Origin of the sequence: Desulfallas thermosapovorans DSM 6562 (assembly GCF_008124625.1) — a bacterium.
Taxonomy (GTDB): Bacteria; Bacillota; Desulfotomaculia; order Desulfotomaculales; family Desulfallaceae; genus Sporotomaculum; species Sporotomaculum thermosapovorans.
The window spans coordinates 1-57,671 of record NZ_VNHM01000003.1 but is presented as its reverse complement, the minus strand read 5'-3'; the positions used below and the strand labels follow the sequence as shown (position 1 = coordinate 57,671).

Genomic DNA, 57,671 nt, shown 5'->3' with positions numbered 1-57,671 from the left:
TATCACTCATTTTGAACACCCCAAACATAGTTTAATATTTTACTATATTATGACAAAACACTCAAATTGTTCCAAATATTGGAGTGTTATCCACAAAAGTACAAACCGGCTCTACCCGGTCCCGGTGGCGTTATTAAATACGAAAGTTTTGAACCTAAAAAACAAGTGCCGGGTAGCTTAAAGCAAATACAATAAAGTAGTCTTTAATTTCTCGTAGACCTTTCTAACGACTTACCCAACCTGGCAGCATGTTTCGCATAACCGAAATGTTTTTCCACGTAAACCCAGGCCTTTTCAACCTGCGATTTGTAATAATCATCATCATTAATCAAGCGTTCAATGTTTTCCTTAACCTCCGCCGGCTCCGCATAGATGGCTGCCTCGCCAAAGACTTCCCGGAATTTGGGCGGTAAAATCACAGGTACACCAACAGCCATTGCTTCAACAATCACTCGCCCAAAAGCCTCCACTAAATCAGGGTGAGTATAATATACAAATACATCCAACATGGCCAGGAAATCTTTAGGGGGCATTTTACCGAATTCCAAAACGTGCCAGTTGCCTGGCAATCTCCCCATAATTATTTCAGGTATTTTTGCACCACCAAGAATGTGTATTTCGTAATCACTGGATTCAGGATATATTGTGAGTAATTCTCCAGCAGTCGCAGGCCATTTGCGTACATCATGATCCCGGGAATGCCTTCCAATTCTTGGTTTTGATTTGCGTGGCGAATATGTTTTGCGCCGCCACTGGTCAATGTCTATGATATTTGTCCAGTCTTCACCTGCCAGCTTGATTGATTTAATCTCTTCTGCATGGTGTTCTTGAAGGGCTTTGCGTACCAACGGGCCAATGGGGTACCACGTACCGGTTTTCCCAAAGTATTTTTCGAGATGTTCCTGACACTGATTAATGTCATACCGCTGGACAGCGCCTTCACCATAAACACTCATGGGTGTTTGATTAACTATAGTATTGATATCCTTTGCATCTACATCAGGAACATATCGCTGCCATTCTTGCAGCACGGGAGGATACCGAATATTTAATATATCACAGGAAACTTTTTCACCATAAACAATCATTTGGACTTTGTCTCCATCAATTAATTCCCGTACCTGCGGGAGGATGCCTCTTTTGGGATCAATGTCATAGCGTGACATCTGTATTAATCCTGTCCGTAAACCAAGCCGCTTTTGAGCCTTGATTTCCTCAACACTGGATAAGGTCGAACCGCCTATCATGCGAAAATCAGATATTAAAATAACATCAAAATGACGCCTTTCGGAGGGCCTAACCTCCCGTTTGGGCCACATGGGTTCGGGTACGGGAAATGGACGGGATCTCTGGGGAAATTCGTAACGCAAGTTATCTGAATTACTGTAAAAATAAATTTGGCTTTCATGGTACTCCTTGCGTGCACCCATGTAATATCCAGGGTGACCAAAAGCTTTGTTTCCGGTTAAAGATTGGCCGGATTTCCTGTAAAAAGACAGGGGTCCTGTTGCCAGTTCCGCGATTGCTTCGTTACCAAATATTTTTTTAACCCGCCGTATAAGCTCACTATCAGCACCAAATCGAACACTATCCCAGTAACCTACAGCATCAATTACCTGCTTACGCCTGAACAGGAAAGATGTTGCGAACTTGAGTGTTATTATTCCTGGATTCCTTCCCCCAAAAAATTTAAGGTCGGAATTGGTACGGGCCAGTTGCGATACGTTCCCTATAATGGATGGATTCTTAATCAAATGCAAAGCTTGTATTTCGATTTTTTCAGGATGAGACCAATCATCCGCATCATGACAGGTTACAAATTCACCTGTAGCTGCCTGGAGTGCAAGGTTTCGAGCTACATACGGGCCACCGTTCGATTCAGCTTTGATTAACTGAATTCTACTATCCCTTTTCACATACTCTTCAACGATATTTGTTGTAGCATCGGTGCTGTGGTCATCTACTACAATTATCTCCAAGTTGCCCCATGTCTGGGATGTTATCGAATCCAGCGCAGTTCTTATTGTATCTTCAGCGTTATAAACGGGTACAATAACAGTTACTTTTGGCGCATCACTGGGGATTTCGGTATATCTACTTGTATTATGACCGGGTCTCAGGCAATCCAGGGCGGTATCGCTTAAAGAGTCATCATACGAAATCCCGGATATTCCATGGAGGGCAAGTGCTTTATTAATCCAGTTCACTTTTCCTTCCATGCCGGTTTCAAGGTTTGCTCTGGCAAGAAACAGGTCTGCATGGGGTTTTAGTTTAAGGGCGTTATTAATTGTTTCTTTGGCTGCTTCTATATTACCTAAGACTTCATGGCACAGGGTTTCAATTATGGCGGCCTGTCGTAAACGGCTGGGGGATTTTTCACCTTGCAGTGCCCCGGGTAATAAATCCAAGCATTGTCTTGCAGCCGCTTCGTTATACTGGTTGGCATGCCAAAGTACCAGCTCCCAAGCTACCATTCTTTTTACATAGGGGTTTTCAGTATCGTTAAACAAATTATATAAATCCCTAAGACCTCGTTCTGTAAAACCAAGATTATATAAACGATGTTGAATGTCCGATATTATTTTTTGTTTTGGAATAAAATATTTCTTAACTAGACTCCTTTGCCAAGGGTTAAGTCTTTTTGCTATGCTACGTATCTGATCTATAGTAAAGATTTTAAAAATAATGGATTCTATTAAATTTAATGCTTTATAAAATATTAAATTGTACAGTTTGCGGCAAACCTGTATAATTAACATAAAGCATCCCTAAATTTCAAGTTAATATAACTCCCCATTTATCAACACCCATCACATCTCTTTATTTCTAATCTACAGATCGGATCTGGATAAACCTATGGCTGTCTCAATTATTGTTGGAAATAATTCTGGTGGCTCCGCTTTCCTATGTCCATCTTCATGTTCAAAAAATATAGCTTTTATGTTATTTATTCTATAATTGTTGGCAGCATTTAACCCTATAGCCCGGTTAAAAAGTTTGAAATGTGTATGATAATGATGTTTATCGAGTCTGTTTTGGACGTAAACAACTTTATTATTTTTAATTTTGTTGCAAAAGGGAATAATGCTAAACCGCTCAGGGTAATTGATAATTGCATTTGTACGGTCTATGCCATCAAAACAATAACTTAGATACTTGTCAACTGATTTATTTTTATATTGAGTTACATCAATTTGGGGATTTATAGCAACCACAACAATATCTGGTATTATCGATGATAATTTAAGTGCCGCAAAACCCCCGGCAGATGAAGCATAAATAATAACATCACCTAAAGGCATATTCAACTTTCCGGCTACATCAATTATTAACTGGGCAATAATCGAGATAACGTCTGTTTTAAGCGTACCTATATACCAGGCAACATTAATGTCTTTGTACAATTTTAATGTAGGATCAGCGATATATAAACAATGACCCGGGAAATAACTTGCCCACGACCACCTGTGAAAAACAGGCGGATTAGTTTTACTTCGATCAACGGCTCCAGTCAATAAAACGAATAATCGATTAACTGGTGCCGGCAGGTAAATAAAATCATATTCTAAACCTTCCCAACTAAAGCTATATGCACCCTTTTTAAATTCGGCGGGTAAAATTGGCCAGTTGAACTTATATCTCGGTAAATCTTGCAAGCTTTTTAAGCTTACTTTTCCTCCAGCTTTGATAGGGACTTCTAAATTTTTCTTTATCCCCAACCTGGCAGCATGTTTGGAATAACCGAAATGTTTTTTTACATAAGCCCAAGCTTTTTCAACCTGCGATTGGTAATAATCATCATTACTCATCAAGCTATCTATTTTCTCCTTAACCTCCGCCGGCTCCGCATAGATGGCTGCCTCTCCAAATACCTCCCGGAATTTGGGCGGTAAAATCACAGGCACACCAACAGCCATTGCTTCAATAATCACTCGTCCAAAAGCCTCTACCAAATCAGGGTGGGTATAATATACAAATACATCCAACATGGCCAGGAAATCTTTGGGATGCATCTCCCCGAATTCCAAAACGCGCCAGTTTTTCGGCAGATAGCCAAGAATTTTTTCAGGAATGCCCGCGCCCCCGAGTACATGTATTTCATAACCAGTGGAATCGGGATAAACAGCCAGTAACTCTTTGCCATCAGCAGGCCATTTTAATATACTGTCCCTGGCATGTCTACCTATTCTTATTGCTGCCCCCCGCGATGGACGTGATGGTCGCCGCCATTCATCCACATCTATAATATTAATCCAGTCTTCATCTGAAAGTGTGATAATTTCCAGTTCCTTTGCATGGTGTTTATTAAGTGCTTCACGAACCAGCGGGCTAATGGGATGCCAAATACCTCCTTTACCAAAGTATCTTAATAAATGCTTATGGCACCGTTTTATATCGTATCTCAGTACAGCACCCGGCCCGTAATCACTCATTGGAGTTTGATTAACTATAACTCGTATGTCTTTTGCTTTTACATTGGGAATATAACGTTGCCATTCTTGTAATACGGGGGGATATCTAAGTATTAAAACATCACAGCTTAACTTTTCTCCATAAACAATCATTTGAACCTGATTGCCATCTAACAGTTGGCGTATTTTGGGGTTGATTTTCTTTCTTGGATAGTAGTCGTAACGGGACATCTGGATTAACCCGGTATACAGGCCCATTCGTTTCTGAGCCTTGATTTCTTCCACATTGGACATATTGGAACCGCCATCAAGCCTGAAATCAGATACAAGGATAACATCAAAATGCCGGCGTTCGGAATTTCGAACTTCCCTGATTGGCCACATGGGTTCTGGAACAGCAAAGGGTCGAAATTTTTGGGGAAAATCATATCTTAAAGAATCTGCTATGGAGTGATAATATTCGTGACTCTCAAAATATTCCTTTCGCGCTCCCATAAAAAAGCCATGGTAACCGAATGCTCCATCTCCGGTTAGAGAATTGCGGGATTGCCTTTGGAAAGTAAGGGGCCCTGTAGAAACCTCCACCACCGTATTTTCTCCGAATACTTTCTTGATACGACGTATAAATTCCGAATCAGCACCAAATCGCACACAATCCCAGTAACCAACAGCATTCATTACAGGTATACGGCGAAACATAAAGGATGACATGTTGTTAAATATATAATAACCAGGATTTCCCCGGCGGTAAGGCTTAAGATCATCAAAAACACGGGCTTGTTGAGATGAGTTTCCAATAATTGACGGGTTGTTAAGCAGGTATCGAACCTGCCTTTCTATTTTTTCCGGGTGTGACCAATCATCGGCATCATGACAGGTTACAAATTCACCTGTAGCTGCCCGGAGTGCAAGGTTTCGAGCTACATAGGGGCCACCGTTTGATTCAGCTTTGATTAACTGAGTTCTGTTATCTCTTTTCACATATTCTTCAACGATATCTGTTGTAGCATCGGTGCTATGGTCATCCACTACGATTATCTCCAAGTTGCTCCATGTCTGGGACGTTATCGAATCCAGCGCAGTTTTTATTGTGCCTTCAGCATTATAAACAGGTACAATAACAGTTACTTTGGGCGCATCACTGGGGATTTCGGTACATCTCCTTGCATTATGACCGGGTCTCAGGCAATCCAAGGCGGTACCCCTTAAAGAGTCATCATATGAAATCGCGGATATTCCATGCAGGGCAAGTGCTTTATTAATCCAGTTCACTTTTTCTTTCATATCGGTTTCAAGGTTTGTTCTGGCAAGAAACAGGTCTGCATGGGGGTTTAGTTCAAGGGCGTTATTAATTGTTTCTTTGGCCGCTTCTTTATTACCTAAGATTTCATGGCACTCGGCTTCAATTATGGCGGCCTGTCGTAAACGGCCGGGGGATTTTTCACCCTGCAGTGCCCCGGGTAGTAAGTCCAAGCATCGCTGTGCACCCGCCTCGCTATACTGGTTGGCATACCAAAGTACCAGTTCCCAGGCTGCCAGCCTTTTTACGCAGGAATCATTTGTCTGTTGAAACAAACTCTGCAGATCCGCAAGAGCACGCTCGGTGAAACCAAGATTATAAAGACGAAATTTAAGTTGACTGATTTTCTTAGCAGCCTTCTTCTCCTTCTGTGTCAATGGTTTTGAACCGGGTTCCACAGATTGACGCTCATATTTCAATAATTTTGTTGATTCAACCGCTACAGCCGGTTTGGGTGATTGCATTCTGTGTGGGCTTGACTTTCCCTTAGCATCACATTTGAATATACTGGCCAGCTTCCTCACCGGCAACGTATAACGCCATGTCCGGCTTTGTTCAATCTGTGCGTAAAGGCGTTTAATGCGATCTCGTTCCCGCACTGCTTTTTGGCACATCACTCTGGCATTCTTTAGCTCAGATTCCAACTTTTTTAGTTTTGTAGTAAGTTCCTGTTCTCGCTCTCTCTCGATGTTAAGCTCCTTAATTACCTTGTCAAGCTGCAGCTTTAGTTCCTCTTGCCCTGTCTCGAAATCTTTATTTGGTTTAGATTTATTGCCCGGATCTACCGGCATTTTATTCATACTATCTCCCCTGAAAAAAGTTAAAAGGTGTCTTAGCTATTTTTATGTGTTCTTTTAGACTTAAATGTAAAAACTTTCTTCACCATATCAACCATTTTTCGAACAGGAGTCATGTAACGCCAAATACGGCTTTGTTTAATCCAGGAATACCGCTTTTCAAGATACCTTTGCTCCCGCATGACATCTTTATACTTGGACTTTATTTCTTTAAGTTCAGTTTCTTTCTTATTTAAGCTATCAATTAGCTCTTTATTCCTGATGCACTTGACTTTCAGTTCCTCCTGGAGTTGACTAAGCTGTTCCTGGGCCATCTTTTGCACTTGTGCAGTGAGTTCCCTGTTCCGCTCGCGCTCGTTGGCCAGTTCACCTTCAAGCATAAAAATCTTGCCGGACATTCTATCCCACTCAGGGTGTGCCTTGACCAGGGCACCCGCCCTTTCGATAACCCCGGGTATTTCACTGAGCAAATTATCATTCAGTAAAACCTTTTGCTCCTTCGTAGCACCGGGAGCAGCGCCCAGTGTATCAAGCCCCTGTATCCATATACCTTCCTCAATGTATATGGATGTATCAAAAGTATGGGATATAAATTTATATCCAACTTGTTTCATATAACTATAAATTTCACTATTCTCCAGCCCCTTCGTTTGTACAGAGTAATCCTCCACCAATACGACTTGCGGGCGAAATCTTTGCCAGTCATTGGACTGTAGAACTTCAATATCCAGCCCTTCCGCATCTACATCTAATAGGTCGATCACTTTTTCATCTGGAACGTGTTCTGCAAGAATATCCGCCAGGGGTCGCACATGAATTCTTTCCTGGCCGGTAACTTCCACGTCGCCTTTGGCATATTGACGCTGCAGGTTTGCTTCCGAGAAGGTATTTCGCGCGGGCTTATCAAACTTCCAATAAACGGCTTCATCCGCCGAAAACCCTACCGCCGTGTGCAGGTTAACATCACCGGGACGCTCCTGTTCAAATAAAGCAATTGCTTCAGCGGAGGCATCAATGTTGATACCGTTCCAGCCCCAAAAGCGGTGCAGTACATATGTATTGGAGTATTTTCGGGGATGATACGCCCCAACGTCCACATAAAACCCACCCTTTTTCTTCTTAAATAACCTGAGTAATGTTACATCCTCCGCGGACTGGCCAAAGTGAAAATTCACTCCTTCAGCAGCGGCAACAGCCAGATATGCCCCGGGTGTAAGCTGGCGACCAAACATCCGGAAATGCTGTTCAACCGTTGCCATAGCACTGGGAACCTCGGGTTTATGCGCCACGCTTGGATTCGGCATGGCGAGAAACATATCCGCCCGGGCCTTTAAACCATCAACAACTGGTACCATCGAGGTATCGTTACGCATGGCCGGCACCCTGGCCGCCGCAAGTTGTTTTCCGTTCAGTAAAAATGCGTTTTCAAACTTGAACATGGTTACCTCCGCCGGGAGTTATTGGATTTCCATTGGCGATTTTTTACTTGTTTCTCTTGTTTTTTTAATTTTTTTGCATTCTCTCTGTATCTTTTTACTGCTTCTTTAGCATCTCCATCAAATTTTACTTGACCTTTCTCTAGCCATATAGCTCTTGTGCAAACTTTTTCCACAAAACCCATACTGTGCGTTACCACCATAACCGCTCTGGATGCCGAAATCATTTCTTGAATACGCCCGCTAGCCTTCTCATAAAAGGACAAATCTCCGGCAGATAATGCTTCATCGATAATAAACACATCAGGTTCAACCATGGTCGCTATACTGAACCCCAGCTTTGAGCGCATACCGCTGGAATAATACTTTACCGGGGTATCAATAAATTTTTCCAACCCGGCAAATTTTACAATATCGTCGTAAAGCATGGTAATCCTTTTTTTGGGAAGGCCCAGCATCAACCCGTTTAGATATATATTATCGCCGCCCGACAACTGTTTGTTGAAACCGGCCCCAAAACTCAACAAAGCGGCTACCTGACCGTTTATCTCAACACTCCCCTCGTCTGCTTTATTAATTTTGCACAAAACTTTGCACAAAGTAGATTTTCCTGCACCGTTATGGCCGATTATACCTACAACCTCTCCTCTTTTTACAGTAAAGCTTATATTTTTCAAGGCCCAGAAATCTTCTTTTTTATTTAACCTGTACTTGTAACCTATACCCGAAACTTTGATAATAGTTTCTTTACCAATTTTTCTTTCTGTTTCTTTTAAACTAACAATACTTTTCTTTTTCTTAGGCGGCGTAGCAGCTAATATATATTGTTCCGCAACTTTCCCGGGATCTCCAAATGCCTTTACTGTTCCGTCTTTTATCCACATGGCTTTGGTGCAGTTATTTTTGATAAAATCTATTTCATGCGATACAATAAGCACCATTTTGGCGTTGTTAACTATCTGCCTCATTTTTCTTGCAGCGCGCTCTTTAAAACTAAGATCACCCGTACTTAGCGCTTCATCCAATACCAGTATTTCCGGTTCCAACATGGAGGCTATGCTAAAGCCAAGCCTGGCCTTCATACCCTTTGAATAATACTTTATCGGGTAATCAATGAACTTACCAAGGTCTGCAAAATCAACTATCTCAGGATAAAGCCTGTCTATTTCCTTTTTTGAAAAGCCAAGCATCATACCATTCAAATATATATTCTCTTTCCCGGAGAGCTCCTTGTTGAAACCCGTACCCAGGGAAAGCAACGCGGATATTTCGCCCTTTACATCTATGTAACCGGTATCAGGCCTGAACAGTTTGGAAACAACTCTGCAAAGGGTTGTTTTTCCCGCTCCGTTGGAACCAATAATACCGATAATTTCCCCTTTAAAAGCTTTAAAGTTTATACATTTTAAAGCCCAAAATTCACTTTCTTTTTTTGTAACACCCAATAAAAAATCATACACCAGTGATTTAGTATCTTCCCTCTTTCTATTGGTTGAGAATTTCAAACCCACATTATGTGCATCTATTAACGGCTGATCTTTCGTAAATTCCAACAACAGAGTAACACCTCTCAACAACTCTGGCTTTGAGGATTATAAAACTTTAATTATCTTGTGTTCATTACGGCTGTAAAAGTAAAGCATAAATACAATGGATATTAAGGATACAAGTCCAATAATAAAGAGATGCAGGAATTCGGGGTTGCTATTATACATAAAAATATTACGGTAGCTCGATAAAAAAGCCGTTACTGGATTTATAGATAATATCCAACTATATTCTTCCGGAAGCCTGCCAGCCTCCCAAATAACGGGTGAGGAGTAAAACCAAACACGAATAAAATGACCCAATACGTTTTCTATATCTCTAATAAAAACGCTAACATAGCCAAGTACCAGAGAGATGGCAAGCAAAAACAACTGTTGGATAAGCATAACAAACGGTAGCCACAAAATTTCCGCCCCGGGAACAATTTTAAAGAATAACAAAAATATGGCCACTACCACAAGACCAAAGGAAAAATTGATTAATTGGGTCATACTAGAGCATAAGGGAAATATTATTTTGGGAAGATATACCTGAGTTATAATTCCTGATTGATTGGTTATTGATTTTGATGATGAATTGACAGTGGAACTCAACCAGCGCCAGGCGACCATTCCTATAACCAGAAAAGCACCATAATTTTCGCCGCCTCTGCCCAGCACTATGACAACCAGGAAATAATATACCAATACCCCTAAAAGAGGGTCCAGCAACCACCAAAAATAACCTAAAAAACTGTTCCTGTGCTGGGCTTTGAGGCCAGAGATAACTAAATATATTAAAAGATCTTTTCTTCTAATTAATCCCCTTAGATATTGTTTCATTGCTTAATACAGATTTCTCCCTTCCTTACCTCTTACCAAAAAGGCCCACATAACCACAGCCGGTGGATAGTTACGCGCAATTTAATATCATCCTTTACTATTCATAGTGTTCTTGTCATGTATTTATACCTGAAGCGAACAGGAGGAAAGGAAATAATTAATGGTTAGATGCCAGGGTTATTGAAATTGTAAAAAACTTCGATGCCAATAAAAAGCCCATCGGGGCTATCTGTCACGGACCACAAGTTCTATTGGCTGACGGGGTAATTCGGCAGGGAGTGTTTACTGCCTACCCTGCATGTAAGCCCGATATTTTGTGTGCAGGTGGTACATGGGGGGAAGTTAATGAAACCTTCAGTAACGTTTATGTGAACGGTCACATTGTCACTGCTCCTGCCTGGCCTGCTCATCCTTCTTTTATTCAGGCCTTTGTAAAACTTCTTGGTGCAGAAATTAAAATATAAACCTGTAAGTTTCAGGTAAGGCTGAAGCCTGTATTTTTAATAAAATATAAGTGGTACATCTGTAGAGGGATAATACCTTTAGGTCTAACCAGGAAATCATCCGGCAGATTTTCTACATCGCTTAAAACGGTATGGCTCAAGTTCTGTATTTTCGTTGTTTGTTGTTAATCTTGTGCCATACCGTCTTTGCTTCGCAAGGTGGTATGATTAAAATATGGTTAAGATTTAAGCACAATTCATTTAAAAACCAGGAACATGGGGATTACTGGGGCCGCATATACTGCATGACGGCATTCCCGGGACAGTGCCACTAGCCGGTTCAAGGCGTTTTTGCCGGCACTGCTCTTCCAGAATCCTGGCCAGCGTTTGTTGAATAACCCTTGTTTCGGGTGTTGAAAAGCGGGGATGGGCCAGGTTTGTTTGTTCCAGCGGGTCTTCAGATAAATTATACATTTCAATCTGCTCAGGTACGGGACGTGTCTTTACAGTTGTTTTACAAACAGAGGCTTTTATTTCATCCAGCACATTCTCAGGGCCATCCAACGGCCGGGTAACCTCGTCATTGACTCCGGGATTGCTCCAAAATTGGGGGTTATCATAGTAACAGGAATACTTCCAGGTTTGTTCGCCCTTCTCGGTTTGAATGGTGGCGATAACAGTTTGAATGTGGTTCGGCTGTAACACCGAGTTGTAGGGTCGGCCTAAGGCCGATACCTGGTTTAACCCCCTGGTGACATCATCATCACTCATAAAGAAGAGCGGTTCCCCTGCACGCTCGGGCTCTCCCTCATCCAGAACAAGTGGTGAGAGATCCCGCCCAACCAGCGGGTGTACCTCATTGTGGGTGCGGCGCAGGATATCCCGGGCCTCTTCTGCATTGATTCCAGCCAGCCCTAACATGGTGGGCAGTATATCAACATGGCTGGTTAGCATGTCAATTGATTTGCGTCCGGTGAATAGCCTGGGGTTGTGTATAATAAAAGGAACATGAATTGCCTCTTCATAAGCACAGTACCACTTTTGGAACAGGCCGTGGGCACCAAGTAATTCACCATGATCAGAAACAAAAATGACCACTGTGTCCTCATAAAATGAGGATTTTTTAAGAGCTTCAAAAACCCGCAGCATTTCTTGGTCGGCGTTTTTTTGGAGTTGGTAGTAAAGCCGGCGATAGAGGTTAGTGTCAGCTAAAGGCTGAAACGCTTCCGGATAAGTATCGCGGTAACTTCTTTGAGCCCGTGGCTTGGTGTTCAAATTTTCATTGGCAGTTGGCGCCGGCGGGACGTTGGGAACCGTAGGGTCGACAGCGAAATTAAACTGCGGGTTCAATCTTGTTAAAGCGCCAAATAGGGTGATATCGTGGGGATTGACCAAAGAGCATACGATTAGCCAGGGCGGCATTTTATGGTCAGGGTTGGCCATCTTTTCGTTTTCAAGATTCTTTATTAATTTAACAACCTCATGGGAAAATACAACATCCCGGCCGCTCAGACCGTGAGCCGCTGATGAACCGGAATTGCGCGGGTTGATGCCGTGGGGTTCCGGTCCTATCCACCCGTTAAAACCAAACCTGTTCATGCGATTAGCCTGCCGGTAAATCTTTTCCCCTTCCGGGTCAGGCACTCCGGTGACAGGGTTATAGCTGGGAAAGGAATTTTTTGTTCCGGGTATCAAGATGTCTCCCTGGGAGATATGCCATTTTCCTTTGTAAAAGGTCCGGTAACCCGCGGTGCGGAAGTAATCTCCCATTGTTGGCACGGTATTGGGGTCAAGCCAGAAAACGTCCGGGTCAAAGGCACCTTTGGCAACTCCGTCGGTTTGGGTGACGCCGTGTAAAGACGGGTAATGGCCGGTGAAAAGGGTCGCCCGGCTTGGTGAACAGGCAGTTGATCCTGTATAATGGCGCATGAATTCTACACCGTTTCTTCGTAATAGCTCTTGGGTGACGAGATTTTTTTTGCGCCACTCTTTTAACTCTGAGCTTTCATAGGTTGGGGGGAATCGTTCTTCGTCAACCATAAGAAATAGGAAATTTGGCCTTTGGGGAAAGTGTGACGTGCAGGAGCATTTTTGCTGAATGTCGTTCTCCGGAATTTTTGTGTTTTCGGTTTTATCGGACAATAAAATCACCCCTGAATACTATTCTGATAAGCAGGTTGGATTACTTTTTGGTACGACCAACTTTTTAATATGCTATAAACTATGTATGTTTAGCGGGTGTTGTGACCTGTGTAAGGATATTAGGTTTATTTGATCTTAAAGAAAAAGCCATATGCATTTTTGTACATTTTACCCTCTTGGCCAGACCCGCTCGTTGAGCCGACAAAGGCCGTCGGCGTCAGCTTGGCTGCCTGGCACAAGCAATATTTCGTAGTGTCCGGCCATTTTATGGCCCCCCGACTTTCGCCAATTGGTGGGTTTCGCCAGCGTATTGCCAACTAAATAGCTTATTGCTTCAGAAGGAATATAAACGGTATATGTTGTGCCATATTCAAGGCTATTTAATAAGCCCCACCCTTTGCGAAAGGTGGGTTTATTTGACGCTTATGCATTTAATATTACCCGCCTCGCCCAGGTCCTTTATGATTGCTGTGACATCTGTCTACACCAAATACTCCACCTTTGCCCCCGGGAAGTGCCTGTCCAGCTCCCGGCGGAATAGCTCATCCATCTCCTCCAGCGTCTCCTTTGGATAAACGTACTTTCCGTAACCGAACTGCCCGAACTTAAACTTGCGTTCCTCTTCTTCCATGGGCAGGGTGGTGTCCGGGAACACCTCCAGAATGCGTTTTTTTGCCGAGGCTGTAAACCGGTGGGAAATTAATTCAAAGGTAATGTCTTGCCCCGCCGCAGGCTGTAATTCCTCCGCCAGGGAGCGGATTAATTGGGCATAGTCACTTTGCCAGCCCGGGTAAATAAAAATGGGGGCGATTAAAAAACCCAGGGGATAATTCGCTTGCGCAACCCGGCGGGCGGCGGCAATCCGGGCCCGGGCGGCCGGTGTGCCCTGCTCGTAGGATTTTATTATATGCTCGGTGTTAAGGCTGAAGCGAAATCGGGTATGACCGTTATGCCGGGCAGCCAGCAGCGTATCCACACCGGTAAACTTGGTAACGAAGCGAAACCGGGCCAGGGGCTGTTGGCCGAAAAACTCCACGGCCCGGGCCAGCGAGCCGGTATAGGGTTCCACGGGAATGGGGTCGGAAGTGGCCGCCCCCTCAAACAGGGTAATTTCCGGGGCTCTTTTTTTTATGTAATTTTCCGCCTGCTGCAGAATTTCATCAACATTTACATATACCCTTACATATGGTTTTTTGCCCAGCGTTGTGTTCAGGTAACAATACTGGCACTGGCCGGTGCAGCTGGTGCTCAGCGGCAGTTGGTAATGGGCGGAAGGTTTGCACGGTGAAAACTGCAATGTACGGCGCACGCCCACTACCAGGGTTCGTTTACCTTCCAGGTAAGCTTCCCGGGGTGTTTTGCCCGGTATGCCCGTAACCCGGTTATGGCTGCCGGTCATGGCAACAGGTATCCCATCGGACTTGAATCTTTCATACAGCTGCCGGCCCAGGGGATAATCCAGCGCCTCCTGTTCAAAAAAAACCCGTTTGGGAATAAACAAAAATATCACCCCGGTGTGAGTAAGCTTACAAACAAAGTTAGTATATCCCCATAATACGTGGTTGATTTATAATAATATAGAAGCTAAGATATAAACATAGTCTTTGGCGACCAGTTACCGGCATATAATGTTAAAAATAGAACTAACGGTATATTTATTCAGAATGTCAACGCAAAAATATCGTAAATGGGGTTAGTTAAATGGTTTTTCCATTACTTATTGTTGCAGCCATATTGGTTGTTGTGATTATTGTCGTTCTTGTGGTTGTTGTTAAAAATGAGACTGAAAAAGGGGGCCGGGATGTGATTAAAAATGTATACATATATTTGGTATTATTCGCTACTTTAATGATGACCATCGGTGGAAGTGTGGGCGCATTTATGGCAGTTGCCGATATAGTCTCACCTGTTCCTTATTATCAAACATTTGAAGAATTTAAGCGTCTTGAAACTGAAAAACCCCGCACAGATACCAGTGCGCCGGAAAGGGAGATAACCCTGTCGGAGGAAGAGTTGAGACAGCAGTATGATGCAATGGTTTTAATGGAAAAGGAGCGGCAAATAAACAGAGCCAAAAACAGCCTGATTAAAAGCTTTGGCTGGATCATAATTCCCTTGCCGGTTTTTGTATACTTTCAACGCCAGTTGGTTAATAAAGACAATTAAGAAAGCATAGAGATTCGCTCAAAACGGTATGGCTCAAGGTCTGTATTTTCCTGTTTGATCTTGTGCCATACCGTCTTTGCTTTGTAAGGTTGTATGATTGAAAAGGCGGGTAAGATTTAACACAGTTCATTTAAAAACCGGGAACGTGGGGATTACTGGGGCCGCATACACTGCATGACGGCATTCCCGGTACAGTGCCGCTAGCCGGCTCAAGGCGTTTTTGCCGGCGCTGCTCTTCCAGGATCCTGGCCAGCGTTTGTTGGATAACCCTTGTTTCGGGGGTTGAAAAGCGGGGATGGGCCAGGTTCGTTTGCTCCAGCGGGTCTTCAGATAAATTATACATTTCAATCTGCTCAGGTACGGGACGTGTCTTTACAGTTGTTTTACAAACAGAGGCTTTTATTTCATCCTGCACATTCTCAGGGCCATCCAACGGCCGGGTAACCTCGTCATTGACTCCGGGATTGCTCCAAAATTGGGGGTTATCATAGTAACAGGAATACTTCCATGTTTGTCCGCCCTTCTCGGTAGTTGGTGCTGTGACTTATGCAGCGTACCTGAGTAGGTTATAGTCTACCCGGCCGGCAACTGGGGGCCGCGGGAAGCCGAAGAACTAATTGCCCGTGACGGCGGGAAATGGTTGCATGGTTAATGTTATAGGGATTCATAGTCAAACGGGGAGGAAAATAATGTTGTCTGTAGAAAAACGTAATATTGGTGGGTGCAACCCTTAATCAGTGTTAGAGTGTTTAACCAGTAATATTTTACACAGATTGTTAACATGTAAAATATTTGCTTGCAATTCAAGGGGGGATGATTATAAAAAGTATCGTGCGATATAGCGTGTTTCATAATTGTATATTTATGAGATATTATTGCCCTTATTATTCAATATTAGTTTGGAGATGAGTTTTTTGAGAAGTTTGAAAGTTAAACTTATACTGATTATTGCCCTAACTTCGGTATTATTGCTGGGTAGTATCTCTTATATAAATTATAACAAAGCAGCAACGGTTTTAGACGAGCAATTGCGAAATATAGCTTTAATCAGTGCCGAGGATAATGCCAGGATAATAGATGAATGGCTGCAGGGTATTATCAAAGAAGCAAATGCTTTGGCTGCCAGCACGGATGTCCGGAGCAGGGACCCCCAAGCTTGCCTGCCGGTCTTGAACAGGGTTATAGAAAAACATGATGAATATGCTCTAGTTTATGTGACAGATAAAGAAGGCAACAGTATTGGGACTAACGGAATGAGTACAAATTACACCGACAGGGATTATTTCCAGGAGGCGATGCAGGGAAAACCCTGTGTTTCAAATCCATTACTGGGTAAAACCACCGGACAAATGATATTTGTTGTAGCAGTACCTATCTATAAGGAAGACCAGGCAAGCCCGGATGGTATTGTGGGCATAGTAGTTACAGTAGATTATTTACAGCAGCTTGCAGAAAATATGCGGATTAACGGTCATGGCTACGGGTTTATCCAGGGACCTGACATGACAACTATTGCTCACCCAAATGAGGAATGGATAAATACCAGGGAGATTTTAAATTCCGGGGATGAATCTTTGACTGAAGTCTTAAATCTAATGAGCCAGGGTAAGAAGGGTCATGCTATATATGTTCACCAGGGTATTAAAAAAATAATGGCCTATGCTCCGGTTAAAACTACCGGCTGGGCGGTGGCACAGACAGCTGATCTGTCTGATGTGCTGGCCCCGCTGACAGGCATTCGCAATTCCAATATGTTGGTAACGCTAATAGGATTTATTATTATGGCCTTGGTATCCATAATTATAGCTTCTTTTATAACCAATCCGTTAGTTAAACTCGGAAAAACAGCTGAGATGATCGCTCTGGGGGATTTAACACAGCAGGTAACAGTAAGTAACAGTAAAGATGAATTAGGTGTTTTAGAAGAAGCATTTAAAAAGATGGTAGACAACCTGAGGGCAATGATCGCTAGTATTCAAAGCAGTTCGGATAAACTCGCCTCATACAGCCAGGAATTGGCATCGTCCAGCGAGGAAGTAAGTGCTAATATTGAGGAGATGGCGAACACCACCAGTGATATGGCGAAAAACTCTGCCCATGAGGCTGAAGATGCTAATAAGTCAGTGGATGAATATGAACAAGTGCACCAGGCGGCGGAAGAAGGCAACAAGGCTGTTAAAAAGACTGTGGAGAGTATAAACGCAATAGCTTCAGGAGCAAAAGGTGTTGCGGCGTCCATTGAGAGTTTGGGCGCTAAATCAGGTAAAATTGGCGAAATTATTAATACCGTTACTAACATTGCAGACCAAACTAATCTTCTGGCCCTTAACGCTGCTATTGAGGCAGCACGCGCAGGGGAGTATGGTAAAGGTTTTGCCGTTGTTGCTGAGGAAGTGCGTAAATTAGCTGAACAGTCATCTGTAGCTTCGAATGAAATTGGCCAGCTTGTAAAAGATATACAGTCCGAGGTTTCCAATGTTGTTGAATTAATGAATAGCCAGCGCACCAGGGTTGGTGCTGGAGTTCAAGTGGCCGGTAATGCCGGTGCCTCTCTGGAGCAAATTATCAAAGCAGTTGAAAAAAATACATCTGTAATTCGTGCTGTCGCGGCAAGTTCTAGCCAGGCTAACGCAGGTATGCAGCAGTTAGCAGCATTGAATGAACAAATTGCATCTACCGTTCAGCAAATTTCGAGTGCAGCTCAGGAATTAGCCAACATTGCAGGTGCGTTGCAAAGCGAGGTTGCTAAATTCAAGTTAAGCGATAGACAAAGTTAAGGAAGCAATTAACCTTACAATAAGCCAAGCCCCCGGTTTTCTGCCAGGGGGCTTTAAATGTATCCGGAAAGCGGTTGAATTTATCCTCATTTAAATTGTCCATTCATCGTGAATAATACCTACCAGTAACCACTGGCCTTGATATTCCTCAAAAACCAAACGTAAACTCCGCCAATCCATTCCCTGGTATTTTTCCTCAAATCCCTCAAAATGGTATTCCACAATAATCGATTCCGGGTAAACTTCCCAGGCATTATTAATCATATTGCCTGCAAATAATTGCTCATTATAGCTGATTTGATCAGCGTTTCTATAATCATGATCGAAAATAAAACGGTCATAATAGTCCGCGGGAGTTAAATTAATTGGTTCGCCGGTTCCATCGTAACTCCCCCAACAATATTCTGAAGGGATAGAAAAGAACCCCTCAAAATCAGACGGCATGAAGATAACACTATCCTTAGTATCTACATAACTATACGGGCTGAACCGCACACCTTTTTCCGGGTGAATGAATTTCGCTAATGTTTCCATATCCTTGTTAGCAATCAGATTTATTATTTGAACAGCTTTATCTGAGATGATTTCTTCTGCTTCTTCAGGTGGAAGTATTTCATTATTCCCTGTTAAAACATTATATTCATGGTTTTGAATAATCCAATGCCCATCTCTATATTCATAAGTGATGGTTATTTTGTATTTTCCCTGCATCAAGTCTTCGTTAGTTTGAATAACTTGTACTTTCTTTTCATCAAGCTTTTTTACCTCATAGGGCTTATCCAATTGCAAAATAGCCGGACCGCCCCTGGAAAGAAGAAACAGCTCACCTTCTTCTTCGTAGATGAACTCATCAGCGTATGATAAAGCTAAATCCCTATCCATAAACTCTGACATATGCGAAACCCATTGTTCTTTGGTAGCAAAGTTTTTCACTTTTCTGGTTTCAGGTTCAACTTCTTGATAGATACCTTTTTCAAATTTACTGTTTAGTTCTTCCAGTGGAACCTCTGGAATATTCTTTGCATCCATACCTATATTACCGGTATTCCCACTACAACCTGCAAGCGCCATTGATAAGAAGATTGCTGTCAAAAAGAATAAATACTTTCTCATTACGTTCACTCCCCCATTTTCATTCAAGTGCGGCGATTTACCTGTGATACGGGCCAACTTGACCCAAACCGGTCATGGATTGTTTACGTTGTAACTCAAATAATTTTACTTTAATTTACTAGACGTATAAGCCGCCTTTTTGTTTCATTATACATGTATGCAATTTATTTATTGATGTTTGAGAAGTTATGATGACGTGAGCCGCGCATAATATGACTTTATAAAATCAACCGGGGTGAAGAAAGTTGTTAATTCCTTCAAAGACCCTGATGAAAAACGTTTTAATTATAATTCCTTTTGGTATTCTAGCACTTCCGCCGTTTTTCCTGGGCTTGTTCTTTGAGAAGGAAATGAGCATCCACCACTACTTTGTGGCCGCAGTTTCTCTTTTGGTTATAGTCCCGCTCATTATTCGGTTTCGCAGTATTAAAACCGGAGAAACACCAGCCGAAAACGGCATTTTTACTCACGGGGACCCGGTTGCACCGGTACACAGTTTGGCAACCTCGCCTTATTTTATGGCATTGGCCGGTCTAACGGTTTTATACGGGCTCTCTTTTTTAAATGCTGTTCATCCCCGGGAAGCTCTTTTTACCTGGCTGCGTCATATTGATTATCTCTTAACCTTTGTTATGGTGTTTATAGCGGCACATATGAACCCCCAAGGGGGCGGCCGGTCAAAAAACTTTACCAGCCGGGTGCTGGTAACCATTGCTGCTACAGGAACGGTGGTTGCTTTAGCGGGAATCTTCTCGGCCCAGGGCCTTGTATCTATAGAAGGGGGATTAACTGCCGAACGCCTGGCCTCCACCTTCCAATACCCCAACTCCTTTGCCATCTACCTCACGGCAACATTAATTATCACTGCCATTTTGGCGTTGCAAAGCAACCGGCCCTTTATGGCGGGAGCTTATGCCGGAATGGTTTTTTTAACCTGCCTGGCCATTAGCGGTAGCCAGAGCAGGAGTGTCATGGTTATGCTGCCCCTGGTTTTGGTTATTTTTGTTCTGGGGCAGCCAGTCAGGTACAGGGCGATCTTATTAACAGGCGGTGTTCTGGTACTGGCCAGTATCATGGCCCCTTTTACCGTAGGCCCGCAGGCCCGGCAAATTAGCCCCAATTGGAATGCATTCCTGTTGGTACTGGCCGGCTGTTTGGCGATTACCGGCGCATGGGCGGGGTTAGTGGCACGGGCTCAAGGAATCACCCTGCTGCACAATAAAAAAACACCCCGCGATAGTGGCAAGCAATCCCTGGCTAATGCGAAAACAGGGGTGGTTATAGTTGCCATAATGTGCGTCTTAATAGCAATTTCGTCACTGGCAATACTGGCCCATACCGGCAGCGGCAGTAATACCTCGGGCACTAAAAAATCATTGCTAGGCAGAACAGCCAATATCGGCGCCGGCGAAAGTTCTTTGCAATATCGTTTTGAGTTTTACAAAGATGCCCTGAACATGATTAAGGAACGGCCCCTGCTGGGATGGGGCGGAGGGGGCTGGAAGAGTGCTTATCCGGCCTACCAGTCATTTAACTATTTTTCTACCCAGGTACATAACCACTATTTACATGTCTGGATAGAGGCCGGTACGGCTGCTTTAATCATGCTCATCCTCCCATTTATCTTTTTGATGCGCGGTCTATGGCGCATATTCTTTGTACATCGCAGCCACCCCCTGGCACCGGAAACCTGGGCCATTGGCACCGCCGCCCTGGCTCTGGGCCTTCACGCGGCTATTGATTTCGACCTGTCCTTTGGCGCAATTTCCCTGCTGCTTTGGTCATTGCTGGCCCTGTTCGCTTACCGGGAAAAGGTTATGGATATTGGCTTGAACGTGCCCGGCTCCAAAAGGTTTGATATGGGTGTCAAAAAAAGTACCAATTTGGGGGTGCCCACCGTTTTGTTGGTTACAGGCCTGGGTTTGGCAGCGGTTTTCCTGGCCGCCCAGACCTTTGTTTTATGGGACGCGGCACACAGGGCGCAACAAGCTGTTACAGCCGCTGGCCAGGGTAACCTTAAGGTAGCCCTGGGGCATGTTCAGGCCGCTGCACGCCTTGACCGGTGGTCTGCCCGGTACCCTGTGCTGCAGGCTAAGATCCTGACGGCCCAAAGCCGGAGCAGCCCCGGCCAGGTCCGGGAGAACCGGATCAAAGAAAGTATCCGCCTGGCGCGGCAAGCGGTAAAGCTGGAAACCTATAATCCCGAGTATCGTTTTTTTCTGGCCCGCATGTACTTGGCCGGCGGCCGGCTGGAGAAAGCCCTGGCCGAGGCCGGGCGGGCCAAAGAATTAAGGCCGTGGCAGATACAGAGTTATGAGGAATATAACGATATTTTAGTTAATATTGCAGTGCAACAGCTCCTTACCGGCCGGGAAGAATCCGCCGGGGATACCTTACGCCGGGTGCTGGCGGCCACCCAGGAGGCTATAAATAAAAAAGAAACTTTACCCCCCGGGCTGCAGTGTCTGTGGGATCCACGCCGGGACCTTTTCCTCACCCCGGCCCTGTCAATAACCTCCGGCCAATCTGCACTGCTGTTGGGTGAATATAAGTTGGCCGTAGAACGCCTGTCCGGTGTAAGCGGGGCAGGTGATGAAAGAACGCGAGCCATCGCCCGGCTCTGGCTGGGGGCAGCGTTGCTAAAAGACGGCAACCCAAAGGGAGCGGAGTTGATACAAGACGCCTGCCGGTCAAGCAGTGAAGCAGTGGCGGAGTACCATGTGCTAAAACAGCTGCTGGATTTTTAGAAATTATTATGTCCCAGTGTATATTCTATTGTTGTTTTTTAAAAGATAATAGTAAAGCGAGTATTAGCCAATAATTTAAAAGATTGTAATAGATATTGCTATATATTGCTACCGGCCGAAGGCACTTTTAAAAAAGTTTAAGCCTGACCCCTGGGAGGTTTTTTAATGCAGATAGGTTTGATTGGATTAGGCAAAATGGGTTTCAACCTGGCCCTCAATATGCGGGATCATGGACATCAGGTGTTGGGTTTTAGCAGAACCGCTGCTACGGTACAGCGGGCTGTGGCTGAAGGCATAACCGGAGTGGACAGTGTGGAAGAAATGGTGGCCCGAATGCCGCAGCGCCGGGTAATCTGGCTGATGGTGCCGGCGGGTAAACCTGTGGATGATAATATAGCCAAGCTGGTACCTTTGTTGGATGAGCACGATATCATTATCGATGGGGGTAACTCCCATTACCGGGACACTTTAACCAGATACCGAATGTTAAAAGAAAAAAACATTGATTTTGTAGATGTGGGCACCAGCGGTGGCACGGACGGGGCCAGGCACGGTGCCTGTACTATGATTGGAGCGGAACAGGCGGTATTTGATTACCTGGAGCCACTTTTTCGGGATATCTGTGTGAAAAACGGCTACCTGCACACTGGGCCCAATGGTTCCGGGCACTTTGTCAAAATGGTGCACAATGGTATCGAGTACGGTATGATGCAGGCTATTGGGGAAGGTTTTGAAATACTGCAAAAAAGCGATTTTTCACTGGATTTAGCTGCGGTGGCCCGGGTTTGGAATCACGGTTCCGTTATACGCAGCTGGCTAATTGAGCTGACGGAAAAATCCTTTGCACTGGATCCTGGCCTGGCGTCTATTAAAGGTGTGATGCATTCATCAGGCGAAGGACTGTGGACCGTGCAGGAGGCGCTGGATTTAAAGATACCTGTACCCGTGATAGCCGGGTCACTTTTCATGCGCTACCGGTCGGAGCAGGAGGATACCTTTAGCGGTAAAGTCGTGGCTGCGTTAAGAAATCAATTTGGGGGCCATCAAGTTGATACAAAATAGCTTCGTTAATGATCTGATAGTTAACACGAACAATGTCTTTAACTTCGCCAGCGGTACGGACATAGACACGTCATGTGTACTGGTTATATTCGGTGGTACGGGGGATTTGACCCACCGCAAGTTAATGCCCGCCCTTTATAACCTGCAGTGTACCCAAAAACTACCCGGGCATTTTGCCGTAGTGGCTATTGGCAGGAAAAACAAAAGCAATGAGGATTACCGGTATGAAGTTTATGACTCTATTAAACACTTTGCCCGGTTTGATATGAAAGAAAAAACCTGGCATGAACTGCGCCAAAAAATATTTTACCAACAATTCGATTTTAACGATGACAGCGGTTACATCAGGCTGGCTGGTTTTTTACAAAAGCTTGATGAAAAATATCAAACCCGGGGCAATCGTATTTTTTACCTGGCAGTGGCACCGGAATATTTCGGCGTTATTGTAGAGAAACTGCAAGCTCACGGAATGGCGCACAACGGGGCTAGCTGGCAGCGGGTAATGATTGAAAAGCCCTTTGGCAGGGTTTGGCCTCAGCGCGGCATTTGAACCAAAAAATTACCAGGGCCTTTGCGGAAAAAAACATCTACCGTATTGACCATTACCTGGGGAAGGAAATGCTGCAAAACATTATGGTGATCAGGTTTGCCAATATGTTCTTGGAGCCCATCTGGAACAACCAGTATATCGACAATATTCAGATTACCTCTTGTGAAAAGGTAGGTGTTGAAGACCGGGGAGGCTACTATGAACAGGCCGGGGCACTGCTGGATATGGTACAAAACCATATGCTGCAACTCCTCACCCTCACTGCTATGGAACCGCCCGCTAGCCTGGGTACAGAGGATGTTCGTAATGAGAAAGTCAAGGTTCTCAGTGCTTTACAGGAATTTAGTCCCGAATTGGTGCTAAAAAACGCGGTGCGGGGTCAGTACGGCCCCGGCACGGCACAAGGAAAACCCGTGCCGGGATACCGGCAGGAGGAACGGGTGGCACCCGACTCTAACATAGAAACATTTATTGCTATTAAAGTGTACGTGGAAAATTTCCGGTGGGCGGGTGTACCCTTTTACATTCGCACCGGTAAAAGAATGCCTTTCAAATCCACACAAATTATAGTGCAATTTAAGTCGCTGCCTAAAATTTTATATGCCAGGCAGAACGGGCAATTGCAGCCAAACCTGCTGGTGATCAAAATCCAGCCTCAGGAAGGGGTGTTTTTTCAATTTAACGCCAAAAAACAGGGCACAGTTTGCCGGATCGTCCCGGTGCAAATGGATTTTTGCCAAAATTGCGCCGGTGAGCTTAATTCTCCCGAGGCCTATGAAAGATTGTTGTTTGATGCCCTGCGGGGCGACTCCACATTATTCACCCGGTGGGATGAGGTGGAGTACTCCTGGCGGTTTGTGGACACTATTGCCGCCACCTGGCGGCAGCATGCACCCGCTTTCCCCAACTACCCGGCCGGCAACTGGGGGCCGCGGGAAGCCGAAGAACTAATTGCCCGTGACGGCAGGAGATGGTTGCATATCAAATGAAGATTTATGATATTTCCATGACCATTTACCATGATATGCCTGTATATAAAAACAAAGATGAAAAACGACCTGTATTGACCTGCACCAGTGATTTTACCACCGGAAACACATATGAATCCCGGATACAAATGGACATGCACACCGGAACTCATGTGGACGCTCCGCTGCACGTGCTGCCGGGCGGGGCCACCATTGAGCACATTGATTTAAGTAAGCTGATTACCCCTTGTAAAGTGCTTGATTTTACCGGCCTAATTGAAAAAATCGGCGCTGAAGATTTAGCCGAACGGGATATTAAAAGCGGTGATTTTATATTGCTGCGCACCAAAAACTCATATTTTGACGCCTTTGACTTTAACTTTACCTATCTTGACCAAAGCGGCGCGGCTTATTTAAAAAATAAGGGCATCACCGGTGTGGGCATAGATGCTCTGGGTATAGAAAGGAGCCAGCCCGGGCATGAAACACATAAAATATTATTTGAGGCCGGGATAGTGATATTGGAGGGTTTGAGATTAAGAGATGTCGCAGAAGGTAGTTATTTACTTATTGCGGCACCGTTAAAAATAAGGGGAGTTGAAGGGGCACCCACCAGGGCTGTGCTCATTGAAACTTGAGTTTCTCACCTAATCTTTATTTTTCATACAAAGTGTATGGAATTCCGCCATAATCCGTTAACACATTTCTTCTTAGGCTGGACTAAGGTTTGTAGGAAAGTTAGGAACCTGTAATATTGGCCTCTAAACACGTATACCGGGTTATAATTATCGATGCGCACCAGTTCCGGGTGCAGCGGTGTATAAGCCAGTTCGATGCCTGTTATGATTGAAAAGGTCGCCGAAAATTGTTATACTTTTCCATATCCTCGGACCGCAATGTTTTCAAGGTCATCACGTGTATACTAACCCCGGTACCGACGGCTAGCAAAACCAGGGTTATGTATATATTAGACACCATCAACATGGAAATAATGAGCGATAGCCATAAAAAGATGAGTGTACAGACTTTCGTTTTTTTTGTTACTGCCTTATATGTCGTGTAGTTATAAATATAAGCTCCGAAAACTTTGTGGTTTATTAACCAATTATATAAGCGCTTCGAACTGCGCAAATAACAAAATGCAGCCAGGAGTAGGAGTGGTGTGGTCGGCAGGATAGGAAGGAAAATGCCTACCACTCCTATTACCAGTGATACTGATCCCAAGAGAATAAAAAGATATTGTTTTACTGGAAACATTTTCATTTTTTCGCCACCCGTTCCACTAACAGCAGTACTTAACTATTCTTTTTTAAACCCTCAAATCCTTTTACCAGACACCCATGCCGCTGACGTGGCACCAGCATGGGATGAAAATTACCTGACGCTTATTGTTAGGATAGAAGTTCTTATAAAAGTATAAAAGCTCCGTGTCTTTTGTTTCGGGAACTATCGAAGGTCTGCAGCACAACGCAATTTACTTTTAAATTTAGAATTAACTTTTAGCAGGTAAAAAAGTAAAAGCATCTAATTATTTAGAAAATAACGTTAATGTTACTATGTTACTACGGAGTAAAAAAATGAAACCTAAGGTTATTTTAGGACAAAATATAGACTTGAAAAAAATTCTCCAGCTCGAACTGTTAAGTGAGACGGAGAAGAGGCAATTTTATGAAGAGCTGGTTGGGGAATTTGAACAGATTAATACTATCATTGATTCACTAAAGGCTGTAATTTATGTTGCCGATATAGATTCTTACCAAATCCTTTTCATTAATAAATTTGGCACGGACATTTTCGGCACTGACAGCGTGGGAAAGCGTTGCTTTGAGGTATTTCAAAACAGGCAATCGGGGCCTTGTCCCTATTGTACTAATAGTCATTTGGTTAAAAATGGAGTTGTCCAACCGCCCTATGTGTGGGAACACTATAATGACATAACCAAGACATGGGTTAAATGTATTGATACTGCAATAAGGTGGAGCGACGGCAGATTAGTTCGTATGGAAATTGCGATAAATATCACGGAGCAAAAGCTGGCGGAAGAAACTTTAAAACAAAGCCAGGAACAGCTTGAAAAGTTAATTGCAGAGCGAACTGTTAAGCTCATCAAATCTAACGAGCATTTAAAACGGGAAATTAAAAAGCGCAAAGAAATAGAAGAATCGTTACGTGAGAGCGAGGAACGATATCGCCAGCTAGTTGAGCATTCACAAAATATGATTGCTATCTATATTGATGAAAAATTGGCCTTTATAAATAAAACGGGTGTAGATTTATTAGGTGCACAAGAGGCCTCGGAAATTATCGGAAAGTCAATTTGGGATTTTGTACATCCGAATAGCCAGGAGAGCGTGAAAGAAAAAATTAGATATTTGCACAGTAATCCTAGAAGTGTTATTCCGGCCTCCAGGGAAAAGATAATTCGTTTTGATGGAGCGGTTGTCGACCTGGAGATAACGGTATATTCCCTTACTTATCAGGGTAAACCGGCTATTAAAATAGTGGCCCGTGATATTACAGAACAGAGATGGTTTAAGAAAGAAATGACTCGTCTTGAAAGGTTGAACGTCATAGGTCAGATGGCCGCCGGAATTGGCCACGAAATCAGGAATCCCATGACCACCGTGCGCGGGTTCTTACAGTTGTTGGCCCAAAAAAAGGAATGCGCTCAATACATTGAGTATTTCAATCTGATGATATCTGAATTGGACAGGGTTAATTTATTAATTACAGAATTCCTTTCCCTGGCCAAAGATAAACCGTCAAAGCTAGAAATGCAAAGTCTTAACCCCATAGTAAAGACGATATTGCCACTGATCTTGGCGGATGCAGTAAACGAGGATAAAAATGTTGTTCATGAATTGAAGGATACACCGGATATATTGATTGACGAGAAAGAAATTCGTCAACTCATTTATAACCTTTGTAGAAATGGACTACAGGCAATGCCTGCTGGCGGCACCTTGACAATAAAAACATACGTGGATGTTGATGAGGTGGTGTTAGCAATTAAAGATGAAGGAAACGGGATCGATCCCGAGGTGCTTGATAAGTTAGGCACACCCTTTTTTACTACAAAAAATGATGGCACGGGTCTGGGTTTATCCATTTGCTATAGTATCGCGGCAAGGCATAACGCCAGTATTAGCCTTGAAACGAGTCCAGCGGGAACAACCTTTTTCGTGCGTTTTAAGATATAAAATCTTGTCACAGACCCTGGTTACAGCACTGGCGCTTAGAAACAAACAAGGGTTATAGTTTGCCTTATCAGTAATAACTTGTGTTGATGTGCATTATGCTTTTTTTTACGCACGGAAACGGTCTACCCATAGCCTGCCTGTTGCAAACCGGTCCAATGAAACCGCCTATTTTTCTTCAATTTGTTACCGGTATACTTGACAGCATCGGAGTTGCTTTCCACGACATTATGAGCATGCACAACACTATATACATATGGCCCTTGACCTGCGCAATAATGAAGATTGAGCCTGGAGGAATTCCTCCGGGCTTAATCTTCTTTGTTCATTGTATTCCAGTGGAAACACCGCCTGAAGATGTTCCCCCGACTTCCGCATGGCGGTGATAATTGCCACAATGCGAAACTTTTAATATAATTAAGGCGATATGTAGTATGACGGTAAGAATGATTGAGGAAAGAAGGATGAGCTGCCTGTGAAAATTACCGAGCAAGAGGTAGAACATGTGGCTTTGATGAGCCGCCTTGATTTGACAGCAGACGAAAAAGCGACCTATACGCAGTCCCTTAATGCCATATTGGACTACCTGGATATGTTAAACAAATTGGATACCACTGGCGTGGAGCCTGCCGCCCATGTCCTCCCGCTGAAGAATGTTTACCGGGAAGACAAGCTGCAGCCAGGTCTGGATAAAGAGCAGGCCCTGGCCAATGCACCGGAAGAGGAAGCGGGGGCCTTTAAAGTGCCCCGAATTGTTTAAACAGGAGGAATCCGATGCAATTAAATACATTATCAGTTCATCATCTTAGCGAACTAATGGGGAAAAAGGAGGTTAGTTCCGAAGAATTAACCAGATTTTATCTGGAACATATCAGCCGGGTGGAAGATAAAATTAAAGCCTTTGTGACGTTAACAAAAGAAGAAGCTTTAGCCCGGGCCAGGGCTGTCGATGAGAGGCGGGCCAGGGGAGAAGAGCTTTCTCCCCTGGCGGGAATCCCCACGGCCGCCGGTGACAATATATGCACCCGGGGAGTCAAGACCACCTGTGCTTCCCAGATATTATACAATTTTATCCCGCCCTATGATGCCACCGTAGCCGGGAGGTTAAAGGGAGCCGGTGCCATACTCGTGGGCAAATGTAACATGGATGAGTTTGCCATGGGTTCCTCCACCGAGAATTCAGGGTATTTCGCCACCAGCAATCCCTTTGACTTTGATGCCGTACCCGGCGGTTCCGGCGGGGGGGCTGCAGCAGCGGTGGCCGCAGGTGAGGCGGCCTTTGCTTTGGGCACGGACGCCGGGGGCGGTATCCGCCAGCCGGCGGCCTTTTGTGGTGTTATAGGGTTTAAACCTACATACGGTTACGCCTCCCGGTTTGGCTTGATATCCCATGTTTCCTCTTTGGGGCAAATCGGGGTCTTTACCAGGGATATGACGGATCTTGCTCTGATCCTGAACGAAATTTGCGGTCACGATGATAAAGATGCTACATCAGCCTCTGTGGATGTGCCGGACTTTAGAAAGAGCCTGGTGAACGACGTCAAGGGGTTAAGGATTGGCCTGCCCGGAGAATATTTCGGTACGGACGTGTCGCCCCGTGTGGCGGCAAAGGTCCGGGAGGCCATTGTTAAACTGGAAGAATTGGGGGCCGTTTGCGAAGAGGTGGCCATGCCCCATATCGAATACGCCCCGGCCGCCCATTACATCATATCCTCGGCTGAAGCCAGTTCCAACCTGGCCCGTTTTGACGGAATCAGGCATGGCCTCAGGGTGGAAGCTGAAGATGTGCTGACCATGTTCAAAAAAACCCGCGGCCAGGGTTTTGGTGAAGAGGTGAAAAGACGCATCATGCTGGGCACCTTTGCCTTAAGTGCCGGTAATTATGAGGCTTATTACGTTAAAGCCCTAAAGGTGCGTACTCTGGTCAAACAGGACTTTGACCGGGCCTTTGAAAAATTTGACTGCCTGTTAACACCCACCAGCCCTGCCACCCCTTTCAAAATAGGAGAAAAAGCGGGCGATCCAGTGGCTATGTACCTGTCCAAAGTCTACACCATGCCGGCTAACCTGGCCGGGGTGCCTGCCATGTCCCTGCCCTTTGGTTTGGTGGAGGGGCTGCCTGTGGGATTGCAGCTAATGGCCCGGCATTTTGACGAAGGGACTCTGCTCAGGGTGGGCTATACCCTGGAGCAAAGTACTGACCAAACCAGGTTAAAACCCGGATTATTGCTTTAATTTTGTTCACAGGGGGTGCAAAATGAGTAGATACGAAGCTGTCATTGGCTTGGAGGTTCACGTAGAGTTAAAGACGGATACCAAAATATTTTGCGGCTGTTCTACGGAATTCGGGAAGGAACCCAACACCCAGGTGTGTCCCGTTTGCCTGGGCCTGCCCGGTAGTACAGGTGTTTTAAATAAAAAGGTTGTGGAATTGGCAACCAGGGCTGGTTTGGCTCTAAACTGTGAGATAGGTACTTATACCTGGTTTGATAGAAAAAATTATTATTATCCCGACCTGCCCAAAGGCTATCAAATTTCCCAGGTATTCCGGCCAATCGCTTATAATGGATATCTTGATATAGATGTTGATGGCGAGAAAAAAAGAATTAACATTACCAGGGCGCATATTGAAGAGGATCCCGGGAAACTGGTCCATTCAGGCGGGTCCATTACCAGTTCACGTTACTCTTATGTGGACTACAACCGGTCCGGTATGCCCCTCATTGAAATAGTTTCGGAACCTGACATTCGCTCGGGCGCAGAAGCTAAAGCCTATCTGGAGAAACTGAAGGCCCATCTGGAATATGCCGGTGTTTCCGATGTGAAAATGGAGCAAGGCTCGCTGCGCTGTGACGCCAACGTTTCGGTTCGCCCCGTTGGGACTACCACACTGGGTACAAAAACCGAGATAAAGAATATGAACTCTTTCCGGGCTGTGCAAAGGGCCATTGAATATGAAGTGGAAAGGCAAATAGATGTACTGGAAGACGGCGGAAAGGTGGTTCAGGAAACCCGTGGATGGGATGAAAACAAGGGTATAACCGTGTCCATGCGCAACAAGGAAAACCCGGACTACAGGTGTTTCATCGAGCATGAGCTTCCTCCCATCGAGCTGACGGAAGAATGGATAGAGGAGGTCAGGGCTTCCATCCCGGAATTGCCCGACGCCCGCCGGAGGCGCCTGGTGGAAGAGCACGGGCTGCCGGATTACGATGCCGGCGTAATTACCAGTTCCCTGGCCCTGGCTGAGTTCTTTGACGCTGCGTTAAAAGAGTTTCCCGATGCGAAAACAGTAAGCAACTGGATCATGGGTGAACTTTTGCGGCTGTTGAATGCCCGTAATATGGAATTGGGTGAATCCAGGATTACCCCCGGCGGCCTGGCTTCATTGCTGCAGTTGATTAAAAAGGGTACCATCAGTAATAAGATCGGTAAAGAGGTATTCGAGGTTATGTTCGAGGAGGGCAAAGACCCGGAGCAGATTGTCAAGGAAAGGGGTTTGTCCCAGATATCCGACCAGGGGCAACTAGCCCAAATTATTGATGAGGTTATTGCCAAAAACCCCAAATCGGTGGCGGATTACCAGTCCGGTAAGAAGCAGGCCATCGGTTTTTTGGTGGGTCAGGTGATGAAAGCCACCAGGGGCCAGGCCAACCCCGGTGTGGTCAATTCCATGCTGCGGGAAAAACTGGGGGAATAGAAGAAATAATAGGGCGAAAAAAAATTAAGATTCCAAATAAAAGCCACCTGTGAAATGTTTGGGCATTTCACAGGTGGCTTTTATTTAACCCGGGAAATTTAGCCCGGCGAGCGAAAGGTACCACCACCCGGCTTTTGGTGTGGATATTACATAAAATTATACAGCAGAGCCATGGTAACAATGCCCACCAGCAAGCTGTAGAACAGGCTTCTGGTTTTGATGGCCACCAGCAGTGTGGGTATGAAGGCCCAGATATATTTATTCTGAATACTGATATTAATTTCGCCCTCCGGTGCCAGTACACTTATCGCCGTTAAAGCGCCCAAAACCGCCGGGGCCACAAAGGAGAGCCACCGTTTCACCGGTTCAGGGAACTCATAGCGGGAAAACATTGCCACCGGCAGGATACGTGGCAACAGGGACACCAGCGAAACACCGATGATCATGATCCAGATACTATTTCCGCTCACTGATGAACACCCCCAAACTGGCTGCGGCAATGGTTGCTATGATGATATTAAACATATTTGCCATGGTGGCAGGCATTAAATAACCAATTAACAAACAAATAAAGGCGGAGGATAAAGCCACAATAACATCCGGTTTATTTCTGATCATAAGCACCAGCAGGCAAATATACATTGCCGGCAGAGTAAAACCCAGGCCCAGGCGGTCCGTGTCGCCGATATAGCTGCCCAGTATGGCGCCCAGCAATGTACTGGCGATCCAGCCAGTATGTGAACTAAGGTTAAGTCCAGCCATGTAGGAAGCGGTGGGCGCATGCTGCTGGTAGCGGTTCATGGCCACGGCATAGGTTTCATCGGTCAGCCCGTAGGATAAAATGCTGCCCGTGGCGGTTGGGACATGGCCCTTGAGGTAAGGCACCAGTGATGTGGAAAACAGCAAATATCTTAAATTCACTAAAACGTTGGCCAGGATAATGGTGAATACCGCTCCGCCGGCTTGCAAAACTCCAATGGCGATATACTGTCCGGCCCCTGTAAAGCACAACACCGACATCATGGTGGCCTGGACAATTGACATGCCCACATCAGTTGCCAGCACCCCAAAGGCAAAACCCAAAGGTAAATAGCCCAACACTATCGGGATGGAGTCGTTTATTCCCTGTTTCAATTCTTGCGTTTGCATTTTACGTCCCCGTTCCAGTTTTAAGAATAACAATATTTTACCTATTATAGTACTTTAAACGCGTTTTTTCATTATTATTTTTTGCCAAGTCCGCTACTTTCTTGACGCGTTATCAAGCATCATATAAAATACTACTGGTTTGAATAATCAATAAATTAAAACAGCTCTCCGAGTTCAATAACCTGTTAACCATGTTATGGTTCTTGAACCGGCAGGGTATGCCGGGAAACCGGCCTGCCTCCCATTGCGGAAAGGAGATGATAAACCCTGGGTATGACCGGGCTTTGTTTCCTTTTGGCAGGACAAAGCCCGTTTATTTTCCATTAATACCGGTAAAACAGGTTGTGAACTTGTCGAAAAATTATTTTAAATTTGAACCATATCATTAAGTTAAAAGGAGAATTCGGTATATGACCACCCAACAGGTATTCAGCGTATGCGGTATGTGCACTGTGCGTTGCCCCATCATGGCCGAGGTAAAAAATGACAATGTGCAATTGCTCCAGGGAAATCCTCACGTACCTGCGATGAAGGGGACCATATGCCCCAAGGGTGCCGCTGGAATTGCACTGCTTCATGATCATGAACGTATCCAGGGGCCAATGATTCGCGAGGGCAAGCGCGGTGAAGGTAAATGGCGCCAGGTCAGTTGGGATGAGGCCTTGGAGGAAACCGCCGCCAGGCTCAAAGCGGTGATGGATAAACACGGGGCGCGCAGCGTCGCCTTTTCGGACCGCAGCGGGCCGTTTAAAGATTTGCACCAGGCGTTTGTGCGCGGTTTGGGCTCCCCCAACTATACCAATCACGACAGTTCCTGTGCCCGCAATGTGCACCACGCCTGCATTTCCGTCACCGGTGCAGGCCGCGAGGAACTGGTTTACGATTATAAAAACGCCAGGCATGTGGTATTTCAAACACGCAATATATTTGAGGCTATCAACGTGCAGGAGGTTACTAACCTGACTGCAGCCATGGACGCGGGCTGCAAGATCACGGTTATTGATATCCGGGCCACTATTTCGGCGACGAAGGCTGACCGGTTCCTATTGGTTAGACCCGGAAGTGACTACGCCCTTAACCTGGCAGTTATTCACGAGCTCTTATTCAAGAAACTCTATGATGCTGAATATGCCGCCCGCTGGATAAATGATCTCGGCCAGTTGGAAGAATTTGTACGCCCGTACAGCCCGGAATGGGCCGAAGGGGAAACCGGGGTTCCCGCCGGTGAAATCCGGCGCTTCGTGCAGGAAATTGCCGCCGCCAGGCCGGCCGTGATCTGGCACCCCGGCTGGATGACCGCCCGCTATACCGATTCTTTTTATGTCTCCCGTACAGCTTATATCATCAATGCCCTCCTGGGTTCCATCGGTGCCAGGGGTGGTTTGATGTTTACCAAAAAACCCGGCGACGTTGGGAGGAAGGGTTTGAATAAACTGGCGGACCTGTTCCCCAAGCCCACCGAGAAGCGTGCGGACGGTGTGGGGTGGCTTTACAAGCATTTTGATGCGGGGCCGGGCTTGGCCCACCTGGTTTACAAGGCCATGGAAACCGGTGAACCATACCCGGTGAAGGCCTATATCGCCTACCGCCATGATCCCTTGATGGGTTTTCCCGACCCGGATCGCCTGCGGCAAATATTCGATCATTTGGATCTGCTGGTATCCGTTAGCTTTACGTGGTCGGACACCGCCTGGTATTCAGATATAGTGCTGCCCCTGTCCACCTATCTCGAGCGGGAAAGTATCATGGCCTGTAAAAACGGGCTACGGCCCTATTTCTTCGTGCGCCGGCGGGCTGTTCAGCCGCGCTTCGATACGCGGGCGGACTGGGAGATCATCTGCGGGCTGGCCAGGCGCCTGGGGATTGGCGAGCTGGCCTTTAGCTCTATTGAGGATATCTGGAACTACCAGTTGGAGGGCACCGGGGTACGGCCTGAGGATTTCAATGCCACCGGTTTTGTAAACCTGGCCCAGCCCGTTGAAGACCCGCCCTTTACGGAACCCAGGTTTAAAACGCCCTCCGGTAAAATCGATATTATTTCCGAGAGGCTCGAAAAACAGGGTATTCCATCTTTAAAACCTTACACTGCCCCGAAACGGCCGCCCAAAGGGCAATTCCGCCTGACCTTTGGCCGCTGTGCCGTGCACACCCAGGGCCATACCGTGAACAACCCCATGTTGTCGGAACTGATGTCCGAAAACGTATTGTGGATTAACGACCGGGCTGCGGCAGAACTTCAGATTACCGATGGGGAGCGGGTCACGGTCAGCCGGGACGGCTATTCCGAAACCATCCGGGCCAAAGTGACCCCGCTGATTCACCCCGAAGCTGTATTCGTGGTTCATGGCTTTGGCCACCGCCTGCCGGTGGAGAGCCGTGCCTATGGTAAAGGCCTGGCCGACAATTGTTTTATGCAGGGTGGACTGGAAATCTGGGATCAGGCCGGGGGCAGCATAGCCATGCAGGAACATTTCGTTACCGTCTCTAAATGCTAAGGTATTCCTGTGGCTATCTTAACCATCTCATGTAGCAGTCCCGGAAAACGCTATTAATCTACAAATTAGATATGTATAACTTGAAAAACCTACCCTTGAAGAAATCGGGTAGGTTTTTCGCTGTACATCTTTTTGTTGCAGCAGTTATTTGCATGTGTGGTTATCGTTGACATAGATCAAGATGAAGGTGAAATAATTGCCCTGATTGGTCCAAGTGGATGCGGCAAGTCAACGATTTTGAATATCGCAGCGGGTTTTGAAAAACCGGATGAAGGTAGCAGCTTGTTTGACGGCGAGCTAGTTGCAGGTCCTTCCTCAAAGAGAAGTGTGGTCTTTCAATCAGCCGTTCTTTTCCCCTGGCTTACGGTGAAGCAAAACGTTGCCTATGGTTTAAAGCTTAAGAAGTTGAGTCGCCATGTGCAGGATGAAAAATGTGCAAAGTATATTGGCCTGGTGGGCCTGAAAGGCTTTGAGCATTATTACCCCCATCAATTATCCGGTGGAATGCAGCAGCGGGTTTCCATTGCCAGGGTACTGGTCATGGAACCGAAAATGCTGCTTATGGACGAACCATTTGCAGCATTGGATGCCCAGACCAGGCTCTCCATGCAGCAACTACTATTATCTATTTCCATGCAGCTTAATCCCTCTATTCTTTTTATTACGCATGATGTCGAGGAGGCATTGATGTTAGCCGACAGGATTTATGTTATGAGCAGGCTTCCGGGCCGTATCAAACATGAAATTAGTGTACCGTTTCCAAAACCGAGGTCAATATCATTGCTTGGTAACTCCTTGTTTTCCGAGGTGAAGCATAAAATTTTGCAGCTTTTGTTCGATTATGGTAATCCCTGATGGTCCATGGTTTTGGCCACCGCCTGCCGGTGGAGAGCCGTGCCTATGATAAAGGCCTGGCTGTATGCAACATACTGTGCAACATACATAAAAGTGCCACTGGAAGTCCTACAAAAAGGGGATGTATATCTAAAGGTAAGAAAAATTGGCTCAGCAGGGTTGCCACCGGGGCTAAAATAACTGCGCGGAGAACCCCCCGGGGGCGCACCCGGGCAGGAATAAAAACCGCTGCTAATAGCGGTAGAAATACAGTAACACCGCGCAATGCATTTGAAAGATAAGTCCAATCCAGAATTAAAGTACCGCCCGAAAACAACACCATAGCCAGCGCTACCGCACCCGTGCCGGCGGTAAATAAACGTCCGGCCCGGAGTAGAGCTTTGTCAGAAACACCGGGGTGAAGGGTTGCATAAACATCGCGGGTAAGTACTGTACTTACCCCCAGGGTCAGGGCACCGCCCGTGAGAATTAGAGAGATCAGCAGGGTGGCATTAGCTACACCGCCCAACCAGGGACTAAGGTATAAATTGAAGAAAACGGGCAGAGCAAAGACAGGGTTAATACCGGGATGGGCTACCTTCATAAATAGGCCGATAATTACCCCGGCGAAGCCGTACATGGGTATTAGTGCAGCAGCAACCAGGGCGCCAATCTTTGCTGAACGTACATCCCGCCCGGCAAAAAGAGGCTGTAGGAACGCCTGGGTGGAGGCAAAGCCTACGAGAACCGAAAAAAGACCGCCCAATTCAACAAGCGCTCCCCGGGGAAAGAGAGACAATGTAGGTGCCACGGTAAGCAGCGCCGCTGTTTTCCAGAGTCCACCCGTTTCAAGACATGCTATTACCCCACCGGCAAACAGGGTTATAGAAAGCAGTGCCAGTTTTACCATACCAACCAGGCCGGTACTCCAAATCCCACCGCCAATCATATACAACACTATTAAAAAAACTATAATAAAAGAAGCCGGCACTGATCCAACCGAAAACATACCACTTAGAACCGGAATTGCGGCAATGATTTGTACTGCTACCTGAATCAGCATTCCTATTACCGTAAACAGAGCCACCCAAAACCTAATCCCTTCGCCGTAACTGGCTATCAGGTATTCTGTTATAGTACTTACTTCCTTTTCACGCAGAGGTTTTATCATGAATAAAGCTAACAGCAAGCAGGATAAACCTGCCCCTATGGTGAACCAGATGGCAACTAAACCGTATTTGCAGGCCATCTGAGCGGTTCCAATGGTGACCGTGCCTCCAACGAATGACCCTACTATAGCTCCCGCTATGGCGGCGGGATACAAATTGCGCCCCCCTACAATATAATCTTGGGAGGTTTTAATTTTTCCAACTGAATGTAGACCTACCAGCGTAACTATAGCCAGGGTCAGGACAACGCTGGTGTAATAGGGTAAAGTATGCAAAAAAAATCACTCTTTTTATTAATAGTTATTTATTAATTGCATAACTTCCAGAATGCTGCAATATCGCCCGGGGTAAATCAGACTAATTTTCTTTGCAAGAAACGTGGGAAAAACCCCATCCGTTCCACTTCCACAAGGTGGTTTCCCTCCTGGCGGGGTCGGTATAGCTGCCCTCGATAACCAGCAGTTCCTTCTCACCGTCGTTGTCAAAATCAACAAGGGATGCACGGTGGTTGGGATAATCCAGATTGGATGACTGCCACACCGGCTTTATGCTGCCCTGTTCAAGCTTAAAGATAAAAAGGTGGTTTTTGACGCCGGCATCTTCCTCCTCCAGCCAGAAGGGCTTGTGGGGACCGAAGCTGCCTTCTTTCCAAACCAGCAAGTTTAACTCTGTTATGCCGTCGTTGTTGACGTCACCCAGAAAGAAATAATCCACCCACCAGTCGCCCGGTGATTGCCAGATGGTGCGGGAAGCTTCCCGTACCGTTATTCTTCCGTTCTTTAGATAAACTCCTTCCTTGCAGCCATCGCCGTCCAGGTCGAAATACTGGCTTTGCAACAACCTGTATTCCGGCGGGGATTTTTCAGCCTGGAATACATATTGTTCCACGGTGGTGAATATCCCTTTTTCACTGTCCCAGGCCGGTATCCTTTGCCTGTTCAGATCAAGTTCCAGTTTCTCCATTATCCTTTGTCCCTCCGGCCCGCTTATAGTCACGGGGCGCGCATCGCCGGTGATATAAACCGGGAGAAACTCCATCTTCTCCACATTGTTTTCCCTGATCCAAATCCCGGCGGCAACACTTTCCCGGGTGTCCCGGGACCACAGCTGGTCAAAAACAAAGTTGCCCAGGCTATAAAGGATGTATTTCCCCCGGTAACGCTCCACCCTTTGTACCACGTGGGGATGACTGCCCAGCACCAGATCCGCCCCGGCGTCTATGGCCAGCCGGGCAAACCGGACCTGGGTGGCATCCGGTTCGGCGGCGTATTCGGTGCCGGCATGCAGGGAAACCACCGTGAAATCAGCATTGGCCGCCGCCTCGTTGATGGCGGCGGTCATCTTTTCAGGCTCCAGGAGGGCGGTGCCGGGGCCATCGCCTGCCCCGTAGGAGTCCGGTACAACCGCCGGGTCATTAAAGGCCAAAAAAGCCAGCTTTACACCCTTTACTTCCATATACCGGGGGGCATAAGCTTCCCGGTCATTTTTGCCGGCACCGGTGTGGAGGATGGCGGCACCGTCCAGGTAGTGCATGGTGTCCAGTATTCCCTGCCCGCCAAAATCGGGCACATGGTTGTTGGCCAGGGACAGGATATCAAAACCGGCCTCTTTAAGGGCCGGGGCCACCCGGGGGTCGGCCCTTAACACCATCTCGGGGACCTTTATTTCTCGTCCCGGGGTTACCGGGCCTTCCAGGTTACCGAAAACAACATCCCCGCCTTGCAAGAACCACTGCACCCCGGCGAAGGAATAGCCCGGGTCGCCGTGCTCGTTTATTTTTTGAGCCACGTACCGGGAGAGCATGATATCTCCCACCGCCACCAGGCACAGGGCATCATGTTTTTCCGGTAGCTGCATGCGATATTTTTTAAAGGCCGCCAGGTCATGGAAATGCTTGCCGCCGCCGTACTGCTCCGGGGCACAGGCCCAGGAGCAGTACAGCAGCCCCACCGCCAGCAGAAGGGCCGGCATTAACCGGGTGAATTTCACGGGGCAATAAAGGTTTCGGTCCACCCGGCCAGGGGGGGTGCTTGTCCGGCATCCAGTATGGCATGCCATTTTTTATCGGTTAAACGGTCCTGAAGCGGCCAGGTAAACTCATAGTGGGAATAAACACCGCCCTTGGCAATTCTCAAGGTACCATCAACGGGTACCACGGCGTAAATTTCAAAGATGTTTCCTGTGGCCTCCTGCAGCACCCGGCCATTAGGATCGGTGGCCACATCGGCTACCAGTGCCGCGGGATTTTCGGCAATGGCGGAGCGGTGGTCCACCCCTATATCCCTGAGGGCCTCCAGCCAGAAATGTTCCAACTGCCCGCCGTAGGAGCGGATTAAATCATATTCTTCACCAGTCAGCGGTTGATTGGAGAGTTCCTTTTCGGATATCGTTTTTAAAGCCAGGGCCAGCTGCTCCAGCCGGTCCAGGCTGTCCCAATCCCTTTGGCCCAGAAGATCCCGCGCCGACAGCCCCTCCCGGGTCATGTTCACCAGGGCGGCCAGGCGGGCATAAAGGTGCGGGTTTGGCTCCACATAACCCCGGTCATCCACACCCTCCATACCGCCGCCCATTTCGGCGTAAACCTGTTTGGCATAAAGGATGGTATCATGCTTGAGCTCGGTCCAGCTGGCCAGATAGCTGTTCAAATCTTTCCTGGTCCAGGCCTGGTTGCGCATAAAGGCCGGGTAACCCTCTTCCCTTTCCCGCAGCAGGGGCTCCAGGGTATAAAGCCATCCCCAGTACAGGTTTTGCGTCCAGATATTTTTGTCCAGGCCGGTGATATATTGCCGCATTTTATTCATGTTATCCCGGTAGCCTGCGTAATTTGTTTCACCCTCAGCCTCCAATATAGCGTAAGCTTCGTCAGAGCCCATGGCTGCCGGGATGTCCAGGCCCCTGGGCAGCATTCTGCGCTCGCCCTGGCTGTTTTCTTTTACCGCGCGGTAAACCAGCCGCTGGAAAACGTCGGCATCCAGGGTGTACCGCTGCCCCATAAACCTAAAGCCTTTGATTGCGCTTTCGCGATCGGGTTGTATATCCTCATCAAAGATAGGGATGGAGTTTATAGCCGGAGGTTCCAGTTCTGCCGCCGCTTGCATGAAGGTGGCCCATTTATCACCGCCGGAGGCCAGTTCCCCAAGTCCCGCTTTGGGGCCATAGATTTTGTCCAGTAGTTCCCGGTATTGCAGGTAGGACAGGTCATCGGCCCGGCCCACAAAGAAGCTGGTGGGCTGGTATATTTTATCCCACTTTTGCCCGTTATCCCCTTCACCCAGGGCCAGGGTCATTAAAACGGCTGATTTTGTTTCATCCTCACTGTTGAGCCGGAAAGTCATTCTCCCGTACCACATCATGGCCTTGAAATAGGACTGCAGCAGCCCGTCAGTGGTATAGTGGCCCCGGGGAATGTACTGGGAATAATCCTCCTGCGGGGTGTCCGTAATATCAAGGGCCTGTCCCATATTCATCAGAGGGGAAACGTAAATACCCTCGCTATTATTAATAAGCTGCAATTCCTCCGCCACCACCTGTTTCACCTGAGGTGGGATATTCACTTGCGGGTCCAGAAGCTTTGCGGCCACGGCGAAAAAGCCAGCGTTTCTTTTGGCGGCATTTTCCCAGTCACTGCCTTTAAGGGCGGCATACTGCTTTTGGGATACGGTGAGCATGGCCGCGGTTAACTCTTTTAATTCCGGGGCCAGTTTTTCCTTTTCAATTACCCGCAGCAGGTGGCTGAAGAACAAGTGATAATTGTGCAGCATTGAGTCGGTGGTAATAAAACTGGGCACCGGGTCATAACGGTTGATTTCATAAAGCATGAAAAATTCCCGCTGGTGTTCATTGGGCACTACCACAAACCCGTTTTTCACCAGTAAACGCTCCGCTTCCGGCGAAAATTGAAACATGTCCTTGTTGGTTACATTACCAAGTCCCGGTTCCACCTGATAAGGCTTCAGGGCCGGGGAGCAGTCCACAGGCACCTCGTTATAACTGGCAAAACCAGCAACCGCCGGATTTTCAGTGTCTCCCTCGGCATGATTTTGCTCCGCTGCCCCGGAAGTGCCGCTACAACCGGACACAAGGGTGATAAGCAGCAGCATGCCAATTAACCATATGCAGATTATTCCTTTCCTTTGCAACGGGTTTAACCTCCTTTTTTATGGCGGGTTAATATAACGCTTATCAAATGTCATTGAGTCAACAAATAATAGCGATCACTTCCGCCACTGCACCGGTATGTTTTGTCGTTCCATAGACAGCCGGACATGCCCCTAAATAAATTAATAGCGTCCTGGCAAGGCTGTCCCGGTACTAATTTAGGTTAATTATAACCCAAGTACCAATTAATGCATATAGTGAATCCTCTTCGGCATATAACTGAGGGCATTTTCAAAATTAGCAATTAAGGAGTTCTATTATGGTGTTTTACGAAATGCAAGACGCAAGTATTGACTGGTGGGGTGTTGCCGGCCCATTTTGTCACCACAAGTTTTGACTGCCAGACTGCGGAAACACCACACAAAGGGAAAAGGTTTTTAAAACTTCATTATTGACGTATGACCAAAACCCGAGTATAATATTTAGCATAAAGGGTATATATTCAAAAAGGGGCAAATGCCGCTAATATCAACGCACGGTGGTTTTTACATCGTCCCACACATGGGTTACCTGTTATCTTCAAGCGTTGCTGCAACAACACCTCCCATATACATTACAGATTCTTTACTATATCCCATAGCGACGATATGTTGAAATGCACGGCGCTGGATAAAGGCTGGCATAGTTATGAACATCACACGGGAAAGAAGGGCTGGTTTATGTCAACTAATAAAGTGCGTTTTTTACCTGATGACATAACTATAGCAGTGGAAAGCCATGAAACTATATTAGATGCGGCAGTCAGGGCCGGGATAGCTGTGAAAAGCTCCTGTGGAGGTGCCGGCACCTGTAGCCGGTGCCGGGTAATAACAAAAAGTGGTCAAGCCCGTGTTAACAGCACAGGTAAATTAACTGAAGAGGAATTGGCACGGGGTTATGCGTTAGCTTGCCAGACGTACCCGCAAAGTGATATGGAGATTGAGATACCGGAAACATCAAGGCTGGCGGCACACCAGGTTTTAACCAGCCAGGGTCAGGAGTTTGATCAATCAATAACTCCAACGGAACCTTTATTTAAAAAAATTAAATTACAGCTTTTGGAACCTTCCCTTGACGACCATGTTGATGACATGTCCAGACTATATTCCGAACTAAATAAAATGGCTGAGGTGGATTCTCCCTGTATTGATTTGGAAATTATACAAAAACTTCCACAAACCGTTCGTAAAGGTAATTGGAAGGTAACAGTATCCCTGGCCGACATAAAAGGCCGTACAGAAATAGTTAACATTGAACCGGGCTGGGATTACAAAAAGTATTATGGTTTGGCTTTGGATATAGGTACTACAACGGTTGTTGCCCACTTGGTGGATCTGGAATCAGGCGAGTCCCTGGGGGTGGAGGGTACTTATAACAAACAGGCTGTTTTTGGTGATGACGTAATTTCCAGGATTATTTATGCCGTTGAACACAAAAAAGGGTTGGAGCAAATGCAAACAACCATTATCACAACCATTAATGAACTCATAGATAATCTGGTTGAAGGCAGTCATGTGGATCATAATGATATTTGGTATATTACCTGTGCTGCAAATACCACCATGACCCATCTCTTTTTGGGTATCGACCCGGAATACATCCGGCTGGAACCCTATGTGCCCGCTTTTAATTCCATCAATCCCATTACAGCGGCCGACCTTAGCATCAAAGCCAACCCCAAAGCCCGTATTTATTGCCTGCCCGGTATAGCCAGTTATGTTGGTGGCGATATTACGGCCGGGGTTGAAGTAACGGGTATTGATAAGCAGGACGACATTAATTTGTTTATCGATGTTGGAACCAACGGGGAGATGGTCCTGGGGAACAGTGAGTGGTTGGTGGCCTGTGCTTGTTCCGCCGGGCCTGCCTTTGAGGGCGGTGGCATAGCTTACGGCATGCGGGCTATGGACGGGGCCATTGAGCATATCAGAGTAACACCCGGGACATTGGATGTATATTGGGAAACGGTGGGGAATAAAAAACCCGTGGGAATTTGCGGCTCGGGATTGATCGATTGTATATCAACTCTACGGGAAGCCGGTGTTATTGATCGTACCGGCAACTTTTTGCCGCTTCCGGCCAATGAGCGAGTGCAAATAATAGACGGTGAAAAGCTGTTTATACTAGTTCCCGCTGAAGAATCAGGTACAGGTACGGATATTACCATCTCCCAAACGGACATCAAGGACCTTATTCGTTCCAAAGCCGCGGTTTTTGCTGGTGTTCAGACCATGTTAAAGACAGTTGGCCTGCCCGTGGAGGCTATCGAAAGGGTATATATAGCCGGTGGGTTTGGCAGGTATATAAATCTGCATGACGCTATCAATATAGGTATGTTCCCGGATCTCCCCCTGGAAAGGTATAAATATATCGGTAATAGTTCCGTTAAGGGTGCCAAAATGGCGTTACTTTCCAAAGAGGCCAGAAGGGAAGCTGAAAAATTGGCGGAAAAAATAACTTATATTGAATTGAGTATCGGAAACGACTTTATGGAAGAATTCGTTTCAGCGTTATTCATTCCCCATACCAATGTGGATTTATTTCCCAGTATTAATCAAGCATGCAACCCGGTGTAAATCAAAAAAGCAATCTTATACCTCCTATGTAAATATATTTCATATTATGCAGGCAGGGCGCGGTAGCCCTGCTTTACTTTATCCCTATCACAAAAAATTAAAAAACCACTTGACATTTGCATTAATAGAGGTTATATTACTTAAAAAGTATACCGGATATGTACACTTTAGCGGGCGACGAGGTACTTATATATGAGGCTAAATCAGGCAACAGATTATGCTTTCCGGGCGGTTTTATATTTGTCCGGCTTGCCCAAAGGACAGGTAATAGAGGCCAGGGTTATAGCCGAAAGCGAGAAAATTCCCATGCGGTTCATGCTCAAGATACTCCGCCTGTTGACCCAGGCCGGGATTGTTGAATCCTACCGGGGAGTTGGCGGGGGCTACGCGCTGGCCAAAATGCCCCGGGAAATCACCCTGAAGGATGTTGTGGAGGCGGTGGAGGGACCGGTGCGTATCAACAGGTGTTTGATTGCCCCCGAGGAGTGTAATAAGCGCAACACCGCCAAATGCGCTGTACATAAAGCCCTTTATTCAATTCAACAGACCATCAACCGGGAGCTGGAGCAATATAACTTCGAAACGCTAAGCAGACAAAACAATCACTAACCTGGAAACGAACTGTCCACCCGTGCGTAAAAAGTTCGGGGGTATGTGCGTAATTTATTAAAATGCCCATAAGTGTACTATGATAGTATACTTTAGTGCGCTATCTTTTTAGCAGTGCTTACAGTAAATTTGATTTGCCCGAATTTAGTGCCCTGGCATGCTTAACAACTACTAAAAATGCTTATCTCAAAGTATACAAATCCAGTATAGAATATTATTGCAGGAGGTTAAAAAGAATGAAAATGTGTGATTCAGCGGACGTTAAGCTAATTGACTTTATGCGCAGCAAGGCCGGTGTGGAAACTTCTTTTCACCGCGTACCCGACCAGGCGATCAAATGCGGGTTTGGCATGCAGGGGGTATGCTGCCGGTTGTGTTCCAACGGCCCCTGCCGCATAACTCCGCAAAGTCCCAGAGGGGTTTGCGGGGCCGGTGCCGATACCATTGTAGCCCGCAACTTCCTGCGGGCGGTGGCTGCCGGGGCGGCCTGTTACCTGCATATAGTGGAAAATTCCGCCACCAACCTCAAAGCAGTGGGCCAGGGAAGCGCCGGATTAACCATTAGGGAACCCGAACTGCTCAATGAACTGGCCGGATTGATGGGGGTTGAGGAAACAGACCCGGCCGGTCAGGCTGTGGCGGTGGCCAACCTGGTGTTGGAGGACCTCAACCGGCCCAGAGGTCAGGAGATGACCCAGGTTAGTAATCTGGCCTATGAGCCCAGGCTGAAGCGCTGGAAAGAGCTGGGCATCATTCCCGGGGGCGCCAAGTCCGAAGTTTTCGACGCCATCGTCAAGACCAGCACCAACCTGTCCAGCGACCCCGTGGATATGCTGCTGCACGCTTTGAAGCTGGGTATTGCCACCGGCTTATACGGACTTACCTTAACTAACTACCTGAACGATATTATGCTGGGCGCACCGGAAATCAGGACCGCCAGAGTGGGTTTTTCCGTGGTGGACCCCGGTTACATCAATATCATGGTCACCGGCCACCAGCACTCCTTGATTGGAATTTTGCAGGACCGCCTGGCCGCTCCCGGTGCCGTGGCCATGGCCGAGCAGGCCGGAGCCAGGGGATTTAAAATTGTCGGCTGCACCTGCGTGGGCCAGGATATGCAATTGCGGGGGGCGCACTGCGCCGGTGTTTTCGCCGGTCACGCCGGTAACAATTTCACCAGCGAGGCGCTGCTGGCCACAGGTGGTATTGATCTGCTGGTCTCCGAGTTCAATTGTACCGTGCCCGGGCTGGAACCGCTCTGCGAACAGTTTATGGTGGGGCAGTTGTGCCTGGATGACGTGGCTAAAAAGGCCAACGCCGAATATACCGGGTTTGATATACAGGCGGGTGATGAACTGGCCCAAAAAATCATGCAGGCCGCCGTGGCCAGCTATAATAACCGGCGGGGTAAGGTGCAGGTGGATATACCGGTCCATGGCTATGATGATGCCCTTACCGGGGTTAGTGAGAAATCGCTGCAAAGATTCCTGGGCGGTACCTTTAAGCCCCTGATCGATTTAATAGCCGGCGGTACCATCAAAGGGGTTGCCGCCGTGGTGGGCTGCTCCAACCTTACCGCCAAGGGACATGATGTATTTACTGTAGAATTGACCAAAGAGCTCATTAAACGGGATATTATCGTCCTTTCGGCAGGCTGCACCAGCGGCGGGCTTGAAAACTGCGGCCTGATGTCACCGGCTGCCGCGGAACTGGCCGGACCGGGATTGAAGGCGGTCTGTCAAAAGCTGGGCATTCCCCCGGTGTTGAATTTCGGACCCTGCCTGGCCATTGGCCGCCTGGAAATAGTGGCCACCGAACTGGCCCGGGCGTTAAAAATTGACATTCCCCAGTTACCCCTGGTGCTGTCCGCACCCCAGTGGTTGGAGGAGCAGGCCCTGGCCGATGGAGCCTTCGGGCTGGCCCTGGGGTTACCCCTGCACCTGGCCATACCGCCCTTTGTCACCGGCAGTAAACTGGTGAGCCGCGTGCTCACTGAAGATATGGAGCAGCTCACCGGAGGCAGGGTAATCCTGGAGGGAGAAATTGTACCGGCGGCCGAGAAACTGGCGGAAATCATTGAGCAAAAAAGAAAAGCCCTGGGTTTATAGGGGGGATGAGCAGTGAAACGGATACTGATTAATAGGGAACTGTGCCAGGGTTGCCGCAACTGCCAGCTGGCCTGTATGGCCGAGCACACTGAAGCCAAATCGGTATTAATGCTGGATCTCGAGGACCCGGCCAACCAGGCCCGGAATTTCGTAGAGGCTGATCTGGATGGTCGCCCGGTGCCCCTGCTGTGCCGGCACTGCGATGACCCGGCCTGTGCCACAGCCTGCATGTCCGGGGCATTACGTAAAAACCCGGATACAGGCCTGGTAGAGCATGACCGGGTTAAATGTGCCGGGTGCTGGATGTGCGTGATGTCCTGCCCCTACGGCCTTATCCGCCCGGATCAACTGGCCGGCAGAACAGCGGTTAAATGTGATTTTTGCGTCACAAGGCCAATGCCCCGCTGTGTGGAGGCCTGCCCCACCGGGGCTATAACATTGATTGAACTGGAAAGCAAGGGCAGGTTAACTAAGGCCGGCCTGCCGGGACAAAGCCTTGCAAGGGAGGTGGAGATGTGAGCAAATACTTGATTTTAGGGGCCAGCGCCGCCGGTATCAGCGCCGCCAGGGCGATACGCGAGCAGGATGGCGGTGGGGAGATTACCGTTATCAGTAAAGATGAGCGTGTTTATTCCCGCTGCATGCTCCATTATATCATTGGCGGGCAAAGGTCTGAGGACGAAACCCGCTTTATAGAGGATGACTTTTTTGAACAGCACAATATCCGCTGGCTGCCGGGACGGGAAGCGGTCAAATTGGATAGCGCGGGAAAGAAAGTGCAGCTTTCGGATGGAGAAACCCACCGCTATGATCAATTGCTCATTGCCACCGGGGCTTCCTCTGTACTGCCGCCGGTGGAAAACCTGGGCCGCGGCAAACAGGTACGGTCGCTGCGGAACCTGGAAGACGCCCGGGATATTATCCGGTTGTCCGGCGGGACTGATACCGTAGCCGTTATCGGGGCCGGGTTGGTGGGCATGGATGCCGCCTGTGCCCTGGCCCAGCGGGGGGTAAAGGTAACGGTGGTGGAAGTGGCGGGACATATTCTGCCCCTGCAACTGGACCAAAGGGCGGCCGCAAGTTATGAGCGGTTATGCAAAAAGCACAATATGGAATTTATATTTAACGATATGGTGGCCTCGGTGGTGCTGGATGAAGATGATAACGTGCAGGGATTGAAGCTTAAAAGCGGCGGAACGGTGCCCTGCGGCATGGTGGTGGTGGCCGCCGGGGTTAAACCCAACATTGATTTTCTAAGGGATACGCCGGTGGATACCGGCCGGGGTATCAAAGTAAACGAGCAACAGCAAACTTCAGTGGCCGGGATATACGCGGCGGGGGACGTTTGTGAATCCCTGGAGTCCTTTACCGGCCAGGTGATGCCTACGCCCGTATGGCCGTCGGCGGTCCGGCAAGGTTGGGTGGCCGGCAGCAACATGGCCGGCAGGCCCGTGCGCCTGGAGGATAATTTCGCTTTTCAAAATTCCATGACCTTTTTCGGGCTGTCATCGGTATCATTTGGAACAATAAACCCGCCGGGTGAAAGTTTCCGGGTACTGGTGGATGACCGGGGGGACGCCGGTTATAAAAAGGTGATTTTACAGGACGGGCGCATTAAAGGGGCTATCTTACAGGGGGATATCAGCGCAGCCGGGATTTTGGGTGCGCTGGTTAAAAAAGGTATAAATATATCCGGGCTGGAGAATCGGGTATTTGAGCTCAGCTATGCTGATTTCTTCGCCCAGAAGGAAAACGGGGAATTTTACTTTAAATAACGTCATATAAACGTTTGTAAATAACGGCTCATTGCAGGGCCGTTATTTTTTGTGCCTGGTTAATCTTCCCCATTATAAGTTCACAAACCATACGGCCAGGGATATTGGATTTAATCACAGAGTACCCCCGGGTGTGCTTTTTTACATTGATAGACAAGTTATAATTTCAATGCTATAATAAAATAATCAATAGACAACTTAATAATCTAAAATAAGTTGCCTGATAATTATAGGCAAAAGAGGAGGGGGATTAAAGCTTGTTATTTAAAGGTGGCGTGAAATTTTCTGATTTAACCCGTATTGGTTTTGTCCTTATGATGTTACTTGTTTTCTCGTTAGTTGCAACTGTAGGCTGTTCTTCTGAAAATGAAACCGGTGATGTGCAGCAAGGCGCCAAAGAAGCTATTATGTTTGGTGATTTTAATTGGGAAAGCGCCCTGGTAAACAACAGGATTGCCCAGTTTATTATTGAGAACGGGTATGAATATCCTACGGATAGCATACCCGGGGAAACGATACCTTTGATGCAGGGTTTGCGCAATGGAGATATCGATGTGGCGATGGAAATATGGGTCCAAAATGCTCAGGAAGCCTATGACAAGGGAATTGAATCCGGTGATTATATAGACCTGGGAACAAATTTTAATGATGATGTACAGGGATTGTATGTGCCTACATACATGATAGAGGGTGACCCGGAAAGAGGTATAGAACCCATGGCCCCGGACCTTAAAACCATTGAGGACCTCCCCAAGTACTGGGAATTGTTTAAAGATCCGGAAGACCCCGGCAAAGGAAGGTTCTACGGGGCCGTTCCCGGTTGGGAAGCGGATGAAATACTGGTGGATAAATTCGCTAGTTATGGTCTGGACGAATATTATAATATTTTTCGCCCGGGTTCCGGTGCCTCACTGGCTTCCTCAATAGTATCAGCCTACCAGAAGGGGGAACCGTGGTTTGGCTACTACTGGGAGCCGACATGGGTATTCGGTCTATATGATCTTACACAAATCCATGAGCCGGAATATAGCGACGAGTTATGGGAGAATGGCTATGCCTGTGCATTTCCTTCCGTTGATGTCAATATCGTTATAAACAAGGATTTGCCCGAACGGGCTCCCGATGTGGTGGAGTTTCTTGATAAATACAGTTTGAATAGCAACCTGATCAGTGAAGTATTGGCTTATATGCAGCGGGAAAATACGGAAGCGGAAGAAGCGGCCCTGTGGTTTCTTAGGGAAAAGGCGGATGTATGGACAAACTGGGTCCCCAGCGATGTAGCGCAGAAGGTACAAGAGAAACTCTAACTATCAAGAAAAGCGCGCCCATTGTAGTTCCCTTTCGTGCGCGCTTTTCAGTGCTTTAATCCTTAGTACTTGCCTTAAATATGGCAAGCATAATTTCCCAAAGTACAAAAAAAGCAGTACGGTCCCCAAAATCCGTACTGCTTAATCTTCCCTTAGCCCGCTGCAATAATTTTTAAATGGGGTGTATTACAGGTATATGAATGTTTTTCCTGATTTTTTGCGTTTTTCTATAGCCCCTTCCGTAAACGATTTTATGGACATGGTATTAGTTAAATACAGCGCGGTTTTTGATTATATATCCACTATGATACTGGGGATGCTCATGTTAATCGAATCCTTTTTACTTTGGGTTCCCTGGTGGCTTGTGGTGGTATTGGTGATTATCTTGGGTCGCCGGGCTACTAAATCCTGGCTAACCGGTGCGGTGATGGGAATTATGCTCACCGTAGTCGGTAGTTTAGGCATGTGGGATTTAATGATGCAAACCCTGGCTATTGTAGGTGTAGCAGTATTTATTGCTATAATTATGGGAATTCCTATAGGGATTTTAATGGCCTCACATCCTAAACTCGAGGCTTTTCTGAGGCCTATTCTGGACGCTATGCAGACTATGCCCAGTTTTGTTTATTTAATTCCGGCATTAATGTTTTTCGGCCTGGGAAAAGTTCCGGGGATATTCGCTACCCTTATATACGCTTTACCTCCAATTATACGTCTTACCAATCTTGGTATAAAACAAGTCTCCAGCGATGTGATAGAAGCGGGCAAAGCTTTTGGTGCTACCAGGATGCAATTGTTGTTTAAAATACAGCTACCGCTTGCCATGCCAAGTATAATGTCGGGGGTTAACCAAACAACCATGATGGCACTGGCGATGGTGGTTATTGCGTCGATGATTGGAGCGCGCGGCTTAGGTGAACCGGTACTGATCGCAATTGGCCGGATTGATATCGGGCGTGGTCTCGAAGCCGGTATTTGCATTGTTATTCTGGCTATTGTCATTGACCGGTTGCTGCAAGGATTGGGCAATCAAAAGACATCCTTACCAGGAAGCAATGATTAAAAAAGGGCAGAATAAAAGGGCGCTGTTTGGCGCCTTTTTGCGTACTTGCGGCTTTACGGTAATGCTTGGCGGCACAAACAGCTATTTGAAAAACCGCTATTGTGGTAAAATATTCAAGAGGGAGGTGGTGGGTAAATGCCACAGGCAAGTCAGATTCCGGCACGATATTCTTACAGGGATTATTTGCAACTACCCGATTGTAGTTGCGAAATAATAAACGGTGAACTGTTTGCAATGACTCCCGCGCCCACTGTTCGGCACCAGCTGGTTTTGCGCAATGTACTGTTGCTGCTTGTGGAACGATTAAAAGGTAGCGGGTGCGAGGTTATCAGCGCACCCTGCGATGTACTGTTGCCCGGGGACATAAAGGACATAGGGGATACCTCCACCATTGTGCAGCCCGATATTTTTGTCGTGTGTGACAATTTTAAACTTAAAGAAAAATATTGTCTTGGTGCCCCGGACCTGATAGTAGAAATCGTGTCACCATCGAGGCCGTCCATGGATTACGTTAAAAAGCTGCATATTTATGAAAAATACGGTGTGAGGGAGTATTGGATTGTAAATTACCAGCAACAGGAGGTCATGGTTTATAAATTGTGTGGTAACGAGTACGGGGCACCCAAAACACATGTGGACGGGCACATTGAACCCGGTATTTTCGGTGATTTGGGGCTGGCGTTAAAGGATATATTTGCCTGAAGTGACCCGGCCGGCTGTTGGTGAAGGATGTAATTCCTCAGCTTTCTTGACGTATTGCGCCGGCATAATATAAAATTCTAGCTGACCATGGTTAACCAACAAATTAACATTAACCGTGTGTGATATTTTGGAGCTACCATCGGGGGTGAGGTAAATTTTTGCTAATTTTTGGCAGGGGCAGTACCAGATTGTTTTAAAGTACGTCGAAGAGAACTTTCAATTTTTTTTAACTAAAGCCTTATACGTGGGTATTATTTTATTTATTACCTACCTATTGCTAAAACTGCGAGTTGCCCTGGTAAATAAAATATTTGACAGGGCTACCGGAGACCTTAATAAAGCCAATACCTTAAAGACACTGCTGCTTTCGGGAACCCGTTACGTCATCTATATTGTGGCCGTCCTGACCATGCTGGCCGTTTTTGAGATTAACATTACACCCATGCTGGCCAGTGCCGGTATTGTGGGGTTGGCCGTGGGTTTTGGCGCGCAAAACCTGGTCAAGGATATTATTACCGGTTTTTTTATTATGTTTGAGGACCAGTTCCATGTGGGTGACTTTATCGAAGTCAACGATCAGGTCGCCGGAACGGTGGAGGAACTGGGGTTGCGTTTAACCACCATCCGGGAATGGAGCGGCAAAAAATTCTATATTGCCAACTCGGAAATTAAAACAGTTAGAAATTATAATCGTGGCCATTTGCGGACCGTTGTCTCGGTTGCGGTTCCCTTTGAGGAAAATTTGCAAAGGGTGTTCGGCACACTGGAGAGGGTGTGCCGGCACATCACCGGTGAGCATGCCGATAAGCTGATCAAGCAGGAAAACGGTTCCTTCGTTGAGCCGCCCCAAATTTATGGCATCACGGACATCAACAAGGACGAGCGGGGAGTGGTTTTCACGGTGATCGCCGTGGTTGAACCTGCCTATTACTGGTTTTTGGAACGGGAATTCAGGCGGGTAATTTTGGAATACTTCCAGGACGCCGGAATTGCCCTGGCTTACCCGCAGATTAACATTAAAACCGCCCGGGGTTTTGAGCCTGCGGTGGGGAGTAGTTAGCCAGTATTAATAAATTTCATGGTGCCGGCCAAAGGGCAGTCATGTCCCCTTGGGGGGAATATGGCTGTTTTTTTATGGTTTTGTATATCCAGCGGAATTTGGCACATCCCGCCCATGTGACAATATTATGGTAGAAATAGATTTTATATGGAAGGATGATTATTTTGCAATACTATTATGGAGATAAAAACCTGCTCAGGGTGCTTGACGAAACCGGATTCTGGAAGCAACAAGAGGCGGAGCACACAGTGGTTATCCGGCAGGTAGTGCCAAATTTGGAACCACAATATGTACAGCTGCTGCAGGAATGGGAACGGGCCCTTGCCCAAACACAAGCAATTGCGGTGCAGTATATAGAAGCAGTCATCAGGTCCAATTACAATATAAATCATGCCCTGGAACAGCAAATAATTCAGTTTATACATTATGCTGTAGATCAAAGCCGGAAATTCGTTGAGTTTTTAAATGAACTGTCTGCCAACAGTGCTGTTATTCGCAATAATCCGGTGGCGCAGGTAGTCATAAACCACATACGCAGGGAATCAGAATATTACGTAGGGGTAGTGCAAGCTTTTTTGAATTTACGAAATTGAGTGCCAATTTGCATACTTTGCGGTTGACGTACAATATGGTGCGTGCTACCATAATGATAATGCATATTAAAGAGTTTGTTCGAAAAGCAGGCACTGGCTCAAATGAACAGTTTCTTAAAACGGTAAGCTGGTGATTTTTAGTAACCGGTTAAATAGCTCCGCAAACCTTTGCTGTAACCGGGGCGGGTTAAATGATCAGACCAATTAAAGTTGTAAACGGGGGTGCTCTATAAGAGGCCCCTTTCTTATTTTGGGGGAGTCAAAATTTACGGGTGGTGAAATCATGGAAAAAATCTGGGACGCCCACGTGCACTTTTTTCCGCAGCGGTTATTTGACGCCATATGGCGCTGGTTCGCCAATGTTGGCTGGAAAATACCCTATGCGGGCTGGGAATTGGATAGATACGTTGCTTCCCTGCGGGGGATGGGGGTGGAGCGCGCCTTTTTGTTGACTTACGCCCACAAACCCGATATGTCGCTGGAGTTAAACCGCTGGGTGCGGGATGTATGCCGGCGGTATGATTGTTTTATACCCTTTGCCTGCATTCACCCCCGGGACCACAATCTGGAGCGGGTGATGTCCACGGTGCTGGATGACTGGCAGTTTGCCGGCTTTAAGTTGCAACTGGCGGTGCAGCAATACGCTGCTGACGACCCGGCACTGGAGCCGGTTTTCCGGGCGGCGGCGGAGCGGCAAAAGCCTGTGATCATCCATGCCGGTACCGCGCCTTATTCACAAACCGATCCCCTGCTGGGACTTGATCACATGGAAAGGGTCATGGAAAAATGGCCCGAATTGAAGGTGGTTATTCCCCACCTGGGTTATTATGAGCTTGATAAGGCCTTTTCCCTGGTGGAAAGGTACCCCAACGTTTACCTCGATACTTCCTGGGTTATGGGTGCAGGGCAGATCGACCTGCCGGTTGAACGCCTGGTAGAATTTATGGAGCGCCACCCCCACCGGTTTTTGTACGGCAGCGATTTTCCCATCATTGAGCATCAATTGGAATCCGGGCTGGAGATTCTCCGCGGGCTGGGCTTAACAACCGGGACTCTGCGCCGGGTTGTTTATGATAATGCTCGCGATTTGGTGGCTATTTCAACTTCAATTTAGCCAGGGCCTCCGCCAGGGCGGGGTTGGTCAACTCCCCGGAATTGTTTTGCTGCCGCAGGAATTTTTGCACATCCCGCCTGGATATGCTTTGCTTTTCGTCTTTCCTTCTCTTGTTGAAGGAGCTGAGCTTTTCCCGGTACCCGCACGGGTAGACAAAAACTTTTCAATTACCGCCAGCCTGATAGCTGCGTCCTTTTTTGTAACTTTTTTGTAAACAGCCGTTATTTACCACATTACACTCGCATGTAATCATAAACCACAAACGCGGGGAATCGGAATGTTTTTTTGGAATTGTACAGGCTTTTTGAATTTACGAAATTAAGTGTTAATTTGCATGTTTTACGGTTGACGTTAAATATGGTACATGTTACCATACTGGTAGTACCTGTTAAAGTGTTAAGCCGGTTGTTGGTGCTGTTTAAAAATTCCGCCTTTGCTGTAGCCGGGGCGGGTTAAGTGGTCAGGCCAGTTAAAGTTTTCTTTCCATGTTTTCTTCCTGATAAGGAGGTTTAACACAAATGTTTAAAAAGATTTTAGTTGCCCTGGACGGCTCTCAACCATCCCAAAATGCCCTGGACGCAGCTATAAGGCTGGCAGAGGATTACCAGGCCGATTTGTTGCTTTTCCATGTGATGCAAATGCCCATCCCCGCCGATAAATTTGAATCTCTAAGCGGTAAACTGGGCAGCCTTTATTACCAGTTAAAAGAACAAATCGAAGGGTTTGCCGCCAGACTGTTTCAAGAGGCTACCTCAAAATGCGCTTCCCATTCAATTAAATGGCAAAAAAGAGCGGTTTGGGGTGATCCTGCCGGGGAAATAATCAAAGAAGCTTGCAACGGGAATTATGACCTGATCGTCATAGGCAGCAGGGGACTGGATGACGTAGAAAACTGGCTGCTGGGCAGCGTCAGCCAGAGGGTCGTGCGGCGTTCCAAGTGCCCGGTACTGGTAATCAGGTAGACTACCCCGGGTGGAAGACTAATGCAAACCAAGACTAACCTTAAGCATATCAACAAGACAGGGGCGATTAATTTGTTTTTTTTAATAAAACAAATTAATCGCCCCGTGCTTTTATTGACGTGGTATATCCCCCTGGGATAAAATACATTGTTATAATCCTGTTACATTTTACACCTGATATAACAAACGCACGCAAAGAGCTGTGCAAAAACCGTTTCCTATGCATGGAAAGGATTGTTAATATGAGTAAAGTGTTACTTTTGGCGGAGAAACCCTCGGTGGGCCAGGATCTGGCCCGGGTTCTGAACTGCCATAAAAAGGGACACGGGTATTTGGAAGGGGATAAATATATCGTTACCTGGGCACTGGGCCACCTGGTGACCCTGGCCGATCCCGAAACCTATGATCCCAAATTTAGCACCTGGCGGCTGGAGGACCTGCCCATTTTGCCCACCCGCTTAAAGCTGGTGGTGATTAAACAGAGCGGCAAGCAGTTTAATGCCGTTGCCGCCCAGATGAAAAGAAAGGATGTCCAGGAAATAGTCATTGCCACCGACGCCGGCCGGGAGGGGGAGCTGGTGGCCAGGTGGATTATCGAAAAGGCCGGGGTAAAAAAGCCCCTGAAACGGCTCTGGATTTCTTCGGTTACCGACAAAGCCATCAAAGAGGGGATCAGGAATTTAAAAAACGGCAGCGATTATGAAAACCTCTTCGCCTCGGCCGTCGCCCGGGCTGAGGCCGACTGGCTGGTGGGGATCAATGCCACCCGGGCTTTGACCTGCAAACATAATGCCCAGCTTTCCTGCGGCAGGGTCCAAACCCCCACCCTGGCCATCATTGCCCGGCGGGAGGAGGAAATTAAAAACTTTAAGCCCCGGAAATATTACGGCATCACCGCCAGGGCGGGTAAAATTGACTTAACCTGGCGGGACAGCCACACCGGGGAAACCAGAATTTTTGACGAAGATAAATGTAATAGCATAATATCAGCGCTGCAAAATAAAAACGCGGTAATTACAGGTGTGGAAAAATCCTATAAAAAAAGCTTCGCTCCCCGGCTATATGACTTGACGGAACTCCAAAGGGACGCCAACAAAATCTTTGGCTATTCAGCCAAGGAAACGCTATCCATAATGCAACGGCTGTACGAACACCACAAAATATTGACCTATCCCCGTACCGACTCCAGGTTTATCACCACGGATATGGTGGATACTTTAAAGGAACGGCTGGCCGCCTGCAGCGTGCCTCCTTACGCCAGGCCGGCGGCCAAACTGCTTCGGGGCACAATAAAAGCAAACAAATCCTTTGTGGATGACAGCAAAGTGACGGACCACCATGCCGTTATACCCACGGAGCAACCGGTTTTATTAAACAATTTAAGCGATGCCGAAAGAAAAATATATGACCTGGTGGTGAAAAGGTTTTTAGCTGCTTTATATCCTCCCTTTGAATACGAGCAAACCACCGTCAAGGCCACCATCGGCAACGAGCTTTTTGTCGCCAGGGGTAAGGTGGTTATCGCTCAGGGTTGGAAAGAAGTATATAACAACCATTTCGATGGGGAAGAGGACAGCGGTGACAGTATTGCAGAGCAGGTGTTACCGGTTTTAAATAAGGGCGATATTTTAAAAGTGTCAGACCTGACCCGAACCGCGGGGGAGACCAAGCCGCCGGATCCCTTTAACGAAGCCAGCCTGCTTTCCGCCATGGAAAACCCCGCCAGGTACATGGCCGGGGAAAGCAAAGATTTAATTCAAACCATCGGCAAAACCGGCGGGCTGGGCACAGTGGCCACCAGGGCCGACATAATTGAAAAATTGTTTAATAATTTTCTCATCGAAAAAAGGGGCCAGGGTATATTCATCACTTCCAAAGGCAGGCAACTGCTTGATTTGGTCCCTGCGGAACTAAAAACACCGTCCTTAACCGCCCAGTGGGAACAAAAACTGGAGGCCATTGCCCGGGGCAGGCTGAACAAAAACAATTTCATAAAAGATATGCAACGCTACGCCCATGCCGTTGTCAATGAGATCAAAAACAGTACGGCCAGATTTAAGCACGACAACCTGACCGGTGAAAAATGCCCCAGCTGCGGGAAACGCTTGCTGGAGGTTAACGGCAAGAAAGGAAAGCTGCTGGTTTGCCAGGACAGGGAGTGCGGGTACCGAAAAGGGGTTAGCAAAATAACCAGCGCTCGCTGCCCCAATTGCCACAAGCGGCTGAACCTACAGGGTGAAGGGGAAGGGCAAATATTTGTCTGCCCGTGCGGCTACCGGGAAAAACTCAGTTCCTTCAACAAGAGAAGGAAGAACGAAAAGCAAAGCATATCCGGGCGGGATGTGCAAAAATACCTGCGCCAGCAAAGTAGCTCCGGGGAGCTGACCAACCCCGCCCTGGCGGAAGCCCTGGCTAAGTTGAAGTTGAAATAGCCACCAAATCAGGGGCATTATCATAAACAACCCGGCGCAGCGTCCCGGCGGTTAGCGGGTGAATGCAGGTGTGAATTAGCAAATTAAATCGGCACCTCATTTGCAAAATAGAGCAGTTGAAAAACGAGGGGTTAAACCAATATTTTGCACATTAATCAAGCATATTCGAACCCAAGTTTTCACATAATCACGGTATTTCGGCAGCTGTTTTTACCATAAAGTAAGCAGTCAGGAAATAGCTGACTGCTTAAGGGACTTGTCCTTAAAACAAGATCAAGGTATAGTATATTTATTCCACCCGAATTCGGTAACTGGCCTTTGGATGCAGGTGGAACCGGGTATTGCTAAGGTATATAACCCAGTCAGGGTCCATTTCGATCCGGCAAGGTAAAAAATGGTCCCCAATC

45 protein-coding genes, 1 pseudogene and 1 riboswitch (1 of these 47 running past the window's edge) are annotated in these 57,671 nt (G+C 46.9%); of the genes and pseudogenes, 29 read left to right on the top strand and 17 right to left on the bottom strand.

The features are described from left to right. The 6 genes from LX24_RS03470 to LX24_RS03445 all read right to left on the bottom strand — a co-directional run. Positions 1-10 carry the 5' end (the start) of a vanadium-dependent haloperoxidase gene (locus tag LX24_RS03470; RefSeq protein WP_166510756.1) on the bottom strand. Its footprint begins 1,577 nt before the window's first position, so the window shows 10 of its 1,587 coding nt (coding positions 1-10); the start codon lies at positions 8-10; the stop codon falls past the left edge of the window. Between the two features lie 193 nt (positions 11-203). After that, on the bottom strand, positions 204-2,510 hold the full coding sequence (locus tag LX24_RS03465) for a glycosyltransferase (RefSeq protein WP_207706518.1): 2,307 nt from the start codon (positions 2,508-2,510) through the stop codon (positions 204-206). A 321-nt stretch (positions 2,511-2,831) separates the two neighbouring features. Continuing rightward, positions 2,832-6,512: a glycosyltransferase gene (locus LX24_RS03460; RefSeq protein ID WP_207706517.1), complete on the bottom strand. Its 3,681-nt coding sequence runs from the start codon at positions 6,510-6,512 to the stop codon at positions 2,832-2,834. Positions 6,513-6,544: 32 nt separating this feature from the next. Further along, complete coding sequence (locus tag LX24_RS03455; protein WP_166510754.1) at positions 6,545-7,948, bottom strand: FkbM family methyltransferase; 1,404 nt, start codon at positions 7,946-7,948, stop codon at positions 6,545-6,547. 2 nt (positions 7,949-7,950) lie between these two features. After that, positions 7,951-9,498, bottom strand: a complete 1,548-nt coding sequence (locus tag LX24_RS03450) for an ABC transporter ATP-binding protein (protein WP_243131604.1) — start codon at positions 9,496-9,498, stop codon at positions 7,951-7,953. Between the two features lie 39 nt (positions 9,499-9,537). After that, entirely contained in the window at positions 9,538-10,314 is a 777-nt protein-coding gene (locus tag LX24_RS03445) for an ABC transporter permease (protein WP_166510753.1), read from the bottom strand. A gap of 179 nt (positions 10,315-10,493) precedes the next feature. Between LX24_RS03445 and LX24_RS03440 the strand changes: the two genes are divergently transcribed. Then, a complete protein-coding gene (locus LX24_RS03440; RefSeq protein ID WP_166510911.1) occupies positions 10,494-10,778 on the top strand; it encodes a DJ-1/PfpI family protein in 285 nt (94 codons plus the stop codon). A 240-nt stretch (positions 10,779-11,018) separates the two neighbouring features. Here LX24_RS03440 and LX24_RS03435 read toward each other — a convergent pair whose 3' ends face one another. After that, positions 11,019-12,899 carry a sulfatase family protein gene (locus LX24_RS03435; protein WP_243131603.1) on the bottom strand — a complete coding sequence of 627 codons (1,881 nt, stop codon included), beginning with the start codon at positions 12,897-12,899 and terminating at the stop codon, positions 11,019-11,021. Between the two features lie 481 nt (positions 12,900-13,380). Further along, on the bottom strand, positions 13,381-14,400 hold the full coding sequence (gene splB / locus LX24_RS03430; RefSeq protein ID WP_207706516.1) for a spore photoproduct lyase: 1,020 nt from the start codon (positions 14,398-14,400) through the stop codon (positions 13,381-13,383). Between the two features lie 200 nt (positions 14,401-14,600). Between splB and LX24_RS03425 the strand changes: the two genes are divergently transcribed. Next, positions 14,601-15,065, top strand: a complete 465-nt coding sequence (locus tag LX24_RS03425) for a hypothetical protein (protein WP_166510751.1) — start codon at positions 14,601-14,603, stop codon at positions 15,063-15,065. Between the two features lie 130 nt (positions 15,066-15,195). On the opposite strand, the gene LX24_RS03420 is transcribed toward LX24_RS03425, so the two are convergent. Further along, on the bottom strand, positions 15,196-15,498 hold the full coding sequence (locus LX24_RS03420) for a hypothetical protein (protein WP_166510750.1): 303 nt from the start codon (positions 15,496-15,498) through the stop codon (positions 15,196-15,198). 481 nt (positions 15,499-15,979) lie between these two features. On the opposite strand from LX24_RS03420, the gene LX24_RS03415 reads away from it, so the two are divergent. Beyond that, positions 15,980-17,842: a methyl-accepting chemotaxis protein gene (locus LX24_RS03415; RefSeq protein ID WP_166510749.1), complete on the top strand. Its 1,863-nt coding sequence runs from the start codon at positions 15,980-15,982 to the stop codon at positions 17,840-17,842. Positions 17,843-17,932: 90 nt separating this feature from the next. On the opposite strand, the gene LX24_RS03410 is transcribed toward LX24_RS03415, so the two are convergent. Beyond that, positions 17,933-18,955, bottom strand: coding sequence for a hypothetical protein (locus LX24_RS03410; RefSeq protein WP_166510748.1), 1,023 nt, complete (start codon positions 18,953-18,955; stop codon positions 17,933-17,935). Between the two features lie 245 nt (positions 18,956-19,200). Here LX24_RS03410 and LX24_RS03405 point away from each other — a divergent pair, with 245 nt between their 5' ends. The 5 genes and pseudogenes from LX24_RS03405 to LX24_RS03390 all read left to right on the top strand — a co-directional run bounded on the left by LX24_RS03405 (position 19,201) and on the right by LX24_RS03390 (position 24,920). Next, the gene (locus LX24_RS03405) at positions 19,201-21,702 is read left to right on the top strand and encodes an O-antigen ligase family protein (RefSeq protein WP_166510747.1); all 2,502 of its coding nucleotides are present in this window, start codon (positions 19,201-19,203) and stop codon (positions 21,700-21,702) included. 165 nt (positions 21,703-21,867) lie between these two features. Beyond that, positions 21,868-22,764: a phosphogluconate dehydrogenase (NAD(+)-dependent, decarboxylating) gene (gene gnd, locus LX24_RS03400; RefSeq protein WP_166510746.1), complete on the top strand. Its 897-nt coding sequence runs from the start codon at positions 21,868-21,870 to the stop codon at positions 22,762-22,764. 124 nt (positions 22,765-22,888) lie between these two features. Further along, a pseudogene (locus LX24_RS14890) lies at positions 22,889-23,334 on the top strand (glucose-6-phosphate dehydrogenase); the annotation flags it as partial. Continuing rightward, positions 23,311-24,303 (top strand): glucose-6-phosphate dehydrogenase, encoded by a 993-nt coding sequence (gene zwf / locus LX24_RS14885; RefSeq protein ID WP_243131615.1) that lies wholly within the window; start codon positions 23,311-23,313, stop codon positions 24,301-24,303. The pseudogene LX24_RS14890 and the gene zwf, both read left to right, overlap by 24 nt. Then, entirely contained in the window at positions 24,300-24,920 is a 621-nt protein-coding gene (locus LX24_RS03390) for a cyclase family protein (RefSeq protein ID WP_166510745.1), read from the top strand. The genes zwf and LX24_RS03390 overlap by 4 nt, the downstream gene beginning before the upstream one ends. Positions 24,921-25,122: 202 nt before the next feature. On the opposite strand, the gene LX24_RS03385 is transcribed toward LX24_RS03390, so the two are convergent. Next, complete coding sequence (locus LX24_RS03385) at positions 25,123-25,539, bottom strand: YbaN family protein (protein ID WP_166510909.1); 417 nt, start codon at positions 25,537-25,539, stop codon at positions 25,123-25,125. Here LX24_RS03385 and LX24_RS03380 point away from each other — a divergent pair. The 5 genes from LX24_RS03380 (at position 25,445) to gatB (ending at position 31,179) form a co-directional block, all read left to right on the top strand. Beyond that, a complete protein-coding gene (locus LX24_RS03380; protein ID WP_166510720.1) occupies positions 25,445-25,702 on the top strand; it encodes a hypothetical protein in 258 nt (85 codons plus the stop codon). The genes LX24_RS03385 and LX24_RS03380 overlap by 95 nt on opposite strands. A gap of 157 nt (positions 25,703-25,859) precedes the next feature. After that, positions 25,860-27,482: an ATP-binding protein gene (locus tag LX24_RS03375; protein WP_166510744.1), complete on the top strand. Its 1,623-nt coding sequence runs from the start codon at positions 25,860-25,862 to the stop codon at positions 27,480-27,482. Between the two features lie 472 nt (positions 27,483-27,954). Next, a complete protein-coding gene (gene gatC, locus LX24_RS03370) occupies positions 27,955-28,239 on the top strand; it encodes an Asp-tRNA(Asn)/Glu-tRNA(Gln) amidotransferase subunit GatC (RefSeq protein WP_166510743.1) in 285 nt (94 codons plus the stop codon). A 14-nt stretch (positions 28,240-28,253) separates the two neighbouring features. Further along, entirely contained in the window at positions 28,254-29,714 is a 1,461-nt protein-coding gene (gene gatA, locus LX24_RS03365) for an Asp-tRNA(Asn)/Glu-tRNA(Gln) amidotransferase subunit GatA (protein WP_166510742.1), read from the top strand. Between the two features lie 22 nt (positions 29,715-29,736). Further along, a complete protein-coding gene (gatB, locus tag LX24_RS03360) occupies positions 29,737-31,179 on the top strand; it encodes an Asp-tRNA(Asn)/Glu-tRNA(Gln) amidotransferase subunit GatB (protein WP_166510741.1) in 1,443 nt (480 codons plus the stop codon). Positions 31,180-31,325: 146 nt separating this feature from the next. Here the strand turns inward: gatB and LX24_RS03355 are convergent, their stop codons facing one another. Together LX24_RS03355 and LX24_RS03350 are read right to left on the bottom strand one after the other, a co-directional pair. Continuing rightward, positions 31,326-31,649 (bottom strand): AzlD domain-containing protein, encoded by a 324-nt coding sequence (locus LX24_RS03355; RefSeq protein WP_166510740.1) that lies wholly within the window; start codon positions 31,647-31,649, stop codon positions 31,326-31,328. Continuing rightward, the gene (locus tag LX24_RS03350) at positions 31,636-32,328 is read right to left on the bottom strand and encodes an AzlC family ABC transporter permease (RefSeq protein ID WP_166510739.1); all 693 of its coding nucleotides are present in this window, start codon (positions 32,326-32,328) and stop codon (positions 31,636-31,638) included. Before LX24_RS03350 ends, LX24_RS03355 begins: the two co-directional genes overlap by 14 nt. 154 nt (positions 32,329-32,482) lie before the next feature. Beyond that, positions 32,483-32,599: riboswitch (molybdenum cofactor riboswitch) on the top strand. Between the two features lie 139 nt (positions 32,600-32,738). On the opposite strand from LX24_RS03350, the gene LX24_RS03345 reads away from it, so the two are divergent. After that, positions 32,739-34,823: a molybdopterin-containing oxidoreductase family protein gene (locus LX24_RS03345; protein WP_166510738.1), complete on the top strand. Its 2,085-nt coding sequence runs from the start codon at positions 32,739-32,741 to the stop codon at positions 34,821-34,823. A gap of 156 nt (positions 34,824-34,979) precedes the next feature. After that, on the top strand, positions 34,980-35,678 hold the full coding sequence (locus LX24_RS03340) for an ABC transporter ATP-binding protein (RefSeq protein WP_166510737.1): 699 nt from the start codon (positions 34,980-34,982) through the stop codon (positions 35,676-35,678). Between the two features lie 43 nt (positions 35,679-35,721). Here LX24_RS03340 and LX24_RS03335 read toward each other — a convergent pair whose 3' ends face one another. The 3 genes from LX24_RS03335 to LX24_RS03325 form a co-directional block, all read right to left on the bottom strand. After that, positions 35,722-37,101 (bottom strand): sodium:solute symporter family protein, encoded by a 1,380-nt coding sequence (locus LX24_RS03335; RefSeq protein WP_279233171.1) that lies wholly within the window; start codon positions 37,099-37,101, stop codon positions 35,722-35,724. Between the two features lie 82 nt (positions 37,102-37,183). Beyond that, positions 37,184-38,797, bottom strand: coding sequence for a CapA family protein (locus LX24_RS03330; RefSeq protein ID WP_166510735.1), 1,614 nt, complete (start codon positions 38,795-38,797; stop codon positions 37,184-37,186). Between the two features lie 14 nt (positions 38,798-38,811). Further along, positions 38,812-40,965, bottom strand: a complete 2,154-nt coding sequence (locus tag LX24_RS03325; protein ID WP_243131602.1) for a DUF3160 domain-containing protein — start codon at positions 40,963-40,965, stop codon at positions 38,812-38,814. 678 nt (positions 40,966-41,643) lie between these two features. Here LX24_RS03325 and LX24_RS03320 point away from each other — a divergent pair. From LX24_RS03320 to LX24_RS03255, 14 genes are all read left to right on the top strand, one after another. Then, positions 41,644-43,539, top strand: a complete 1,896-nt coding sequence (locus LX24_RS03320; protein ID WP_166510734.1) for an ASKHA domain-containing protein — start codon at positions 41,644-41,646, stop codon at positions 43,537-43,539. Positions 43,540-43,731: 192 nt separating this feature from the next. Further along, on the top strand, positions 43,732-44,148 hold the full coding sequence (locus tag LX24_RS03315) for an RrF2 family transcriptional regulator (RefSeq protein ID WP_166510733.1): 417 nt from the start codon (positions 43,732-43,734) through the stop codon (positions 44,146-44,148). Positions 44,149-44,384: 236 nt separating this feature from the next. Next, complete coding sequence (cooS, locus tag LX24_RS03310) at positions 44,385-46,256, top strand: anaerobic carbon-monoxide dehydrogenase catalytic subunit (protein WP_166510732.1); 1,872 nt, start codon at positions 44,385-44,387, stop codon at positions 46,254-46,256. A gap of 12 nt (positions 46,257-46,268) precedes the next feature. Beyond that, complete coding sequence (locus LX24_RS03305; protein WP_166510731.1) at positions 46,269-46,775, top strand: 4Fe-4S dicluster domain-containing protein; 507 nt, start codon at positions 46,269-46,271, stop codon at positions 46,773-46,775. Then, positions 46,772-48,031, top strand: coding sequence for an NAD(P)/FAD-dependent oxidoreductase (locus LX24_RS03300; RefSeq protein WP_166510730.1), 1,260 nt, complete (start codon positions 46,772-46,774; stop codon positions 48,029-48,031). Before LX24_RS03305 ends, LX24_RS03300 begins: the two co-directional genes overlap by 4 nt. A gap of 257 nt (positions 48,032-48,288) precedes the next feature. Continuing rightward, positions 48,289-49,338: an ABC transporter substrate-binding protein gene (locus tag LX24_RS03295; protein ID WP_166510729.1), complete on the top strand. Its 1,050-nt coding sequence runs from the start codon at positions 48,289-48,291 to the stop codon at positions 49,336-49,338. 322 nt (positions 49,339-49,660) lie between these two features. Next, positions 49,661-50,401: an ABC transporter permease gene (locus LX24_RS03290; protein ID WP_243131601.1), complete on the top strand. Its 741-nt coding sequence runs from the start codon at positions 49,661-49,663 to the stop codon at positions 50,399-50,401. A 135-nt stretch (positions 50,402-50,536) separates the two neighbouring features. After that, positions 50,537-51,103, top strand: a complete 567-nt coding sequence (locus tag LX24_RS03285; protein WP_243131600.1) for a Uma2 family endonuclease — start codon at positions 50,537-50,539, stop codon at positions 51,101-51,103. A 244-nt stretch (positions 51,104-51,347) separates the two neighbouring features. Further along, positions 51,348-52,163, top strand: a complete 816-nt coding sequence (locus LX24_RS03280) for a mechanosensitive ion channel family protein (protein WP_166510727.1) — start codon at positions 51,348-51,350, stop codon at positions 52,161-52,163. A gap of 164 nt (positions 52,164-52,327) precedes the next feature. Then, the gene (locus LX24_RS03275) at positions 52,328-52,756 is read left to right on the top strand and encodes a DUF2935 domain-containing protein (protein WP_166510726.1); all 429 of its coding nucleotides are present in this window, start codon (positions 52,328-52,330) and stop codon (positions 52,754-52,756) included. A gap of 283 nt (positions 52,757-53,039) precedes the next feature. Then, the gene (locus LX24_RS03270; RefSeq protein WP_166510725.1) at positions 53,040-53,870 is read left to right on the top strand and encodes an amidohydrolase family protein; all 831 of its coding nucleotides are present in this window, start codon (positions 53,040-53,042) and stop codon (positions 53,868-53,870) included. Next, positions 53,833-54,084, top strand: a complete 252-nt coding sequence (locus tag LX24_RS03265) for a hypothetical protein (protein ID WP_166510724.1) — start codon at positions 53,833-53,835, stop codon at positions 54,082-54,084. Before LX24_RS03270 ends, LX24_RS03265 begins: the two co-directional genes overlap by 38 nt. Before the next feature lie 304 nt (positions 54,085-54,388). Beyond that, positions 54,389-54,832: a universal stress protein gene (locus tag LX24_RS03260; RefSeq protein WP_166510723.1), complete on the top strand. Its 444-nt coding sequence runs from the start codon at positions 54,389-54,391 to the stop codon at positions 54,830-54,832. A 242-nt stretch (positions 54,833-55,074) separates the two neighbouring features. Then, a complete protein-coding gene (locus LX24_RS03255; protein ID WP_166510722.1) occupies positions 55,075-57,264 on the top strand; it encodes a DNA topoisomerase III in 2,190 nt (729 codons plus the stop codon). A gap of 289 nt (positions 57,265-57,553) precedes the next feature. Here the strand turns inward: LX24_RS03255 and LX24_RS03250 are convergent, their stop codons facing one another. Beyond that, positions 57,554-57,670, bottom strand: coding sequence for a DUF5348 domain-containing protein (locus LX24_RS03250; RefSeq protein WP_279233177.1), 117 nt, complete (start codon positions 57,668-57,670; stop codon positions 57,554-57,556). Position 57,671 lies beyond the last annotated feature (1 nt).

Coding starts and splice junctions, on each gene's coding strand:
- LX24_RS03350 (WP_166510739.1), bottom strand. CDS start 32,328: ATGCAAACGCAAGAATTGAAACAGGGAATAAACGACTCCATCCCGATA.
- gatA (WP_166510742.1), top strand. CDS start 28,254: ATGCAATTAAATACATTATCAGTTCATCATCTTAGCGAACTAATGGGG.
- LX24_RS03455 (WP_166510754.1), bottom strand. CDS start 7,948: ATGTTCAAGTTTGAAAACGCATTTTTACTGAACGGAAAACAACTTGCG.
- LX24_RS03410 (WP_166510748.1), bottom strand. CDS start 18,955: ATGAGAAAGTATTTATTCTTTTTGACAGCAATCTTCTTATCAATGGCG.
- LX24_RS03315 (WP_166510733.1), top strand. CDS start 43,732: ATGAGGCTAAATCAGGCAACAGATTATGCTTTCCGGGCGGTTTTATAT.
- LX24_RS03460 (WP_207706517.1), bottom strand. CDS start 6,512: ATGAATAAAATGCCGGTAGATCCGGGCAATAAATCTAAACCAAATAAA.
- LX24_RS03330 (WP_166510735.1), bottom strand. CDS start 38,797: ATGCCGGCCCTTCTGCTGGCGGTGGGGCTGCTGTACTGCTCCTGGGCC.
- LX24_RS03375 (WP_166510744.1), top strand. CDS start 25,860: ATGAAACCTAAGGTTATTTTAGGACAAAATATAGACTTGAAAAAAATT.
- gatB (WP_166510741.1), top strand. CDS start 29,737: ATGAGTAGATACGAAGCTGTCATTGGCTTGGAGGTTCACGTAGAGTTA.
- cooS (WP_166510732.1), top strand. CDS start 44,385: ATGAAAATGTGTGATTCAGCGGACGTTAAGCTAATTGACTTTATGCGC.
- LX24_RS03390 (WP_166510745.1), top strand. CDS start 24,300: ATGAAGATTTATGATATTTCCATGACCATTTACCATGATATGCCTGTA.
- LX24_RS03265 (WP_166510724.1), top strand. CDS start 53,833: ATGCTCGCGATTTGGTGGCTATTTCAACTTCAATTTAGCCAGGGCCTC.
- LX24_RS03255 (WP_166510722.1), top strand. CDS start 55,075: ATGAGTAAAGTGTTACTTTTGGCGGAGAAACCCTCGGTGGGCCAGGAT.
- LX24_RS03385 (WP_166510909.1), bottom strand. CDS start 25,539: ATGTTTCCAGTAAAACAATATCTTTTTATTCTCTTGGGATCAGTATCA.
- LX24_RS03270 (WP_166510725.1), top strand. CDS start 53,040: ATGGAAAAAATCTGGGACGCCCACGTGCACTTTTTTCCGCAGCGGTTA.
- gnd (WP_166510746.1), top strand. CDS start 21,868: ATGCAGATAGGTTTGATTGGATTAGGCAAAATGGGTTTCAACCTGGCC.
- LX24_RS03345 (WP_166510738.1), top strand. CDS start 32,739: ATGACCACCCAACAGGTATTCAGCGTATGCGGTATGTGCACTGTGCGT.
- LX24_RS03260 (WP_166510723.1), top strand. CDS start 54,389: ATGTTTAAAAAGATTTTAGTTGCCCTGGACGGCTCTCAACCATCCCAA.
- LX24_RS03290 (WP_243131601.1), top strand. CDS start 49,661: ATGTTAATCGAATCCTTTTTACTTTGGGTTCCCTGGTGGCTTGTGGTG.
- LX24_RS03285 (WP_243131600.1), top strand. CDS start 50,537: ATGCCACAGGCAAGTCAGATTCCGGCACGATATTCTTACAGGGATTAT.
- LX24_RS03425 (WP_166510751.1), top strand. CDS start 14,601: ATGGTTTTTCCATTACTTATTGTTGCAGCCATATTGGTTGTTGTGATT.
- LX24_RS03445 (WP_166510753.1), bottom strand. CDS start 10,314: ATGAAACAATATCTAAGGGGATTAATTAGAAGAAAAGATCTTTTAATA.
- LX24_RS03320 (WP_166510734.1), top strand. CDS start 41,644: ATGTCAACTAATAAAGTGCGTTTTTTACCTGATGACATAACTATAGCA.